The organism is Kitasatospora sp. NPDC057940 (assembly GCF_042887425.1).
In the GTDB taxonomy this organism is placed as follows: domain Bacteria; phylum Actinomycetota; class Actinomycetes; order Streptomycetales; family Streptomycetaceae; genus Kitasatospora.
Genome location: NZ_JBHVPH010000001.1, coordinates 736,966 through 791,684 on the forward strand (window position 1 = coordinate 736,966; position 54,719 = coordinate 791,684).

Consider the following 54,719-nt stretch of genomic DNA (forward strand, 5'->3'; position numbering starts at 1 on the left):
CATCCAGCAGGCGGAGGTGAAGCTGCTGGTCGTGGTGCCCATGGTGGAGAGCAGCACCATGCCGACGGTCATCACGATGGTGCCGATGATCGGGAATATCCGGTACTTGCCGGTCTTGGTGACGGCCTGGCCGACCACCAGCGAGACGACCAGCATGCCGAACATCATCGGCATCAGCAGCAGGCCGGAGTTGGTGGCCGAGGCGCCCTGGACGATCTGCTGGTAGAGCGGCAGGAAGACGGTCGAGCCGAACATCACGAAGCCGACGATGAAGCCGATGATCGAGACCAGGGTGAAGTTCAGGTTCTTGAACAGGCTCAGCGGCAGCATCGGCTCCTGCACCCGCTGCTCGACGTAGCAGAAGGCGATCAGCGTCGCGGCGGCGAGCGCGGCGAGGCCCAGGATCTGCTTGGAGCCCCAGTCGTACTGCTGGCCGCCCCAGGTGGTGATCAGGACGAGCGAGGTGATGCCCGTCGTGAGCAGGATGGCGCCCCAGTAGTCGATCCGGGCGTTGTTGCGGACCTTCGGCAGCTTCAGGGTGACGACGACCACGGCGAGCGCGATCACGCCGAGCGGCAGGTTGATGTAGAAGGTCCAGTGCCAGCTCAGGTGGTCGGTGATGAAGCCGCCGACCAGCGGGCCGCCGATGGTGGCGAGGGCCATGACCGCGGCGAACATGCCCTGGTACTTGCCGCGGTCACGCGGCGCGACCAGCGCGCCCATGATCGACATGACGCCGACCATCAGACCGCCGGCGCCCAGGCCCTGGAGGGCGCGGAAGCCGATCAGCTCGTTCATGTTCTGCGACAGGCCGGACAGCGCCGAGCCCACCAGGAAGATCACGATCGAGGTGAGGAAGGTGCCCTTGCGGCCGTAGAGGTCGCCGAGCTTGCCCCAGATCGGGGTGGAGGCGGCGGTGGCCAGGGTGTACGAGGTGACGACCCAGGACAGGTGCTCGGCGCCGCCGAGGTCGCCGACGATGGTCGGCATCGCGGTGCCGACGATCAGGTTGTCGAGCATGGCCAGCAGCATGGTGACGACCAGGCCGACCATGACGAGGCGGATCTCGCGGGGTGACCGCGGCTGCTCCTCCTCGGCGGACTTCTCCTCCGGTACCGGGCCGGTGGTCTTGGACTGTGACATGAGGTGGTGTCTCCCGGAGGGGTGTTTCGGACGGGCGGAGGCCGCGCAGTGATTCACTTACTTGTCGCCCGGCTAGTTTGTGGACCGTCGGCACGGTAAGTTGTTTACTAGCCGGCCGTCAAGCCAGTTTCCCGCCCGGCTACCTGGGCAGGGAGAATGGGCCCGGGGCGGACGCCACCGGGGTCCGCAGCAGTCACCGACGCACTCATGAGGCAGGCCATGGGCACTCCGCACAGCCCCCGCAGCGACACGCGGTCCCGCATCATCGAGGTGTCGCTGGAGCTCTTCTCCGAGCAGGGCTACGAGCAGACCTCGCTGCGCGAGATCGCCGACCGCCTCGGTGTCACCAAGGCCGCGCTCTACTACCACTTCAAGACCAAGGACGACATCGTCCTGGGCATCGTGGAGCGGATGGCCGCGCCGATCGACGAGACCATCGCGTGGGGCCGGCAGCAGTCCTGGAGCCCGGAGATGCGCGACGAGCTGATCCGCCGCTTCGCCGACGGGATGGCCGAGCGGGCGCCGCTGCTGCGCTTCTTCCACGAGAACCAGCCCGCGCTGCGTGAGTCCGCGGCCGGGTTGGCGTTCAAGGACCGCATGATCACGATGATCCAGCTGGTGCACGGGCCGGACGCCGACTTCCGGGAGCGGCTGCGCGCCACGATGTCGCTGTTCACCGTCCACTCGGCGATGTTCCTGCTCAAGCAGGACGCCGCGGACTGCGACCACGGCGACAACGTGTGGGGCGAGTCCTCGCCGCCGGCCGCCACCCTGGAGGAGGCGATCGGGGCGGCCCGGGAGGTCGCGCTGGAGATCGGCGGCCGGATCGGCCACCCGGCCCCCGCCCATTCCTGAGCGGGCGGGCGGTCGGCCGGACAGGCGCACAGGCCGATGGCCGGCCGGGCGGACCGGTAGCCGGGGCCGGACTCAGAACGCGGTGACGCCGTGCCCCGCGAGGTACGCGATCGGGTTCACCACCGCGCCGTAGCGGTTGCTGGTGCGGATCTCGAAGTGCAGGTGGGGCCCGGTCGAGTTGCCGGTGCTCCCGGACCGCCCGATCTGCTCGCCCGCCGACACCTGCTCCCCCGGCGAGACCCCGAGCGAGGACAGGTGCGCGTACTGCGCGTAGTGCCCGTCCTCCAGCCGCAGCACGACCTCCTTGCCGTACGAGCCGTCCCAGCCGGACGACACCACGGTCGCGTTCCCGACCGCCAGCAGCGGCGTGCCCGGGTCGACCGCGAAGTCCACCCCGGTGTGGTACCCGGCGGCGTACTCGGAGTTGGCCACCCCGTACGGGTTGCTGGTCGGCGCGTCCGGCGCCGGGGCCGACCACCCCGGGGCCGGAGCGGGCTCCGGTGCGGGCGCGGCCTCGGGCTCCGAAGCGGGGGCCTCGGCCGGCGCGTCGGCGACCGGCGGCTCCACCGGCAGCAGGTTGGCGGCCACCGCCACGAACTCCTGCGCCGAGTCGCCGTCGTTCGGCAGCCGGTACGGGCTCGGCCCGGCCACCTGGACCAGCCCCGGGCTGGGCACGGCGGCCTGCGGCGCGGTGAACGCCGAGCTGCCGGGCGTGGTGGGCCGGACGGTCTGCGCCGAGGCGCTGCCGGGCGCGGCCACCAGCAGTGCGCCGGCGAGCAGCACCGCGGCCGCCCCGGCGGCGACCACCGCGCGCTCCCGTTCGGCCTGCGGGTGCCCGCCGGGCAGCGGCTGCCGGGGCGCGGCGAGCGCGCGCAGCGGCGCGGCATGGGTGCGGGCGGCATGGCCGAGCCGGAGCTGCCAGGCCGCCGCCTGGGCCGCCGTACGGGCGGCGAGCCGGCGCAGGACCGGCCCCACGGGCGGGACAGAGGACATCGGTAGCCGTACCTCACGGTGGACGAGGGCAGCACGAAGTGCCCGTTCGGGCGCGTGCTGAGCGGGGGACCACTCAGGTGTAACGGTCACCGAGCGGAGTCCCAAACGGCGTGACGTACTACGGCGTGTAGTCAGCGTCGAGCCGGAGATTCAAGCTGACGGAGTAATGATCATGAGATCTGATCGTCTACCACCGGCCCGCGGTGGGCCGCCCCCGCTCGCGGCCGGGCTACTACCGCCGGTCGTACCGCGTCCGACGGGAACCCCGCCGATGTGACCAGCGCCACGCCGGTTCGGGGTTTGGGCCGGCTGCGCACCCCTTTCCGTCGTCCGCCCCGCTGACCTGGCGGGCCCGCTGGGGGACCATCGACGCATGTATGGCAACAGGAGCGAAGACCTCGACGGCAATGACCGCCCGAGCCTGCCGGACCGCCGCTTCGCCGCCCTGCGCGGCTGCGAGCGGATCCTGTCCGGCGACCGGCCGCAGAGCATGCGCGAACGCCTCGCCGCCCTCGCGGGGGAGGGCGGCGGCCACGACCTGGACCACCGCCCGGACCAGTACGGCGACGGCGTGGTCCGCACCCTCGAACGCAGGGTCGCCGACCTGCTCGGCACCGAGGACGCGGCCTTCTTCCCCACCGGCACCATGGCCCAGCAGGTCGCCCTGCGGATCCACGCCGAGGCGGCCGGGCTGCGCACCGTCGCGACCCACCCGCTGGCCCACACCGACCAGCACGAGCGGCACGCGCTCGGCGTGCTGACCGGCCTGCGCAGCGTCTGGCCGACCACGGCCCCGCGCCAGCCCACCGTCGAGGAGCTGCGCTCCTTCGACGAGCCGTACGCCGCGCTCAGCCTGGAGCTGCCGCTGCGCGAGGCCGGCTTCGTGCTGCCCGACTGGGCGGAGCTGGCGGCGCTGGCCGGAGTCGTCCGGGAGGAGTGCGGTGCGGCCCTGCACCTGGACGGTGCCCGGCTCTGGGAGTCGGTGTTCCACCTCGGGCACCCGCTGCCGGAGATCGTCGCGCTGGCCGACTCGGTCTACGTGTCCTTCTACAAGACGCTCGGCGGCATCAGCGGCGCCGCGCTGGCCGGTTCGCGGGGCTTCGTCCGCACCGCGAAGGCCTGGCGGCACCGGTACGGCGGCCAGCTCTACCAGCAGTGGCCGGCGGCGCTCGCCGCGCTGGCCGGGCTGGACGCCCGACTCCCGCTGCTGGAGCGGTACGTGACGCACGCCAAGGTGGTCGCCGAGGCGCTGGACGCGGCCTTCGCGGCGGTCCCCGGCGCCCGGGTGCACCCGGCCCCGCCGCACACCCACCAGTTCCAGCTCTGGCTGCCGTACGCCGCCGGGGAGTTGGACGAGGCCGGGCTGGGGCTGGCCGAGGAGACCGGGGTCGCGCTGTTCGGCGGCTGGCGCGAGCGGGACCTGCCGGGCCTGGCGATGACCGAGGTCACGGTGTCGTCGTCCGCGCTCGACTGGACGGCGGCGGACGTCGCCGAGGCGGCCGCCGCCTTCCTGGACCGGCTGCCGGCCCGGGGCGCCGGGGCCGGCGGGAGCCGCGGCGGGGCCTGACCGGAAAAGCGTCCGGCCCGCCCCCGCGCGATGCGGGGACGGGCCGGACGTGGTGGGTCAGAACCGCCTGGTCACAGGCTGATCGCTACTGCTCGACCGATCAGTTGTCGACCGGGCGGACCCGGATCCAGGTCTCCAGGTAGTTCGAGGACTCGTTCTCGACCTCGATGCTGGTACCGGTCTTCGGGACGTCCACGCCGCTGTACGGGTTGTCCTTGGACCACCACGACTTCAGGTCCGAGAACTCGTCGACACCCTTGGCCTTCGGGACGATCGTCTCGACGCCGTTCTTGTGCAGGGTCAGCTGGCTGGTCTTGCGCGAGCCGAAGGTCGAGTCGTAACCCTGCATGCGCGGACGCAGCAGGGCGCCGTCGCTCCACTTGAGCGGGGTCGGGTGCGAGTCGATCGGCAGGATCAGACCGTGGCCCGGGTGGGCGCTGACGTTGTTGTTGGGCTGCGACTCGTCCCAGAACCAGATCAGCAGACCGGGCTGGTACGGGTAGTACTCGACCCACTTCGGCCGGCTGTTGCCCCAACCGAAGTTGTACGGGCCGGTCTTCAGGGTCTGGTCGAAGGAGACGTACTGGCGGTTCTCCGCGATGTAGTACTGCCCGTAGTCCTTGGTGTAGCTGCCGGCGAAGCGGGTGAAGCCCTTGGCCACCCAGCCGTTGTCACCGTTCTCGACGTCGTCGCTGAAGATCGTCGAACCGTCGGCGGTCACCGAGATGTCGTCGACGGCGAAGCCGCGGTAGTGCAGGCCACCGTCGGTGGTGTTGTGGAAGCGGACCTTGACGGCCTTGCCGGCGTAGGCGTCCAGCGAGAAGGACACGTCGCCCCAGGCGGCGGTGAGACCGGTCAGGGCCGCGCGGCCGCCGGCGTCCTTCGCGATCGGCTTGCCGTTCCAGGTGCCGTCCAGGGCGGTCCAGTTGGTGCCGCCGTCGGTGGAGACCTCGGCGAAGGCGTAGTCGAAGTTCGCCTCCAGCTCGTACCAGGCCTTGGCGTTCAGGCTGGCCTTGGTCTTGCCGGTCAGGTCGATGTCACGGGTGAGCGTGACGTTCAGGTTGTCGTCGCTGCCGCTCCACCACTCGGTCTTGCCCGAAGCGGGCTTGTTGATGTCGGTGGGGATGGTCTTCTTCGGCAGCTCGACGACCAGGGCCTGCGGCAGGTTGCTGTTGTACTCGACCGGGCCGATGTGGTGGGTCGACTCGGTGCCGGCCTTGGCCTTGTCGAACTTCAGCCAGCCGAGCTTGAGCTTGCTCCACGCGTCGAGGTCGTTCGGCATGTCGCCGATGGCGCCCTTGCCCTCGCCGAGCCAGGAACCGGAGGACATCAGCGACCAGAAGCCGACCGAGTTGTCGATGCCGGTGCCGGCGGTGTCGTAGAGGTCCGGCAGACCGAGGTCGTGGCCGTACTCGTGGGCGAAGACGCCGAGGCCGCCGTTCTCTGGCTGCATCGTGTAGTCGCCGATCCAGAAGCCGGAGTCGCCGACCTGGACGCCGCCGAGCTTGTTGTCGGCCGGGCCCGCCTGGCCGTTCAGGTTGCCGTAGGCGTACGCGCGGTGGGCCCACAGGGCCTTGTTGCCCTGCTTGCCGCCGCCGGCCGACTTGTCCTCACCGGCGTGCACGATCTGGAAGTGGTCGATGTACCCGTCGGGCTGGTTGAAGTTCCCGTCGTTGTGGGAGCCGTAGCGGTCCCACTGGTCGTACGACGCCAGGGTGGCCTTGACCTGCTCCTTGGTCTGGCCCTTGGCGATCTGGTCCTTGTACCAGATGTCCACGGCGTCGCGGATCAGGTCCTGGGCGCTGTCGCAGACGTTGGAGCCGCAGTAGTCCGAGCCGTACCGGGCCTCGTTCCACGGCACCCGCACCCAGTCCGAGACCGTGCCGTCGACCGAGTAGCGGCCCGAGGACTGCTTCTCGTAGAAGGTCTTCAGCGAGGGCTTGTCCTTGGAGAAGTACAGGTCCTGGAAGTGCTGCTGGTTGTAGTCGGCCTGCCAGGCGGTCGAGTTGTCGTTGGCGCGGTCCGGCTTCTCGATCTCGTTGTGCTTCGGGCCGGGCTCACCGCCGTACATGACCTTGCCGTCGGCGGTCTTGGTGGTGTTGTCCACCTGGTCGCCGAAGTCGACCAGGATGGTGAAGATCTTGTCCGTGCGCTCGCGACCGAGCTCCACGTACTTGTCCTTGCCCAGCTTGATGCTGCTGCTGCCGTTGTGCTGCTCGACCTGGGCGGTGCCCGCGATCAGCTGCTCGGTGGCGGCCTTCTGCTCGGCCTCGACCTTCTCGGTCAGCGGGCCCGGCAGGTTGTGTTCGATGTTGGCGGACTGGACGGCGTCGGCCGGGTCCCTGGGCGCGGGAGCCGAGCCCGCGGCGACGGCGGTGGCCGGGAACAGGCCCGCGCCGAGAGTGACTATGACCGCTGCGGCCGTGGCAGCCGCAGCGGATCTCCTGATGTTCTTCAACGTTGTGACGTCCTCCCCGACCGGGGCCAGCTCTTGGCCAAAGCCCGGCAAACCAAAATGAAAGACAGGTGGACGTCATTTGATACAAGCGTGGACAGAAAAGATAGCCCTTGACCATGACATGGCCACGGCGCTATCCTGCGCAACTTCCCATCAGCTGACCATATGTCAACCGTATGTCCGTTAAAGCTTACTGAGAAATCGGACGCACCCGCACCAGCCCGCCGCGGGGCCATCCGCCCTCGTCCAGGGGCGCCCCCGGTCAGGCCGGCCGGAACGCGCCGAGCCCCCGGCGCGGACGCCGGGGGCTCGGTAGCTGTGAAGTTGTCTGTTAAATGTTGCTACTTCGTCAGGTCCGGACCGGACGAGGCGACCGCGGCCGGGGTGTCCGCGACGGCCGACTTCTCCTCACCGCGGAAGGTGAACTTGGCCTCCTTGCCCTCACCCTCGACACCGACGACCACGATGTGGCCGGCCCGCAGCTCGCCGAAGAGGATCTTCTCGGAGAGGTGGTCCTCGATCTCGCGCTGGATGGTGCGGCGCAGCGGCCGGGCGCCCAGGATCGGGTCGTAGCCGCGCTTGGCCAGCAGCTTCTTGGCCTCGACGCTGAGCTCCAGGCCCATGTCCTTGTCCTTGAGGCGGCCGTCCACCTTCTCGATCATCAGGTCGACGATCTGGATGATGTCTTCCTCGGACAGCTGGTGGAACACCACGATGTCGTCGACACGGTTCAGGAACTCGGGGCGGAAGTGCTGCTTGAGCTCCTCGCCGACCTTCGCCTTCATCCGCTCGTACCCGGTCGTGGAGTCACCCGTGGCCGCGAAGCCCAGGTTGAAGCCCTTGGAGATGTCCCGGGTGCCGAGGTTGGTCGTCATGATGATGACGGTGTTCTTGAAGTCGACCACGCGGCCCTGGGAGTCGGTCAGGCGACCGTCCTCCAGGATCTGCAGCAGCGAGTTGAAGATGTCCGGGTGGGCCTTCTCGACCTCGTCGAAGAGGACGACGGAGAACGGCTTGCGGCGGACCTTCTCGGTCAGCTGGCCGCCCTCCTCGTAGCCCACGTACCCGGGGGGCGAACCGAAGAGCCGGGAGACGGTGTGCTTCTCGGAGAACTCGGACATGTCGAGCGCGATCAGCGCGTCCTCGTCGCCGAAGAGGAACTCGGCGAGCGTCTTGGACAGCTCGGTCTTACCGACGCCGGACGGGCCGGCGAAGATGAACGAGCCGCCGGGGCGCTTCGGGTCCTTGAGGCCCGCACGGGTGCGCCGGATGGCCTGGGAGAGCGCCTTGATGGCGTCCTTCTGGCCGATGACGCGCTTGTGCAGCTCGTCCTCCATGCGCAGCAGCCGCGAGGTCTCCTCCTCGGTCAGCTTGAAGACCGGGATGCCGGTGGCGGTGGCCAGGACCTCGGCGATGAGCTCCTCGTTGACCTCCGCGACGACGTCCATGTCGCCGGCCTTCCACTCCTTCTCGCGCTTGGCCTTGGCCTGGAGGAGCTGCTTCTCGTCGTCGCGCAGGGACGCGGCCTTCTCGAAGTCCTGCGCGTCGATCGCGCTCTCCTTCTCGCGGCGCACGTCGGCGATCTTCTCGTCGAACTCGCGCAGGTCCGGCGGCGCGGTCATCCGGCGGATGCGCATTCGGGAGCCGGCCTCGTCGATCAGGTCGATCGCCTTGTCCGGCAGGAAGCGGTCCGAGATGTAGCGGTCGGCCAGGGTGGCGGCGGCGACCAGCGCGGAGTCCGTGATGGAGACCCGGTGGTGGGCCTCGTAGCGGTCGCGCAGACCCTTGAGGATCTCGATGGTGTGCGGCAGCGACGGCTCGGCGACCTGGATCGGCTGGAAGCGGCGCTCCAGCGCGGCGTCCTTCTCCAGGTGCTTGCGGTACTCGTCCAGGGTGGTGGCACCGATGGTCTGCAGCTCGCCGCGGGCCAGCATCGGCTTGAGGATGCTGGCGGCGTCGATGGCGCCCTCGGCGGCGCCCGCGCCGACCAGGGTGTGCAGCTCGTCGATGAACAGGATGATGTCGCCGCGGGTGCGGATCTCCTTGAGCACCTTCTTCAGGCGCTCCTCGAAGTCACCGCGGTAGCGCGAGCCGGCCACCAGGGCGCCCAGGTCCAGCGTGTAGAGCTGCTTGTCCTTGAGCGTCTCCGGGACCTCGCCCTTGACGATCGCCTGCGCCAGGCCCTCGACCACGGCGGTCTTGCCCACGCCGGGCTCGCCGATCAGGACCGGGTTGTTCTTGGTGCGGCGGGACAGCACCTGCATGACCCGCTCGATCTCCTTCTCGCGCCCGATGACCGGGTCGAGCTTGGCCTCGCGGGCGGCCTGGGTGAGGTTGCGGCCGAACTGGTCCAGGACCAGCGAGGTCGACGGGGTGCCCTCGGCGGGCCCGCCGGCCGTGGCCGACTCCTTGCCGCCGCCGGTCTGGTAGCCGGAGAGCAGCTGGATGACCTGCTGGCGCACCCGGTTGAGGTCGGCGCCCAGCTTGACCAGGACCTGGGCGGCGACGCCCTCGCCCTCGCGGATCAGACCGAGCAGGATGTGCTCGGTGCCGATGTAGTTGTGGCCGAGCTGCAGCGCCTCCCGGAGCGACAGCTCCAGGACCTTCTTCGCCCGCGGGGTGAAGGGAATGTGGCCGGACGGGGCCTGCTGCCCCTGGCCGATGATCTCCTCGACCTGCTGGCGCACGGCCTCAAGGGAAATCCCGAGGCTCTCCAGGGCCTTGGCGGCGACGCCCTCGCCCTCGTGGATCAGACCCAGGAGGATGTGCTCGGTGCCGATGTAGTTGTGGTTGAGCATCCGGGCTTCTTCCTGAGCCAGGACGACAACCCGCCGCGCGCGGTCGGTGAACCTCTCGAACATCGTTTATCGCTCCTCAGAGCGGTCGGGCAGTTCGGGGTCGGTCCCCGCCCTGTCCTTCCGCATGCTAGTCCCGCTCAGCGGCGCGGCCCACGGATTCACTCCCCGGTACGGGAGCGAGATGCTGCGCGACCAGCCGACACCAATCCCAACCTGATGCTGGGAAACGGTGTTCCCACAGGTGGCCCGGATGCACCGGATACCGCTACGCCATCGGCGAACAAGAGCCGCCGGGGCGGAGCCGGGCCGTCTCCGGCCGGTCACGCATACTGCCCCTGGACGGGTCGAAGAACCCGTCCACCTGCATTCATACCCGGTATCGGGGCGCTTCTCGCGCAGTTTCCGCGGTGGCGGTGTTCGCCTGGCGAGAAGTCGCGTCGCGGCGACGGCGGTTCGGCACGGCCGGTGCGGCAGGTACGCCGCCCGGTGGTGCCGGCGTTACCGCTTCGCCCTTACAGCGTTGCACAGCTCGTGATTGTTCCGCCGCCCGAGCCCGCGCCCCGGACGCCCCCCGGTACCGGTGGCCCTGCGGCCCCCGGGGTGCGCGCCGCGGGGCGCGGAGGAGAGTCCTCCGCGCCCCGCGCATGTGTCGTCGGCGCCGTGTGCGGCCGCCGGGGCCCCGCATCCGCTCCGGCGTTCCGGCGGCGCCGGGGTCAGGACGCGTTGGCCTTGTCGTAGGCCTCGCGGACGGTGCTCGGCACCCGGCCGCGGTCGTTGACCTCCATGCCCTGCTCCTTGGCCCACGCGCGGATCTTCGCGGTGTCCGGCGCGCTGCCGGAGGGGCGCGGCGCGGTGCCGCGACCCGGGCGCCGCGGGCCGGCGAGCCGGCCGCTCTGCTTGCGGCCCTTCTCCACGTACGGCGCCAGCAGACCGCGCAGCTTGTCCGCGTTGACGCTCTTCAGGTCGATCTCGTAGGCAACGCCGTCGAGCGCGAACGTCACCGTCTCGTCCGCCGAACCACCGTCGAGATCGTCTTCAAGAATGACCTGCACCCTCTGTGCCACGGGCTTCCCTTTCCGCTAAACGACCCATTGCCTAAGGAAAGGAAAGCGCCTTTCTCCGGAAAACACAAACCCTTGACCGGCGCGGACCCGCTCAGAGGTGCAGCAGCATGCGCGAGTTGCCCAGTGTGTTGGGCTTCACCCGCTCCAGGTCAAGGAACTCCGCGACACCTTCATCGTACGAGCGGAGAAGTTCTTCATAGACATCCGTAGCGATCGCCGCCGGGTCTGTCGTACCATCATCGGTTTCCTGAAGCTCTCCGATCTCGACGAAACCGTGTTTCGCGAAGAACGGAACCTCGAACGTCAAGCAGAAAATCCGACGGACGCCGAGCCAGCGCGCGGTCTGCAGCAGCTTCTCCAGCAGCAGATGTCCGACCCCGAAGCCCCGGCAGGACGGATCGACGGCGAGCGTGCGGACCTCGGCCAGGTCCTCCCACATCACGTGCAGGGCGCCGCAGGCCACCACCGCACCGGTGTCGTCGCGTTCGGCGACCCAGAACTCCTGGACGGATTCGAACAGTGTGACTGTGGGCTTGTCGAGCAGAATGCCGTCGCGTGAGTAGGCGTCGATGAGCCCGCGTACGGTCCGCACGTCCGTGGTCCGCGCACGGCGGATGGTGACCTCCATGGCCGGGACGTTATCGTGTCGCGCCCGGCGGGGTCTCCCCGGTATCCGGTCCCGGCTCCGCGGATTCGGCGGGGGGCGGATCCGGCGGGAACAGAGCGGTGACCCGCAAGGCGTCCCGCAGTGCCTCGCGCTGCCCGGGCGACATCAGGCCGAAGAAGTGGACCAGGGCCGCGGCCGGATTGTCACTGGTGGCCCACGCGTCGTTCATCAGCGCAGCGGTGTACGCCTCGCGGGACGAGACCGGTTCATATCGATAGGCCCGGCCGACCCGCTCGCGGCGCAGCCAGCCCTTTCTGTGGAGCTTGTCCAGGACGGTCATCACCGTGGTGTAGGCGATTTCGCGTTCCGACTGCAGATCCAGGAGAACCTCGCGAACCGTCACCGGCCGGTTCCACTGCCACACCCGGGTCATGATGGCGTTCTCAAGTTCACCGAGTTGCCGGACCATAGTGCGGCCAGGATAGGGAGTGAATGGGGCAAATCTTGTGAAGTGCGCCAAACCGGCGCGCCGCCACCCCCGGAATCGGGAATGGCGGCGCGTCGGTGGTTCGGCGGCTGACGGTGTCAGTCGCGGGTTCGCTCGCGGGTCAGTCGAGGTCTTCCTTGGCCTTCTGGGCTCCGCCCTGGCTGCGGATGATGGCCCGCACCAGGAATCCGAAGCCGATCGCCATGACCAGCGGCGGCACGATCGCGCTGACGTAGTCCATCAGTCACTCCTCCTCGGTCTTCTCCGCCGTCGCGGCGGAAGCCTTCGCCTCCGGCTTCACCAACGGGAAGAGCACGGTCTCCCGGATGTTCTTGCCGGTCAGCAGCATGATCAGGCGGTCCACCCCGAGGCCGAGGCCGCCGGTGGGCGGCATCGCGTACTCCAGGGCCCGCAGGAAGTCCTCGTCGATCTGCATCGCCTCGACGTCGCCGCCGGCCGCCAGCAGGGACTGCGCGGTCAGGCGGGCGCGCTGCTCGACCGGGTCGACCAGCTCGGAGTAGGCGGTGCCGATCTCGGTGCCGAAGATCACCAGGTCCCACTTCTCGGCCACGCCCGGCACCGAGCGGTGCTGGCGGGTCAGCGGGGAGACCTCGGTCGGGTAGTCCTTGATGAAGGTCGGCCGGACGGCGTTCTCCTCCAGCAGGCGCTCGACCATCTCCAGCACGATCTGACCGTGGCCCCAGTCCTTGTCGAACGGGATGCCGTGGTCGAAGGCCAGCTTGCGCAGCTCCTCGACGCCGGTCTCCGGGGTGACCTCGACGCCCAGGCGGGCGGAGATGCCCGGGTAGACGGAGACCTCCTCCCACGGCTCGGCCAGGTCGATCTCGTGCTCGACGCCGTGCGCGTCCAGGCCCTTGATCACCGTGGTGCCCAGCGCGTCCCGGGCCGCGTTGACGATCGTCTCGCGGATCAGCTCGGCCTGGGTGTCGTAGTCGCCGTACGCCTCGTACGACTCCAGCGAGGTGAACTCCGGGTTGTGGGTGGAGTCCGCGCCCTCGTTGCGGAAGTTGCGGTTGATCTCGAAGACCTTCTCGGCGCCGCCGACCACCAGCCGCTTGAGGTACAGCTCGGGGGCGATGCGCATGTAGAGGTCGATGTCGTACGCGTTGATGTGCGTCTTGAACGGGCGGGCGTTGGCACCGCCGTGCACCGGCTGCAGCATCGGGGTCTCGACCTCGATGTAGCCGCGGTCCTCGTAGGTGCGGCGGATCGAGCGGACCACCTTGCTGCGCAGGTGCAGGATCTCGCGGGCCTCGGGGTTGACGATCAGGTCGACGTACCGCTGGCGGACCCGGGCCTCCGGGTCGGTCAGGCCCTTGTGCTTGTCCGGCAGCGGGCGCAGGCACTTGGCGGTGAGCTCCCAGCGGTCCACCATCACGGACAGCTCGCCGCGCTTGGAGGTGATCACCTCGCCCTCGACGCCGACCTGGTCGCCCAGGTCGATGTCCGTCTTCCAGGCCGCCAGCCGCTCCGCGCCCAGCTTGTCCAGGGAGAACATCACCTGGAGGTCGCCGGTGCCGTCGCGCAGCGTGGCGAAGCAGAGCTTGCCGCCGGTGCGGGAGAGGATCACCCGGCCGGTGACGCCGGCCCGCTCACCGGTCGCGGTGTCGGGTTCCAGGTCCGGGTGCTTGGCACGCAGGTCCGCGATGGTGCTGGTGCGGGGGAAACCGACCGGGTAGGGGTCGACACCGGCCGCCCGGAGCCGGTCCAGCTTCTCGCGCCGGACGCGCATCTGCTCGGGAAGGTCGTCGGTCGCGGGGATGGGGCTCTGATCGCTCACCCCACAAGGGTAGCCAGCCACACACCGTGCTCCGCCACGGGATAACGCGGGAGGGGGACCGCGTCGGCGGTCCCCCTCCTCGGGCGCGGGCGGCTCAGCCGGTGCCGGTGGCGAGTTCGATCTCGTCGGGGTCCGGCGCGGCCGGGGGCGCGGGGTGGGCGGGGGGCTTGGGGCGGCGCCCGAAGAGTTCGGCCGGGGTGGGCATCCGGTGCGGGCGGGGCGGGTTCTGGGGGGCGGTGGGCCGCTCGGCGGGGGAGTCGGTGCTGCTCATCGTGATCCGTCCTCCAACAGGGGTGGGGAGACTGCTCGGGGGTGCGGCGGGGCTCGGTACGACGACGAGGTGGCGGGGCTGCCCGGTGGTGAGGGCGAGCCGCTCGCGGACGGCGGCCTCGGCCAGCGCGTGGCAGCGGCCGGCCAGCCGGGAGCGGCGGGCGCGTTCGCCGTGGCCGCACGGCTGGCGGGTCAGCCCGCGCAGCGCGGTGAGGTCCTCCGGGCCGGGCAGGTAGCCGTCGGTCACGGCCTCCTCCAGGCGTTCCAGGTAGCCGGGGGCGCTGCCGGGCAGGGCCGCCCGGTAGCGCCCGAGGTCGGCGAGCAGGAAGGCGCGCAGCCGGCCGCCCTCCTGGACGGCCTCGTCGATCGCCTCGGTCAGACGCAGCGCGTCCTGGACGTCCTCCGCCCACAGCTCGGCGCCCGGGCCGGCGAACACCGGACGGTCGGGGAGCTGGAGGTGGACGGGGACGGCGGGGTGCAGGGCTTGGGCGAGGGCGCGGCGCAGCACGCGGACTTCGTCGGCGCTGAAGGCCATGCCGCCGCGCGATCCGTGTGGCGTAGGCATGGGCTGACACTACGTGAGGAATATCCGATTTGTCGGTAACGTCGCGCCGACGCCCCACGTTCGGCCCGGCGGAATCGGCCGCGGGGGTGGGGGAGGACGCGCGTCGGCGCCCCCCGGACGGACCGGGGGGCGCCGACGGCGGGCCCAGGGCGTGTCCTGGGGGCCGGTCAGGCCGGGCGGTTGCGCTCGAAGACCAGGCGCAGGCCGATCAGGGTGAGCCAGGGCTCGTGGACGTCGATGGTGGAGGCCTCGCCGAGGACCAGGGGGGCCAGCCCGCCGGTGGCGATCACCTGGACGTCGTCCGGGTCCTTGGACAGCTCCTTGGCCATCCGGTCGACCAGGCCGTCGACCTGCCCCGCGAAGCCGTACAGGATGCCGGACTGCATGCCCTCGACGGTGTTCTTGCCGATCACGTTGCGGGGCCGGGCCAGCTCGATCTTGCGCAGCTGGGCGCCGCGGACGCCGAGCGCCTCCACCGAGATCTCGATGCCGGGGGCGATCGCGCCGCCCACGTAGTCGCCGCGGGCGTTGACGGCGTCGAAGGTGGTGGCGGTGCCGAAGTCGACCACGATGCACGGGCCGCCGTACAGGTGGTTGGCGGCCAGGGCGTTGACGATCCGGTCGGCGCCGACCTCCTTGGGGTTGTCCATCAGGACGTGCACCCCGGTCTTCACGCCGGGCTCCACGATCACCGCGGGGACGTCGCCGTAGTAGCGGCGGGTCACCTCGCGGAGCTCGTGGAGCACGGCGGGAACGGACGAGCAGATCGCCAGGCCCTCCACCGCGGCCTCCCGGACCGCGGTGTGGTTGCCCATCAACCCCTGTAGCAGCACTGCCAGTTCATCGGCGGTGCGGCGCGAATCGGTCGAGATCCGCCAGTGTTCCACCACGTCCTCGCCGTCGAACAGGCCGAGCGTGGTCTGGGTGTTGCCGACGTCGATGGTGAGGAGCATGGGGCGCTTTCTGCGAGTCGGGACGAGAGGTCAGGCGCGCAGGTCGAGGCCGATGTCCAGGATCGGCGAGGAGTGGGTGAGCGCGCCCACCGCCAGGTAGTCGACACCAGTCTGGGCGACCTCGCGCGCGGTGGCCAGGGTCAGGCCGCCGGAGGCCTCCAGCTTCGCCCGGCCGGCCACCAGCTCGACGGCCTCCTTCAGCTGCGGGACGGTGAAGTTGTCCAGCAGGATCAGGTCGGCACCGGCCGCCAGCACCGGCGGGATCTGCTCCAGGGTGTCGACCTCGATCTCGACCGGCAGGTCGGGGTAGGCGGCCTTGACGGCTCGGAAGGCCTCGGCGACGCCGCCGGCCGCGACCACGTGGTTGTCCTTGACCAGGGCGGCGTCGGACAGGGCCATCCGGTGGTTGGCGCCGCCGCCGCAGCGCACCGCGAACTTCTCCAGCGCGCGCAGGCCCGGGGTGGTCTTGCGGGTGTCCCGGACGACGGCGCCGGTACCCTCCAGGGCGTCGGCCCAGGCGCGGGTCGCGGTGGCGATGCCGGACAGGTGGCACAGCAGGTTGAGCGCGCTGCGCTCGGCGGTGAGCAGGTCGCGGGTGCGGGAGCGGACCGACAGCAGGACCTGGCCGGCCTCGACCCGGTCGCCGTCCTGGACGTGCCGCTCGACCTCGAACTCCTCCTCGCAGATCAGCGAGACGACCGCCTCGGCGATCCGCAGGCCGGCCACCACGCCGGCCTGGCGGGCGGTGAAGTCGGCGGTGGCGACGGCCTCGGCGGGCACGGTGGCCACCGAGGTGACGTCCTCGCCGCCGGCCAGGTCCTCGGCCAGCGCCAGGGTGGCGATGTCCTCGACCTCGATCGGGTCCAGTCCGGCCTGCTCCAGCAGCTCGGCCAGCTGCGGGTCCAGGCCGGTCTCGTAGCCCTCGCCGTCCCCGCAGGCGCAGCCGTCGCCGCAGCCGCCCTGGGCGTCGGCCAGGGGGAGTTCCTCGTGGGAGTGGGTCATGGTTCTACTGCTCCTCAGGGGTGCTGACGGGGCCGCCGGAGGCGGTGAGGGTGGTGATCAGGTGGCGCCGCCAGTGGGCGTCGTCGCGCTCGGGGAAGTCCTCGCGCCAGTGGCAGCCGCGGGTCTCCTCGCGCTGCGCGGCGGCCGCGACCAGCGCGGTGGCGACCAGCAGCAGGTTGGCGGCCTCCCAGGTCTCCACCCGCGGGTCGGCGGGCTTCTCCTCGGCGACGTGCGCGTGGGCCTGCTCGGCGAGCAGGGCCAGCCCGGCGGCGGCGTCGGCCATCGAGGCGGCCGAGCGCAGCACGCCGGCGCCGCGCGACATCAGCCGCTGGATGTCGGCGCGCGACTCGGGGGCGGGCAGCGGGACCGGCTGTGCGGCGCGGGCGGCGGCGACGTCCACGGTGCGCTCGGGCAGTGTGCCGCGGTGGTGCCGGTCGGCGAGGTCGGCGGCGATCCGCTCGGCGAAGACCAGGCCCTCCAGCAGCGAGTTGGAGGCCAGCCGGTTGGCGCCGTGCACCCCGGTGCAGGCGACCTCGCCGCAGGCGTACAGGCCGGGGACGCTGGTGCGGCCGTGCCGGTCGGTGCGGATGCCGCCGGAGGCGTAGTGCGCGGCCGGGGCGACCGGGATCGGCTCGGTGACCGGGTCGATGCCGTGCGCGCGGCAGGAGGCGAAGATGGTCGGGAATCGCTGCTGCCACATCTCGGCGCCGAAGTGCCGCCCGTCCAGGTACATGTGCTCGGCGCCCAGTTCCTGCATGCGCCGGGTGATCGCCTTGGCGACGATGTCGCGCGGGGCCAGCTCGGCCAGCTCGTGCTGCCCGAGCATGAAGCGGGTGCCGTGCGCGTCCACCAGGTGGGCGCCCTCGCCGCGGACGGCCTCGGAGACCAGCGGCTGCTGGCCCTCGGCCTCGGGGCCGAGCCAGAGCACGGTCGGGTGGAACTGGACGAACTCCAGGTCGGTGACGGCGGCGCCGGCCCGCAGGGCGAGCGCCACGCCGTCACCGGTGGAGACCGCCGGGTTGGTGGTGGCGGAGAAGACCTGGCCCATGCCGCCGGTGGCGAGGACCACCGCGCGGGCCCGGACGGCGCCGACGCCGTCGCGCTGGCCCTCGCCCATCACGTGCAGGGTGAGGCCGGCGGCGTGCCCGTCGGCGTCGGTGAGCAGGTCGAGGACGAGGGCGTGCTCGATCAGCTCGACGCCGGGGTCGCTGCGGACGGCCTCCACCAGGGCGCGCGATATCTCGGCGCCGGTGGCGTCCCCGCCGGCGTGCGCGATCCGGCGGCGGTGGTGGCCGCCCTCGCGGGTGAGCAGGATCTCGCCGTCGGCGCTGCGGTCGAAGGCGGCGCCGACGGCGATCAGCCGGCGGACGGCGTCCGGGCCCTCGGTGACCAGGGTGCGCACGGCCTCCTCGTCACAGATCCCGGCGCCGGCCACCAGGGTGTCGTCCAGGTGCTGCTCGGGGGTGTCGCCCTCGCCCAGGGCGGCCGCGATGCCGCCCTGGGCCCAGCGGGTGGAGCCGTCGTCCAGCATCGCCTTGGTGACCACCAGGGTCCGCAGGCCGGCCTTGCGGGCGTTGAGGGCGACGGTGAGGCCGGCCACTCCGGAGCCGACCACGACCACGTCGGTGGTGGCGGTCCAGCCTGGGGCCGGGGCGGTGAGGCGGTGCGTGGCGGACATGGCGTCAGTGGCTCCTTCAGCGCGCGGCGGTCGGGGCCGCGCCGTTGCCGTCACCGTACGCCTCGTCGCCGCGGAGCAGTCCGGTGCCCTCCGGGGCCTCGGCGGGGTCGCCGCCCAGGCCGGTGATCCGGTTCCGCTCGTCCACGAAGACGATGCTCGGTTCGTAGCCCTTGGCCTCGGCGGTGTCCATCTGCCCGTAGGCGATGAGTATGACCAGGTCGCCGGGGTGGACCAGGCGGGCGGCGGCGCCGTTGATGCCGATCACGCCGGAGCCGCGCGGGCCGGCGATGGTGTAGGTCTCCAGCCGGGCCCCGTTGTTGATGTCGACGATGTGGACCAGCTCGCCGGGGAGCAGGTCGGCGGCGTCGAGCAGGTCCTCGTCCACCGTGACGGAGCCGACGTAGTGCAGGTCGGCCTGGGTCACGGTGGCCCGGTGGATCTTGGACTTGAGCATGGTGCGGAGCATTGCGGGTCACGCCTCCTGTGAGTGCATGCCTGAAGGGGGGAGCTCTTGCCGAACGGTTCCGTGCTGGGTGGCCGGCTGCCTGGGGCCGGACAGGGCCTAGCGGCAGATGACGTGGACGTTGTCGATCAGGCGGGTGGAACCCACCTTCGCGGCGACGGCCAGCACCGCCGCGCCCTGGAAGTCGTCCGCCGCTTCGCTGAAGTCGTGCGGGTCGATCAGGGCGAGGTAGTCGAGGGTGATGCCTTCGGCCGCGTCCAGGACGGCCGAGGCGGCCTCGCGGACGGCCTTCGGGCCCTGGGCGGCGGCGTCCCGGCCGGCGAACAGCGCCTTGGAGAGGGCGAGGGCCTGCTCGCGCTCGTCGGCGGAGAGGTAGCGGTTGCGCGAGGAGCGCGCCAGCCCGTCCTCCTCGCGGGCGGTCGGCACCCCGACCACCTCGACGTCGAAGTCCAGGTCGGCGACCATCCGCTGGATGATCGCGAGCTGCTGCGCGTCCTTCTCGCCGAAGAACGCGAAGTCCGGGTCGGTGATGTGCAGCAGCTTGGCGACGACGGTCAGCACGCCGTCGAAGTGGCCGGGGCGGGTGGCGCCCTCGAAGCGCTCGCCCATCGGGCCGGCCGACAGGCGCACCTGCGGCTGGCCGTTCGGGTACACCTCGTCGACGGAGGGCGCGAACACCACGTCGGCGCCGTTCTCCTCGGCCAGCTTCACGTCCTCGTCCAGGCTGCGCGGGTAGCGCTCCAGGTCCTCGGCCGGGCCGAACTGCAGCGGGTTGACGAAGACCGTCACCGCCACCCGGCCCTCCTGCCCGACCTGCTTGCGGGCGGCCCGGATCAGCGCCGCGTGGCCCTCGTGCAGCGCGCCCATGGTCATCACGACGGCGTTGTCGACCGGGCGCTCGTCCGGCCAGAACGCGGCCTCGAAGTCGTCCACGGTGCGGGTGACGACGGCCCGGTGGACCTTCGGCGCCCGCTGGGTCCTGACCGGCTGCTTTCCGCGTGCCATTAGCGATTCTCCTCGTTCAGTACGTCCAGCAGCGCCGCCGCCGACGCTTCGTCGATCGTCCCGTTGGCGAGCGCCCGCTGCGCGGTGGCGCGGGCCATCGCCCGGTAGGCCGCCGGGATGTCCGGGGACACCGTACTGAGCTGCGCCAGGTGGCGCCGCACGGTGCCCGCGTCGCCCCGGGCGACCGGGCCGGTGAGGGCCGCGTCGCCGGAGCGCAGGCTGTTGTCCAGGGCGGCGCCGAGCAGCGGGCCGAGCAGTCGGCCGGGCTCGGCGACGCCGGCCGTGCGCAGCAGGTCCATCGCCTGCGCGACCAGGGTGACCAGGTGGTTCGCGCCGTGCGCGAGGGCCGTGTGGTAGAGCGGGCGGACCTGCTCGGGCACCCACTCCGGCTCGCCGCCCATCTCCACCACCAGCGCCTCGGCGACCGGCCGCAGCTCCTCGGGGGCGGTCACCCCGAACGGGCAGCCGGCCAGCCGGTCCAGGTCGACGGAGGTGCCGGTGAAGGTCATCGCCGGGTGCAGGGCCAGCGGCAGCGCCCCGGCCAGGGTGGCGGGCTCCAGGATGCCGACGCCGTGCGCGCCGGAGGTGTGCACCAGCAGCTGCCCGGGGCGGACGGCGCCGGTCGCGACGAGGCCGGCCACCAGGTCGGCCAGCGTGTCGTCCGGCACGGTGAGCAGTACCAGGTCGGCGGCGGCCAGCACCTGCGGCGGGGTGACGATCCGTACCCCGGGCAGCAGTGCCTCGGCGCGGCGGCGGGAGGTGGCGGACACCCCGGAGGCGGCGACCACGGTGTGCCCGGCGAGCTGCAGGGCGGCGCCCAGCGCCGGGCCGACCCGGCCGGTGCCGACCACGCCGACGGCCAGCCGGGCCGGGCGGTTGCCGGGGTCGGTCGGGTCGTCGGGGTGGCCCGGGTCGTTCAGGTGGCGCGGATCGCCGAAGCCGTCGGCGAGCGGGGCGAACCCGCCGTCGGCGGCGTGGTCGGCACTGTCGGACGTGTTCACGGCCCGGCCCTCGTCCTTAGCTCCTCGTTCCGGTCCTCTTCGGGTACCGGACGTACCGGCCCATTCTACGGGCGCTCAGCCGGTCCTCCACGGGGTGCTCCACGGGATGCCCGGGGATGCGCGGGGATGCCCCGGGGCGCTCAGTCCGTCGCCCCGGCCCGGATCAGCCCGGCCTCGTAGGCGAGCACCACGGCCTGGACCCGGTCGCGCAGGCCGAGCTTGGCCAGGATCCGGCCGACGTGGGTCTTCACGGTGGCCTCGGAGAGCACCAGCCGGGCCGCGATCTCGCCGTTCGACAGCCCCTGGGCGACCAGCAGGAACACCTCCCGCTCCCGCTCGGTCAGCGGCCCGAGGGCGTCCGCGCCGGGCGCGCTCTGCGGGGTCGGCAGCACCTCGGCGAAGCGGTCGATCATGCGGCGGGTGGTGGTCGGCGCGACCACCGCGTCCCCGCCGTGCACCGCGCGGATCGCGGCCACCAGCTCGGTCGGCGGGACGTCCTTGAGCAGGAAGCCGCTGGCGCCGGCCTTGAGCGCGGCGAAGGCGTACTCGTCCAGGTCGAAGGTGGTCAGGATGAGCACGTGCGGGGCGTTGGGCACGGGGCTGCCGTCCTCGGCCAGGCAGATCCGGCGGGTGGTCTGCACCCCGTCCAGGCGCGGCATCCGCACGTCCATCAGGATCACGTCCACCTCGGTGTGCCGCAGCTGCTCCAGGGCCCGGGAGCCGTCGCCGGCCTCGGCGACGATCTCGATGTCGCCCTGCGACTGCAGGATCATCCGAAAACCGGTGCGCAGCAGTTCCTGGTCGTCGACGAGCATCACGCGGATGGTCAAGGTGGCTCCTTCAGGGGGCGTCGGGGGGACCGGGGGGTTAGTGGGCCGCCTTGAGCGGCAGGATGGCGCGGATCCGGAAGCCGCCGCCGGGGCGGGGGCCCACGTCGAGGCTGCCGCTGACCATGCCGACCCGCTCGCGCATGCCGATCAGGCCGTGGCCGAGGCCGTCCGTGCCGCCGGTGGCCAGGTGCTCGTCGGTGCTGCCGCGGCCGTCGTCCTCGACCAGGACGGCCAGCTCGCGCTCGCCGAAGTCGACCGCGACCCGGGCGTGCACGTCGGGGCCGCCGTGCTTGCGGACGTTGGTCAGCGCCTCCTGGACGATCCGGTAGACCGTCAGCTCGACGCCGCGCGGCAGCTCGCGCGGATGCCCGGAGGTCGCGTAGTCCACCTGCAGCCCGGCCGTGCGGACCTGCTCCAGCAGCTCCGGCAGTTCCTCGACGCCCGGCTGCGGCACGTACTCCTCGGCGGTGTCGGCGGTGCGCAGCACGCCCAGCAGGCGGCGCATCTCGACCAGCGCCTGCCGGCCGGTGGACGCGATCGTGCCGAGCGCCTCCTTCGCCTGCTGCGGCGAGTTGTCGAGCACGTACGCGGCGCCGTCGGCCTGGACGATCATCACCGAGACGTTGTGCGCGACCACGTCGTGCAGCTCGCGGGCGATCCGGGCGCGCTCGGCGGCCACCGCGACCTTGGACTGGGCGTCCCGCTCGCGCTCCAGCCGGGCGGCGCGGTCCTCCAGCTCGGTCAGGTAGGCCCGGCGCACCCTGGTCAGCCGCCCCCACGCCCAGCACAGGATGAACGGGGTGCTCATCAGCAGGGTGATCAGCGCCGCCTCGCCGAAGGAGTACGGGCGGGTGTGGAAGTCCCCGGCGCCGTTGGAGACCGTCTTCAGCGGGTGGACCTGCCAGAACACCAGGGGCCCGGCGGCCAGCCCGGCGACCAGCGCCAGCCGGGACGTCCACTTCTGGCCGAAGGCGGCGCCGGTGTACGCGAACACCAGGTAGGCGATGGAGGAGGCGGCCGGGAGGACGTCGGCGGCCACCTGGCCGAGGCCCAGGCCGGTGGCGGCCGCCACGGTGACGTCGGGGAAGCGTCGGCGGAAGACCATGAGCGCGGGCAGCAGCACGGCGATCAGGACCTGTGCGTCGAAGCGCCAGCCGTCGCTGAAGCTGTCGTTCGGCAGCAGGCCGAGGAAGAGCACCGCCGCCGCCCAGGCGGCGTCGACCACCACGGGGTGACGGCGGAGCCAGGCGTTGAGTCGATGCACGTCTCCAGCCTAGGCAGTCACCTGGCGTGTTCAGGTCCGCCGGTAGGGCGATCCGTCCTACTCCGTAGGTCGGAGACGCACCGTACCGGTGGGGAGGGCGCGGACGGCTCCGGGTAGCGTCCCGCGCTATGACTTGGATGCGGTGGGCGCCCGCCATGGAGCAGGCCCTGTACGACCCGGACGGCGGCTTCTACCGCAGGCCGGAGGGCCCCGCCGGGCACTTCCGCACCTCGGTGCACGCCTCGCCGCGGTTCGCCCGCGCGGTGGCCCGGCTACTACTGGAGGTTGACGCCGCCCTGGGCCGTCCGGAGGAGCTGGCCCTCGTCGACGTCGGGGCCGGACGCGGCGAACTGCTCACCGGGGTGCTGGCCGAACTGCCGGGCGAGGTGCTGGCGCGGCTGCGCCCGTACGGCGTGGAGATCGCGCCGCGCCCGGCGGGCCTGCCGTCCACAGCCCTGTGGACGGACGAGGTGCCGCGCGGCCTCACCGGGCTGCTGTTCGCCAACGAATGGCTGGACAACGTGCCGCTGGACGTCGGCGAGGTCGGCGAGGACGGGGTGCTGCGCTACCGGGAGGTGGACACCGGGACCGGCGGGGAGCGGCTCGGCGGGCCCGCCTCGGCGGCCGACGCGGCCTGGGCCGAGCGCTGGTGGCCGGTCGGGCACCCCGGGGACTTCGTGGAGTTCGGCGGCCCCCGGGACGCCGCCTGGGCACGGGCCGTCGCCGGGCTGGAGCGCGGCCTGGCCGTCGCCGTCGACTACGGGCACACCGCCGACCGGCGCCCGCTGTTCGGCACCCTCGCCGGCTTCCGGGGCGGCCGCGAGGTGGCGCCGGTGCCGGACGGCTCCTGCGACGTCACCGCGCACGTCGCCCTGGACTCCGTCGCCGTACCCGGTCTCCACAGCCTGTGGACAACCCAGCGGGACGCCCTGCGCGCCCTCGGCGTGAGCGGCGCCCGGCCGCCGCTCGCGCTCGCCTCCACCGACCCGGTCGGCTACCTGCGGGCGCTCGGCGGGGCCGGCGAGGGCGCCGAACTGACCGACCCGGCCGGGCTCGGCGCCTTCGGCTGGCTCGCCCAGGCCGTCCGCATGCCGGTACCGGAGGCCCTGGCCGCCCTCCCGGGGTGGCAGACTCTGACCTCATGAGGGAGACCACGGTCGGCATCGGGGCGGGAGCCGAGAACTTCACCGGCGAGGCGGGCACCACCGACATGGTGCTCAACATCGGCCCGCAGCACCCTGCCACGCACGGCGTGCTGCGACTGCGGCTGGTGCTCGACGGCGAGCGGATCATCACCGCCGAGCCGGTGATCGGCTACATGCACCGGGGCGCGGAGAAGCTGTTCGAGGCCCGCGACTACCGGCAGATCATCATGCTGGCCAACCGGCACGACTGGCTCTCCGCCTTCGGCAACGAGCTCGGTGTCGTCCTGGGTGTCGAGCGGATGCTCGGCATGGAGGTCCCCGAGCGGGCGGTGTGGATCCGCACCCTGCTCGCCGAGCTCAACCGGGTGCTCAACCACCTGATGTTCCTCGGCTCCTACCCGCTGGAGCTCGGCGGCATCACCCCGATCTTCCACGCCTTCACCGGCCGCGAGGACCTCCAGCACGTCCTGGAGGAGGCCTCCGGCGGGCGCATGCACTACATGTTCAACCGGGTCGGCGGCCTCAAGGAGGACATCCCGGCCGGCTGGCTCGGCCGCGTCCGCACCGCCGTCGCCACCGTCCGCTCCCAGCTGCCGGTCTTCGAGGACCTCGTCCTCGGCAACGAGATCTTCCGTGCCCGCACCGCCGGCGTCGGCACCCTCACCCGGGCCCAGGCCGAGGCGTACGGCGTCAGCGGCCCGATCGCCCGCGCCAGCGGCCTCGACTTCGACCTGCGCCGCGACGAGCCCTACCTCGCGTACGGCTCCGACGAGCTGCGGCAGGTGCTCACCGTGGTCACCCGCGAGGAGGGCGACTGCCTGGCCCGGTTCGAGTGCCTGCTGGAGCAGACCCTCAACTCGCTGGACCTCGCCGACGCCTGCCTCGACAAGATCGCCACCCTGCCGCCCGGCCCGGTCAACCAGCGGCTGCCCAAGGTGCTCAAGGCCCCCGAGGGCAGCACCTACTCCTGGACCGAGAACCCGCTCGGCATCAACGGCTACTACCTGGTCTCGCGCGGCGACAAGACGCCGTGGCGGCTCAAGCTGCGCTCGGCGTCCTTCAACAACGTCCAGGCGCTGACCGAGCTGCTGCCCGGGACGCTGGTCGCGGACATGGTGGCGATCCTCGGGTCGATGTTCTTCGTCGTCGGGGACATCGACAAGTAGGGCCCGGCCCTTCGCGGGCCGGGCCTGCGCAGGGCCGGTGCTTCCCGGGCTCAGCCCTTCTTCGGCCGCTTGACCGGGTCGGCCGGGTGCGGGGCCACCTTGCGGTCGCCCTTGGTGGCGATCCGCTCCGCGCACAGGCCGGCCAGCACGTCGTACGCCGCCTTGCCCATCAGCTCGGTCAGCTCGGGGCGGTAGCTGACGTACACCGGGTCCGGCCCCTGGTGCGCCGCCGGGCTGCCGGTGCACCACCAGTGCAGGTCGTGGCCGCCCGGGCCCCAGCCGCGGCGGTCGTACTCGCCGATCGAGACCTGGAGGTAGCGGGTGTCGTCCGGCCGGTCGATCCAGTCGTAGGTGCGGCGGACCGGCAGCTGCCAGCAGACGTCCGGCTTCGTCTCCAGCGGCTCCCGGCCCTCCTTGAGCGCCAGCGCGTGCAGCGCGCAGCCGGCGCCGCCCGCGAAGCCGGGGCTGTTCACGAAGATGCAGGCCCCGTTCACCCGGCGGGTCTGGCGGTCGCCGTCCTCGTCGAGCATGGTGATGCCGCCGTCGGACCTGATCCGGCCCGCGGCGTCGGTGCCGTGCGCGAAGTTCTCCCACAGCTCGGGCGTCAGCCGCTTCGCGTGGCCGAGGACGCGCTTCTCGTCGTCCTCGTCCGAGTAGTGCGCGCCCAGCGTGCAGCAGCCGTCCGACTCGCCGCGGCCCTCGCGGATGCCGTGGCAGCCCTGGCCGAAGACGCAGCCCCAGCGGGAGGTCAGCCAGGTGAGGTCGCAGCGGAACACCTGCTCCTCGTCGTCGGGGTCGGCGAACTCGACCCAGGCGCGCGGGAAGTCGAGCGGGACCTCGTCACGGGGGATGCCGCCGAGCGGGGCCTCGCCGCGCAGGGTCGGCATCGCCAGGTCGACGGGGGCGGGGGAGGCCTTGGACTTCTTCTTGGACGTTTCTGCTGGTGCCACCCGGCAAGGGTAGAGCCTTCGGGCCGGCCTGCCCGGACCCGTCCGGGTGATCCGGGGTGCGCCGCGGCGCCGGTGGCGGCCGGCCGACCGCAGGCTGGAGGGAACCGCGCGGCACTGTCGGGTTGTCAGATCAGTTTGATGATCTCGCGTTGACCCGTATTGGATGCCCTGGAACACCCCGGATCACCACTGGAGCACCGAGCCGTGACCGCCTCGCCCCGCGCCGCCCAGACGGCCGTCCTCGCCGCCCTCGCGGTCCTGGCCGCCGGGTGCGCCTCCGCGCCCGCACTGCGGGCCCGGTCGGCCGCCGCCGCTCCGCTGTGCGACGCCCCGGTGGTGATCGGCCACCGGGGCGCCCCGCGCAACGCCCCCGAGAACACCATGGCCTCCTTCGAGACCGCCCTCGACCAGGGCGCCGACTGGCTGGAGACCGACGTCCAGACCACCAGGGACGGCGTCCCGGTGCTGATGCACGACCCCACGGTGGACCGCACCACCAACGGCAAGGGCGCCATCGCCGACCTCACCGCCGCCCAGATCGCGGCCCTGCGGGTGACCGTCGGCCCCGGCCCCACCGAGCCCGTCCCCACCCTCCAGGAACTGCTCAAACGCCTCTCCGACAGCAACGCCACCCTGCTGATGGAGATCAAGTGGCAGCGCGCCGAGGACGTCACCCGGATCGCCCGGATCGCCGCCGGCAGTGGTGCCCGGGTCGTCCTCTACTCGTTCTCGGCGGAGCACCTGCGCCAGGCCCACGCCGCCGCGCCCGCCCTGCCGGTCGTGCTGATCCAGGGCTCCGCGATCGCCGAGGACCCGGGTGACCTGCCGCTGCGCGGCATCGCCCTGGACGCGGCGCTGGCCAGCGCCTCCCGGATCGCCGCCGAGCGCAGGGCGGGCCGCGAGGTGTACGTCTGGACGCTCGACGACGAGGAGTCCTGGCAGCTGATGTCGGCCCGGGACGCCGACGGCCTGATCACCGACACCCCGGGCCGGGCCCGCCGCTGGGTGGACACCAACTGCCGCCCCGAGCGCCGGGCCGGACCGCGCGGCCACTGACGCGTCCGGCCGCCGGAGGCCAGGTACGGCCGGGGCCGGTGTGAAGACGGTCGAGACCGGTTTCGCCCGGGGCCGGATCGCGTAGCGTGGAGAGTTATGCGACTCGGTGTACTCGACGTAGGTTCCAACACCGTCCACTTCCTCGTGGTGGACGCCCATCCGGGTGCCGCCCCGCTGCCCGCGTACTCGCACAAGGCCGAACTGCGGCTGGCCGAACTGCTCGACGACGACGGCGCGATAAGCGAGGCCGGCGTCGAACGGCTGGTCGGCCACATCGCCTCGTCGCTGCGGGTCGCGGAGGACAAGGGCGTCGTCGACATCCTGCCGTTCGCCACCTCCGCCGTCCGGGAGGCCGCCAACGGCGAGGAGGTGCTGCGCCGGGTCGCCACCGAGACCGGGGTGGAGCTGCAGGTGCTGTCCGGGCAGGACGAGGCCCGGCTCACGTTCCTGGCCGTCCGGCGCTGGTTCGGCTGGTCCTCGGGCCGACTGCTCAACCTGGACATCGGCGGCGGCTCGCTGGAGATCGCCTGCGGCCTGGACGAGCAGCCCGACGTCGCCTGCTCGCTGCCGCTGGGCGCCGGCCGGCTCACCGCCCGCTGGCTGCCCGGCGACGTCGCCGACCCGGACGGGCTGCGCGGGCTGAGACGCCACATCCGGGCCGAGATGGCCACCGTCGTGGGCGAGGTCGCCCGGCTCGGCGCGCCGCAGCACGCCGTCGCCACCTCCAAGACCTTCAAGCAGCTGGCCCGGATGACCGGCGCCGCCCCCGCCGACGCCGGCCCGTACGCCGACCGCCGGCTCACCCGCAGCGGGCTGTCCGCCTGGCTGCCGCGGCTGTCCTCGATGACCGTCGAGGAGCGGTCGCGGATCCCCGGCGTCTCCGAGGGCCGCGCCAAGCAGCTGCTGGCCGGGGCGCTGGTCGCGGACGCCGCGATGGACCTGTTCGGCCTCGACGAGCTGGACGTCTGCCCGTGGGCGCTGCGCGAGGGCATCATCCTGCGCCGCCTGGACGCCATGGACGGCTCGGCCGACCGCCGCCGTCCGGCCCTCACCCCGTAGGCCCTCGCGCCGCAGGGCGCCACACCGTCGGCCCCGTGGCCCGTCCGGCGGCTCCCGCCGGGGCCGGCCGGGGATCCGGTCCCGTTCGGAGCGCGGTCCGCTTACGCTGTCTCCCGTGGCGCAACCAGCGGGCGAGGACGGGACGCGGGAGGGCCGCGCTCCCGGGGACGGGCAGCCGCGGCCGGACGGCCCGCGCCGCAAACTCGGCAAGGCCGTCAAGGGCGCCACCGGGGCGAAGGCCGCGAAGGCCGTCGAGGCGGCCCGGCGCACCGGGCGCAAGAGCACCGCGCGCAAGGCCGCCGAGAAGCCGTCCGCGGCGGAGCCGAAGACGCCCGTGGGAGGCGCGTCCGGGACGAAACCCGCCGGGGCGAAGCCCGAAGCGAGCAAGCCTGCGGGGGCGAAGCCCGAGGCGCGGAAGTCCGCGGGGACGCGGAAGGCCGCCGCGACCGCCGCCCCCCGGGAGACCCGCACCGCCCGGGCCGCCGGCGCCGCCAAGGCCGCCGTCCAGTCGGTGCGCTCGGTCAAGGCCGCCCGGCGCGACGCCGCCCGCCCGCCGCTGCTGCGCACCACCGACCGGCTGGTGCTGCCGTCGCACCCGGCCCTGCACATCCCCGACACCAAGGTGGTCCTGTCCACCGCGTCGGTGTACCCGGCGAGTACCGCCGTCGCCTTCGAGCTGGCCGCCAAGCTCGGCTACGACGGGGTCGAGGTGATGGTCTGGAACGACCCGGTCAGCCAGGACGTCGAGGCCCTGCGCCGTCTCTCCGACGCCCACCAGATGCCGATCCTGGCCGTGCACGCGCCCTGCCTGCTGATCACCCAGCGGGTGTGGACCACCGACCCGTGGACCAAGCTGGTCCGGGCCCGGGCGGCGGCCGAGAAGCTCGGCGCGAGCGCCGTCGTGGTCCACCCGCCGTTCCGCTGGCAGCGCCAGTACGCCCGGGACTTCGTGACGGGCATCAACCGGATGGCGGGCGAGACCGACGTCCGCTTCGCGGTGGAGAACATGTACCCGTGGCGCTACCGCGACCGCGAGGTGCTGGCCTACGCCCCGGGCTGGGACGTCACCGACGAGGAGTACCGGCACTTCACCATCGACCTCTCGCACGTCGCCACCTCCCGGATCGACGCGTTCGCCATGGTCGAGCGGATGGGCGACCGGCTCGCCCACATCCACCTCGCCGACGGCAGCGGCTCCGGCAAGGACGAGCACCTGATCCCGGGCCGCGGCAAGCAGCCCTGCGCCGAACTGCTGGAGCACCTGGCCCGTACCGGTTTCGACGGCCACGTGGTGCTGGAGGTCAACACCCGCCGCTCCGCGTCCCCCGCCGAACGCGAGGCCGACCTCGCCGAGGCGCTCGCCTTCACCCGCTTGCACCTGGCCACCCCCTCGCGCGTACGCTGAGGAAACGCGCCCGGCTGGGTGCGAACTTCCTTGCGCAAGGGGAGAAATGACGGATCAACAGGACTTCCGGGAGATCGCCCAGAGCTTCGGCGGGGTCGCCGCCGAGTACGACCGGGCCCGCCCCGGCTACCCGGACGGGCTGTTCGAGGCGCTGGAGCGGTTGTCCGGTCGCCGCCTCAAGGGGGCCCGGGTGCTGGACGTCGGCGCCGGTACCGGCATCGCCACCCGACTGCTGGCCGCGCGCGGCGCCGACGTCGTCGCGGTGGAGCCCAACGCGGGCATGGCCGCCCAGTTCCTGGCCTCCTCTCCGGGCCTGCCGCTGGTCAGGGCCGGCGGTGACGAACTGCCGTTCCACGACGACTCCGCGGATCTGGTCAGCTACGCCCAGTCCTTCCACTGGACCCGCACCGAACGGGCCATCCCCGAGGCGATCCGGGTGCTGCGGCCCGGCGGCGCCCTCGCCGTCTGGTGGAACGTGCACGACGAGACCGTGCCCTGGGTCCGGGCCCGGGCGGAGCGGCTGAGTGCCGCGCTGCCCAACTACCACGGCTACGGCCGGACCGCCGAGTTCATCGCCCTGCTCGCCCCGGCCGGGCTGAGGGTCGAACGCGCGGTGCTGCGCTGGGAGCGGCGGATCACCGTCGACCAGGTGCTCGACGACCTGGTCTCCCGCTCGTTCGTGGCCTCGCTCTCCCCGGCCGAGCGCGAACCGGTGCTCGCCGTCGAGCGGCGGGCGATGACCGCCGAGTTCCCGGACGGCTGGGTGGTCGAGCCCTACGTCCTGGAACTGGCGGTGGGCATCACCCCGGCCTGACCCGCACCCCGGCCTGACCCACACCCTGGCCTGACCCACACCCCGCCCGGACGGCCCGCCCGCGTGACCGCATCGCGGACGGGCCGTCCGCCGCCTGGACGGCGGGCGTAGGCTCGGTAGCCACAGCGGCCCCCGCATCCTCCTACCGGCGGGGCGCCGGCGAGAGCCCCGAAGGAGTGGAGCACAGTGCCCGAGCTGAGGTCCCGTACGGTCACCCACGGTCGCAACATGGCAGGCGCCCGGGCGCTTCTCCGGGCCGCCGGCGTAGCCCGCGAGGACTTCGGCAAGCCGATCATCGCGGTCGCCAACTCCTTCACCGAGTTCGTCCCGGGCCACACCCACCTCCAGCCGGTCGGCCGGATCGTCTCCGAGGCGATCAAGCAGGCGGGCGGCATCCCGCGCGAGTTCAACACCATCGCCGTGGACGACGGCATCGCGATGGGCCACGGCGGCATGCTCTACTCGCTGCCCTCGCGCGACCTGATCGCCGACTCGGTCGAGTACATGGTCAACGCGCACTGCGCCGACGCGCTGATCTGCATCTCCAACTGCGACAAGATCACCCCGGGCATGCTGATGGCCGCGCTGCGCCTGAACATCCCGACCGTCTTCGTCTCCGGCGGCCCGATGGAGGCCGGCAAGGCCACCCTCGTCGACGGCACCGTGCGCAGGCTCGACCTGATCGACGCGATCTCCCAGGCGGCCAACGAGAACGTCTCCGACGAGGACATCGCGATCATCGAGGAGAACGCCTGCCCCACCTGCGGCTCGTGCTCCGGCATGTTCACCGCCAACTCGATGAACTGCCTCACCGAGGCCATCGGCCTCTCGCTGCCCGGCAACGGCTCCGTCCTCGCCACCCACACCGCCCGCAAGGACCTGTACGAGCGGGCCGGGCGGACGGTCGTCGAGATCGCCGACCGCCACTACGGCCAGGACGACGCCTCGGTGCTGCCCCGCGCGATCGCCACCCGCGCCGCCTTCGAGAACGCCATGGCCCTGGACATCGCCATGGGCGGCTCGACCAACACCATCCTGCACCTGCTCGCCGCCGCCCAGGAGGCCGAGCTGGACTTCGACCTGCGGGCCATCGACGCCGTCTCCCGCCGGGTCCCCTGCCTGTCCAAGGTCGCGCCCAACGGCTCGTACTACATGGAGGACGTGCACCGGGCCGGCGGCATCCCCGCCATCCTCGGCGAGCTGTACCGCGGTGGAATGCTCCACGAGGACGTCCACACCGTCCACTCCGACTCGCTCGCCGAGTGGCTCAAGACCTGGGACGTGCGCGGCGGTTCGCCCTCCGCCGAGGCCGTCGAACTGTGGCACGCCGCCCCCGGCTGCGTCCGCTCCGCCGAGGCCTTCTCGCAGTCGGAGCGCTGGGAGTCGCTGGACACCGACGCCGCCAAGGGCTGCATCCGCAGCGTCGAGCACGCCTACTCGGTCGAGGGCGGCCTCGCCGTCCTGCACGGCAACCTCGCCGAGGACGGCTGCATCGTGAAGACCGCCGGCGTCGACGAGTCGATCTGGACCTTCAGCGGCCCGGCCGTGGTCGTCGAGTCCCAGGACGACGCCGTCGAGGCGATCCTCGCCAAGCGGGTCAAGGAGGGCGACGTCGTCGTCATCCGCTACGAGGGCCCCAAGGGCGGCCCGGGCATGCAGGAGATGCTCTACCCGACGTCCTTCCTCAAGGGCCGCGGCCTGGGCAAGGCCTGCGCGCTGGTCACCGACGGCCGCTTCTCCGGCGGCACCTCCGGCCTGTCCATCGGCCACGCCTCCCCGGAGGCCGCCTCCGGCGGCACCATCGCCCTGGTCGAGGACGGCGACATCATCGCCATCGACATCCCGGGCCGGAGCATCTCCCTGGAGGTGCCCGACGAGGTCCTGGCCGAGCGCCGCCGCGCCCTGGAGGCCGCGGGCGGCTACCGCCCGAAGAACCGCGACCGCCAGGTCAGCCAGGCCCTGCGCGCCTACGCCGCGATGGCCACCTCCGCCGACAAGGGCGCCGTCCGCGACGTCACCAAGCTCGGCTGAGCCCCGCAGCACCGCAGTACCGCAGGAGCCGTCCCGCAGGCCGGGGCGGCTCCTCGCGCGTTGGGTGATAATCGACCCCGTGAGCGAGCAGCCCCCCACCCCCGCACCCAAGCCCGCCGGCGCCCCCGAGCCGGAGCCGATCCGCTGGTTCGGCACCAGCTGGGTGAACCGGGACAACGGCTACTGGCTGCGCCGCGTCGCGGTGTCGGCCGGCGCGCTGGTCGCGACCGCCGCCGCCGTCCTGCTGCTGCGCTTCGGCGTCGAGGGCGTCGCCCTCTCCGACGGCGGCGGCTTCCTGAACGGGCTGCTGACGGCCGCGATCGCGGTCTGCTCGATGATGTGCGTCATGCGCACCTGGAAGGTCCTCACCGAGGGCAAGGACCAGCTGAGCGGCTGGATGGCCGAGGACAAGTCGCTCGGCGCGGTCTGGCTCATCGGCGGCGCCGGCAGCCTGGCCGCCTACTTCGCCCGCAGCCTGGTCGAGGCCCCCGGCGAGGCGGTCAGGCGCGCCTCGTACGAGCGGGCCGTCGCCCAGTACGAGAAGCGCCAGGCGGGCCGCAGCGGACGGCCCGGCGCCAAGGCGCCGGGCCGGGGCAAGCGCCGGGGCTGAGCCTCAGAGGCGGCTGGCCGCGCCGCACTCGTCGCGGGTCGACAGGTCGTTGCGGCGGTCGTACGGGTCGGTCGTGGGGCCGGTCGGGCGGCTGCCCGGGGTGTCCGGCGACTGCGCCGCGAACTGGTCGAACTGCGGGTGGTAGTAGCCGTCGTAGACGTCGCAGGACGAGTTGGCGGACTCCGACCCGCCGCCCTCGCCGAACACGAGCTTCTTCGGGTTGATCCGGTAGCGGGCCGGGTCGTAGAAGCGGAAGTTGTCGACCCGGCGCACGATCGTGCGCGTGGTCCAGGTGTCCCCGGCCACGTCGGCCGCCGGCACCAGCAGACCCACCGGCTTGGCCGTGCCGTCCTTCGGCGCGGCCGGCTTCGTCGGCGGCTGCCCGCCCGTCGGCGGCTGGGGTGACGCGGCGCGCTTGGCGGCGTCCGGGCCGGGGCGCATCGCGTACACGTAGCTGAAGTCGGTGTGGACGAGCAGGCCCTTGTCCCCGTCGCCCTCGAAGGTGATCCGGCCCTGCACCTTGACCGTGTCGCCCACCTGGACGGCCTCGCGCTGGTCGAAGCGGCTGAACCAGGTGGTCGGGTCGGTGTCCTTGGAGGGGTTCGCCAGCGCGTTGATCGCGCGGTCCCGGTCCTCCCGGTCCAGCAGCGCCAGGGCGGCTTCCGGCCGGCCGCCCGCGATCACCTGCGGGTCCAGGTTGGCGGCGGTCAGGTAGTCCTTGACCAACTGCAGCTGGGCGCCCACCTGTTCGGCGGAGAACACGCCGGTGGCCTGGGCGTCGGGCAGGACGAGGGCCTCGGCGCCGTTCGGCCAGCCCTCGGCGACGGAACCGGCCCACGGGTGGTCCACGGTCGGCTGCTGCTCGTCGACCTTCGGCGGTGCGGCGGTCGGCTTGGCCGTCTCCGGGGCGACGGTGGGCACGGGGGCGTGGGCCGTCGAGGAGTCGCCGCCGTAGTGGTCGGAGTACCAGCTGCGCAGCCCGTCGAGGTTCAGGGCCGCGAGCAGCACCGCGATGGTCAGCGCGACGTACAGCGGCGCGCGCCAGTCCAGTCGGCGGCGGCGCGGGCGCGGGTTGCCCCACGGGTCGGTCACCGGGGGCTTCGGCGTGCGGCCGAACCGGCGGCCGGCCTTGGCCGGTCCGTCGTTGACCGAGCGGCGGCCGCCCGGGTCGACCGGCGGGGTGTGCTTCCATCGGGCGGCCAGCATCCGGGTGCGCCCGGACTGCTCGGTGACGGCGGCACCCTTGACGAACTCCTCGTCCAGGACGAGGTCTGCGAACGGGTCCTTCTCGCCCGCTCCGGACGGGTCGGACCCGCCCGGCTCACGGCCCTCCGCGGGGCGCGGTTGTGGATCTTCGGCTATCGGCATCGCGCCAGTATGCCGACGGGGTGTGACGATTCGTCGATCGGGGGCACACCTTGTGGTGAACTCGTGCGCGGGCGTGGCGATCCGTCCCGGTCTGTGCCGTTCCGGCCGTGTCCGGCGCGCCCTGCGGGGGCGTCAGTCCTTGGTGCGGGCCTGCTTCACCGACCCCACGATCCCGGCGACGGCCAGCAGGATGCCGGCCGGCAGCAGCGCCAGGAAGAACGCGCCGAACAGGCCCGCGTCCCCGAGCAGCAGCTGCGCCAGCATGTCCAGCACCAGCAGCCCGCCGGCCGCCGGGAGGGCCGACTGCCACGGGTGGTCGTTCGCCCAGCGGCGCAGCCGCCGTTCGGAGGTGTCGCGGCGCAGCTGCCCGCCGACGGTGCCGACCAGGAAGAAGAAGAACAGGGCCCAGCCGGCCGGCCCGGCCAGCATGCCCAGGGACCAGTGCCCGGAGATCGCGTCGATCCCCAGGGCGGTCGCACCCACCACCGCACCGACCCCCGCGGCCGTCCGCCACGGTCCCACGGTCGCCGAGGCGACGGCGAGTTGCCGGTTCTCACGTCGGGACATTTCGTCGTGTGCCATGACTCCACGGTGCTCCCGCGCGGCGCCGGAGGCCATAGGGGAAACCCCCGAGATTCTCCCTAGGGACGCCGAACGCGCCGCCGCCGCCGACCACGGGCTGGACGGTCCCGGCGGGTGCCCCGGTGCGGTGCGAGGATGGCCGCAGTACCGAGGTAAGGAGCGGCCATGGGCGCCAGCGCAGCACACGGACAGAAGATCGCCTTCCTGGGCACGGGCAAGATCGGCGAGGCCCTGCTCTCCGGCCTGCTGCGGGCCGGCAAGGACCCGGCGGACGTCCTGGTGACCGCCCGCCGCCCCGAGCGCGCCGCCGAACTCGCCGCCCGCTACGGCGTGGTGGCCGCCTCCAACGCCGAGGCCGCCAAGCTCGCCGACACCCTGATCCTCGCCGTCAAGCCCCAGGACATGGGCACCCTGCTGGAGGAGCTGGCCCCGCACGTCGGCGCGGACCGGCTGGTGATCTCGGCCGCGGCCGGCATCCCCACCGCCTGGTTCGAGGAGCGGCTGGCGGCCGGCACCCCGGTGGTCCGGGTGATGCCCAACACGCCGGTCCTGGTGGACGAGGGGATGAGCGTCATCTCCGGCGGCTCGCACGCCACCGAGGAGCACCTGGAGCGGGCCGAGGAGATCTTCAGCTCGGTCGGCAAGGCGCTGCGGCTGCCCGAGGCCCAGCAGGACGCGGCCACCGCGCTCTCCGGCTCCGGCCCGGCCTACTTCTACTTCCTGGTCGAGGCGATGACGGACGCGGGCATCCTGCTCGGCCTGCCCCGGCAGGTGGCGCACGACCTGATCGTGCAGTCCGCGATCGGCGCCTCGGTGATGCTGCGCGACTCCGGCGAGCACCCGGTGAAGCTGCGCGAGGCCGTCACCTCCCCGGCCGGCACCACCATCGCGGCCATCCGCGAGCTGGAGAACCACGGGGTGCGGGCCGCGCTGCTGGGCGCCCTGGAGGCGGCGCGGGACCGCTCCAGGGAGCTCGCTTCCGGGGGGAAGTAGCCGGCTGGGTAGGCTCGACGACATGGCCTACGACCTGGTGATCTTCGACAACGACGGTGTCCTGGTGGACAGCGAGCCGCTCTCCAACCGGGTGCTGGCCGCGTACCTGACCGAACTCGGCTACCCGACCACGGTCGAGGACTCCTACCGGGACTTCATGGGCTGCGCCGCCCACCGGATCCACGACGTGATCGCCGAGCGGTACGACGGCGCGACGCTGCCGGAGGGCTTCGACGAGCTGTTCCACGGCCGGGTCTTCGACGCGTTCGGCACCGAGCTGACGGCCGTCCGGGGTGCGGAGCAGCTGCTGAAGGAACTGCGGCAGCGCTCCGTCCCCCACTGCCTGGCCTCCTCGGCGCACCACGTGTGGATCCGCACCGCGCTGGACGTCACCGGCCTGCGCGGGTACGTCGCCGAGGAGCGGATCTTCAGCGCCCAGGACGTCGGCGTGGGCAAGCCCGCGCCGGACCTCTTCCTGCACGCCGCCCGCACCCTCGGCGTCGAACCGGCCCGCTGCCTGGTCGTCGAGGACAGCCCCAACGGCGTGCTGGCGGCCCGGGCCGCGGGCATGGACGTGTACGGCTACACCGCGCTCACCGACCCGGCGAAGCTGACCGCCGCCGGGGCCACCGGGCTGATCGCCGACCTCTCCGAGGTCACCGCCCTGCTCTGACCCGCCCTGCTCCGACCTGCTCTGCTCCGCCCGGTTCCGCCCAGCCCTTGCGCCCGGCCCTTCCGTCCGGCTGCGGAAAGTCCCTGCGCGACCCCTCCCGCAATCGCGGTCCACCGCCTACGCTCTCGCCAACATCGTCGTACCGGCCAGTAGCGAGGTTCGCCATGAGTGCCGCGTCACCCGCGATCCCGCCCGGCCTGCGCGCCGGGCGGGCCGCGCTCGCCGTCAGCTTCCTGCTCCAGGGCACCACCTTCGCGCTGCTGGTCACCTGCATCCCGGAGATCCAGCACCGGTACGGGCTGAGCGACGCGCTGCTGCCGCTGTTCCTGGCCGCGGTGCCGATCCTCGCCGGGGTCGGCTCGATCACCTCCGAACGGCTGGTGAAGCGCACCGGCGCGCGGGCCGTGCTGCGGGTCGTCCAGCCGCTGGTCTGCCTCAGCCTCGCGGGCGTCGGCCTCGGCGACACGCTCTGGCAACTCGCCGTCGCGCTCGGGGCGTTCGGCCTGCTGGTGGGCGCGCTCGACGCGAGCATGAACATGCTCGGGGTGGGCCTGCAGCACCGCTACGGCCGCTCGATCATGATCGGCTTCCATGCCGCGTTCAGCCTCGGCGGCATCCTCGGGGCGGCCCTCGCCGGCCTCGGCTCGCACTACGACCTCGGCCTGCCCGTGCTGTTCGGCACGGTCGCGGCGGTGATCGCCCCGCTGGCCCTGCTGACCGGCACCCGGTTCGCCGGGCCGGCCGAACTCGGGGACGCCGTCCGGGAGGCCGCCGAGGCCGCCGCGCGGTCCATCCCCTGGCGGCCGCTGCTGCCGCTGTGCCTGGCGATGGCCTTCGCGTACATCGCGGACGCCTCGGTCTCCAACTACAGCGTCAAGTACCTCACCGACGGCCTGGGCAGCGCCGCGGACGTCGCCAAGCTGTCCTACCTCGGCTACATGGTCGCGATGCTGCTGGGCCGCGCGCTGGGCGACCGCGCCGTGCAGCGCTGGGGCGCCGTCCCGGTGGTCCGGGCCGGTGCCGGGCTGGCCGCACTCGGCTTCGCGCTGGCCGCCGCCGCGCCCGCCGCCTGGGTGGGGATCGCCGGGTTCACCGTGCTCGGCTTCGGCATCTGCGCCATCATCCCGCAGGTGTTCGCGGCCGGGGGCCGGTTGTTCCCGGCCGACTCGGACGCCGCGGTGGCCCGGCTGAACCTCTTCAACTACGTGGGCTTCCTGATCGGTTCGCCGCTGGTCGGGACGATCGCCGACGCGAGTTCGTACCGCTGGGCGCTGCTCGCCCCGATGCTGCTGGTGCTCGCCGTCCTGCCGCTGGCCGAGCGCTTCGCGCCGGCGCCCGTGCTCGCCCCCGCCACGGTGTGACGGGGGCGAGCGGGGGCGGGTAGGGAGGTCAGCCGATCACGGTGGCCAGCTCGGGCAGGCCGTTGGCCCACAGCTGCTCCTTGGCTCCACCGCCCGACTGGTAGTACTCGTAGTAGACGTACGGTGCCCAGTTCAGGGTGTACGGCGCGGTCCAGGTCGGGGCCGAGGTGATCTGGACGGTGACCGCGACGGTGCGGGTCTCACCCGGGGCGATCGGCGCCCGGAAGTGGAAGTTCGCGTTGTTGCCGTTGAAGGCGCAGTCGGTGGAGTCGCCCGAGCACCCGGTGACCGTGAACGCGCCGGCCTCCTGGTTGGCCGGCCAGATCGGCTGGATGAACTCGTAGGCGAAGTAGATGTCGGTGGTCTCGGTGTTGGTGAGCGAGAGCGTCAGGGTCAGCTGGTCGCCCGCCGCCGCCGTCTTCCTGTCGACGGCGAACGAGCTGCCGCTGACCGCGGCGGAGGCCGGCTGGGCGGCAAAGAGCAGGCCAAGTCCCAGTAATGCAGCGAGAATTACCCCAAGGCGTTGCGCGCTGAATGGCTTCATGGCGGAGAGGATATGAAGTCGTGAAGGTTTTGTCTGTAGGGCCTCCGCCGGGGCCCCGAGCCCCGCCCCCGGCGCGCCCTGGACAAGGCCCGGCCACCCCCACCCGCTACGGTGGAGGCCATGCCCGACGCCGAGCGTGACACCCCCTGCGGCCTGCACCTCTTCTGGGACGAGGCCGTCACCGCCTACGACTTCGGCCCCGGCCACCCGATGGACCCGACCCGGCTGGCGCTCACCATGCGCCTGGTCGAGGCCCTCGGACTGGACGCCGGGCCCGGGGTGACGGTGCGGGCCGCGCCGCCCGCCGGTGAGTCCACCCTGCGGCTGGTGCACACCCGGGAGTACGTCGAGGCGGTCAAATACGCCGCCGCCCACCCCGACGAGTCGGATCCCCGGCACGGGCTCGGCACCGACGACAACTGGGCCTTTCCCGCGGTGCATTCGGCCTCCGCGCTGATCGCCGGTCAGTCCGTCGCCGCCGCCGAGGCGGTCTGGCGCGGGGAGACCCCGCACGCCGTGAACTTCGCCGGCGGGCTGCACCACGCGATGCCCGCCAGGGCCTCCGGCTTCTGCGTCTACAACGACCCGGCGCTGGCCGTCGCCCGGCTGCTCGAACTCGGCGCCGAGCGGGTCGCCTACGTCGACGTGGACGTCCACCACGGCGACGGCGTCCAGCAGGCCTTCTGGAACGACCCCCGGGTGCTCACGATCTCGCTCCACGAGCACCCCGCCACGCTCTTCCCGCAGACCGGCTGGCCCACCGAGACCGGCGGCCCGGACGCCCCCGGCTCCGCCGCCAACCTGCCGCTGCCGGCCGGCACCGGCGACGCCGGCTGGCTGCGCGCCTTCCACGCCGTGGTGCCCGAACTGCTCACCGCCTTCCGCCCGCAGGTCCTGGTCACCCAGCACGGTGCCGACACCCACCTGGAGGACCCGCTCGCCCACCTCGCCGTCACGCTGGACGCCCAGCGGATGATCGCCGAGGAACTGCACGACCTCGCCCACCGGCTCACCGGCGGCCGCTGGATCGCCACCGGCGGGGGCGGCTACGCCGTCGTGGACGTCGTCCCGCGCACCTGGACCCACCTGGTCGCCACCGCCGCCGGACGGCCCGTCGACCCGGCCACCGAGACCCCCGAGTCCTGGCGCGCCGAGGTCTACCGCCGCACCCGCCGGCCCGCCCCGCTGCGGATGACCGACGGCGCCCGACCGGTCTGGCGCGACTTCGACGCGGGTTACGATCCGGCCGACCGACTCGATCAGGCCATCCTCGCCAGCCGCCGCGCGGTGTTCCCCCACCTCGGCCTCCTGGCCTGAGACCGGCATCCCGGCCCAGGTGCGGGTGGGCCGTGCGTACGCCCACTCCCGCGTTCCGCCGAGTGACTACGTACTGCAACAGTCCTATCTCTCACCGTACGAGGACCGCACCTCCCCTCTTCCCACTGGTACCACCCATAACTACTCTGGGGATACACGTGTGCCGGTGGAGTCACCGGAGGGGAAGCCGGTGCCTTGCACACGGGTGAAGGGTCGGGTGATGGTCATGAGTTCCGGCGAACGCCCCTTGCAGGAAGTCGTCTTCCTGACCGTGGCGGAGGTTGCCTCGGTCATGCGGGTGTCGAAGATGACGGTGTACCGGTTGGTGCACAGCGGAGAGCTGCCGGCCATCAGGGTCGGGCGGTCCTTCCGGGTGCCCCAGCAGGCGGTGCACGAGTACCTCAAGGAGTCCTACGTGAGGCTTGAGAGCGCGTAGTTCCGGGTGGGCGGGGGTGGGGCCGCAGCTGCGGATCCCACCCCCGTTCGCCGGGGATTCCCCGCGAGTTTCCCGGTCACCGGGAGCACGATTACGGCCCTGGGCCCGTGGACGGTAGGCTAGGCCGTCCGTCAGTCGTATGGACTCCGTCTCTCACGGGCGAGAGTCTCAGTGAGCGAGGGTTGTTCCGTGGGCTCTGTCATCAAGAAGCGTCGCAAGCGTATGGCCAAGAAGAAGCACCGCAAGCTTCTGAAGAGGACCCGCGTTCAGCGTCGCAACAAGAAGTAAGCGCCCCCGGCCGCGCTCAGCGCGCCCGGCGCTTCCACCGCCCGTCCAGGCCTCGGCCTGGGCGGGCGGTGTCGTTTCACGGCCCGGCAGGGCGGCACGGTACGGTGCACGCAGGCCGCTCGGGTCGAGGGAATGGGGTGCACACCGTGGGCGTGGTCGTGCTCGTCACCGGCGTGGCACGCCATCTCGGTGCCCGCTTCGCCGCCGAGGTCCGCCGCCGTCCGGGCGTGGACCTGGTGGTCGGCGTGGACGTGCAGCCGCCCCGGCTGCCGGTCGAGGAGCCGGACGGACCGGCCGCCGAGTACCGCTTCCACCAGCTCGACCTGCGCCGCCCGGCGGTCTCCCGGGTGATCGCCGAGCACCGGGTCGACACCGTGGTCCACCTCAGCGTCAGCGCCACCGGCCTGGGCTCCACCAACCGCTCCGCGGTGAAGGAGTCCAACGTCATCGGCACCATGCAGCTGCTCGGCGCCTGCCAGAAGGCGCCCGGGGTGCGCCGGTTGGTGGTGAAGTCGACCACCGGCGTCTACGGCTCCGCGCCCCGCGACCCGGCGGTGTTCACCGAGCGGATCCAGCCGAAGAACCCGCCCGGCGGCGGCTTCGCCAAGGACGCGGCGGAGGTCGAGGGCTACGTCCGCGGCTTCGCCCGGCGCCGCCCGGACGTCGCGGTGACGGTCCTGCGCTTCGCCAACATCGTCGGCCCCGGCGCGGACACCCCGCTCAGCGAGTACTTCGCGCTGCCCGTGCTGCCGACCGTCCTCGGCTACGACCCCCGGCTCCAGTTCGTGCACGAGGACGACGCCGTCGCGGTGCTCTGCCGGGCCGCCGCCGAGGCCGAGCCGGGCACCGTCAACACCGGGACCTTCAACGTGGCCGGGGAGGGCGTCCTGCTGCTCTCCCAGTGCGCCCGCCGGCTCGGCCGGCCGACCGTGCCGCTGCTGCTGCCCGCGGTCAGCTGGATGGCCGGGCTGGCCCGGCAGACCCGGCTGCTGGACGTCTCGCCGGAGCAGCTGCGGCTGCTCACCCACGGCCGGGTGGTGGACACCGCGCGACTGCGCGAGACGCTCGGCTACCGCCCGGCGTTCACCACCCCGGAGGCCTTCGCCGACTTCGCCGCCGCCCAGGGGCCCGGCCTGCTGCCGCCCGAGCGGCTGGCCGCCGTCACCGACCGGCTGGCCGCCCTGCTCGGCTCGGTGCGGGCCCCGGCCGCCGGCGTCCCCACCGTCCGTACCGACCGCCCCCGCCGACCCAGGAGCTGAACCCGCGATGAGTGCCGCAGCCGAGAACGCGCCGGGCGAGGCCAGGGTCATCCCGATCGAGTCCGCCCCCAGCTGGACCTCGCCCGACGACCCCGGGCCCGCCGACCGGCTCGCCGACGCCGTCGGCGGGGCGCTGTCCGGGCAGCTCGGTTCGGCGGCCACCAGGCTGTTCGGCAAGGGCTGGGAGGGCCGGGCCGCGGACGGGCTGGCCTTCCTGCGCCGCCGGATCACCGGCGACTACGAGGTGGACGAGTTCGGCTTCGACCGGGAGCTCACCGAGGAGGTGCTGCTCGCCCTGCTGCGCCCGCTGGCCGAGAAGTACTTCCGGATCGAGGTCCAGGGCGTCGAGAACATCCCGGCCGAGGGCGGCGCGCTGATCGTCGCCAACCACTCCGGGACGATCCCGCTGGACGCCCTGATGACCCAGGTCGCCATCCACGACCACCACCCGTACCACCGGCACCTGCGGATGCTCGCCGCCGACCTGGTGTTCGTGCTGCCGGGCGTCAACGAGCTGGCCCGCAAGGCCGGCCACACGCTGGCCTGCAACGAGGACGCCCAGGCGCTGCTGGAGCGCGGCGAGGTGGTCGGGGTCTGGCCGGAGGGCTTCAAGGGCATCGGCAAGCCGTTCGCCGAGCGGTACAAGCTCCAGCGCTTCGGGCGCGGCGGCTTCGTCTCCTCGGCGCTGCGGGCGAAGGTGCCGATCGTGCCGTGCTCGATCGTCGGCGCGGAGGAGACCTACCCGATGATCGGCAACGTGAAGACGCTGGCCCGGCTGCTGGGCCTGCCGTACGTGCCGATCACGCCGACCTTCCCGTGGCTGGGGCCGCTGGGCGTGCTGCCGCTGCCGACCAAGTGGACCATCCGGTTCGGGGAGCCGATCGCCACCGACGGGTACCCGGCGGAGGCGGCGGACGACCCGATGCTGGTCTTCGACCTGGCCGACGAGGTGCGCGAGACGATCCAGCACACGCTCTACAAGCTGCTGGTGCAGCGGCGGTCGGTGTTCTTCTAGGTTTCCCGCTGGGTTTCCCGCAACCTGTGGGGGCCTCCCGTGCCTCCGAGGCGCGGCGGACCCGCGAGGCACGGCCGAGGGCCCCGGCGATCCTGGAACTCCAGGTGTCGCCGGGGCCCTGCGTCGTCCGGTCAGCCGTCCGGTCAGCCGTCGGGTCTGCCGCCGGTCAGCCGAGGAGCCGCAGCCCGGGCAGCAGGCCCGGGATCAGCGGGGGCACCTCGACGCCCTGCGGCTGGCCGGCGGCCGGGGCGCTGGGCGTGTCGGAGGGCGGCTGCGGTGCCTGCGGCGGGGCCGGGGCGGCGCTCGGCGAGGTCTTGCCGCCGGTGAGCCCGCTGGTGAGGTCCCCGACGAGCCCGTTGACGGCGTCCGGCGCGCTGGTGGGCAGGGTGCTCGGCAGGCCGCCGCCCTTGGCGCCGGTGCCGCCGGGCGTGCTGGCGCCGGTGCTGGCGGGGGCCCGCTCGGCGCCGCCGGGGCGGTTGTTGCCGCCGCTGGTCGCGCCGCTGGCGCCGCCCTGGGCCGGGCCGTTGCCGGGCGCGGCGCCGGAGCCGTTCGCCGGGGCGTCGGCGGGGGCGCCGCCGGTGGCCGGGCCGGCCGTGTCGCCGCCCGCTCCGGTGCCGGCCGGGCCACCGCTCTTGGCGGCGGGCTGGGCCAGGCGCAGGGGCGCGACGTCCTCGCTTATGTCGTCGAAGAGCTGGTCGACCAGGTGGGCCTGCTGGGTGAGCTGGACGGGCAGCTGGCCCGCCAGTTCGGTCCAGCGGCCGTCCTCGCCCTGGGCGAAGCCGGCCAGGGCGCGCATCGGGCCGAGCGAGCCGTTGCTGCGGTAGACCGAGCGGAGCAGCTCGCGGCCCTTGATGGCGTCGGCGTGCATGTCGTCCAGCGCGCGGCGGACCCGTTCGACGGTGCCCGGGCTGAGCCCGGTGGCCGGGCCGGGGTGGCCGACCAGGGTCTTGGCCTCGCCGAGCCTGGTGGCGGCGTTGTCGAGCAGCAGTTCGCCGCGCTCGGAGTCGGTGTCCGCCAGGTCGAGCCTGAGCCCTTCGAGGCCGCGCTTCATGCCGTACAGCGTGTCCCCGGGGAGGGCGTTGGAGCTGGCGGCGGCGGCGCCGGCGAGGCTGCCGACGGCCAGTCCGGCGACCAGCCCGCCGATCGCGAACCGGCGGCTCCAGCGGCCGCGCGGCGCCATCCGGATGGCCCGGTGCCGGCGTTGGCGGGGCACCGTGGCGCCCGGTCCGCCGGCGAAGGCCTGCTCGAACGCGGCCATCAGCTGCGCGCGTTGGACGGTCCGTACCTCCGGGTCCAGCGCCGGTCCGGGCATCGCGCCCAGTGCGTCGGTCAGGCCGACCAGTTGGGCCATCGCGACCGAACCGGCGCCGGTGGCAGCGGTGTTGGCCGATTCGGCGTCCGCTGCGCCGCGCTGCTCCGCCCGGTGGGCCTCCAGCGCCTCGGCGAAGGCCTTCGCCCGTCGGTGCTCCAGCACGTTTGCCGTCACGGGCCACACCTCCCTTCGTCGTTGTCGACACCCCGGCCTGCCGGACGGTTGCCTCGGCGGGCCAAAGCCACTCCATCGGGTGACAGGTCGCAATTCGGCTTGACCGTACGCCTGGTGGGGACTTGCACGCTGGCCAACGAGTGGTGCGGGCGGTGGGTTACGCGCGGCTGATCATCGGATCGACCGTTCACCCGGACGTGTCGGCCGGGTGCGGCTGGTGACGGCCGGCCGGTCCGCCCGCCGGCTATGCCGTCCCCGGTCACCGCGGCCTCACCGGGCGTCCGGCGGCAGCAGCCGGGCCAGGGTGCGGACGGCGCGGTACTGGAGGGTCTTGATGGCTCCCTCGTTCTTGCCCATGATCCGCGCGGTCTCGGCCACCGAGAGCCCCTGGAGGAAGCGGAGCGTCACGCACTCCTGCTGCTGCGGGTTGAGCCGGTGCACCGCGTCCAGCAGGGCGGCGTTGGAGAGCGACTCCAGCACCGACTCCTCCGGGCTGCGCTCGCACTCGTTGGAGTCGAGCATCTCGCCGGTGGTCACCTCCAGCCGGAAGCGGCTGGACTTGAAGTGGTCGGCGACCAGGTTGCGGGCGATGGTCACCAGCCAGGCCCCGAAGTCCCGGCCCTGCCAGGTGAAGGTGCCGATCCGGCGCAGCGCGCGCAGGAACGTCTCGCTGGTGAGGTCCTCGGCGGTGGCCCGGCTGCCGACCCGGTAGTAGATGTAGCGGTAGACGGTGTCCGCGTAGTGGTCGTAGAGCCGGCCGAAGGCCTCGCTCTCGCCGGCCTGGGCCCGCTCGACCAGCTCCATGATCGGGTTGTGCTCGGTCTCGTAGCCGGGGCTCGGCGCGGTCCGGGCGCGGCCGCGGCCGACGCCGGTGCTGCCGGTGCGGCCGCGCGAGCCGGTGCCGGTGGAGCCGGCCGCGGTGGTGCGCAGCGCCAGGCCGGAGCCGTGCGGGTGGCCGAACGGGGCGCCGGCGGGCACGAGTTGGGGCGAGGCGGCGAGCTGGCTGCGGAGCAGGTTGCGCAGCAGGTCCAGGCCGGTGGAGATCTGTCGGTCGGCGACGGGGCGGCCGCGGAGGCCGGTGCGGGGGCGCAGGGGCGCGGACGACGGGCGGGAGGGTGCAGGCGCGTCGTTCCGGACGGGTGGGTACACGGGACTCCCAGAGGCAGAACTGTGGACGGATCACCTCCGCCTGCGCGGAGAGCACTCCCGCGCCGCCCGTTCGAGCGGGGCGCGTGGGTGACGTGCATCCAGGAGAGAATAACGCTTTGTGCAATGACAGCTACACCGTGTGGTCGAAGTGGTCGTTTGGGATCCATTTATCGCGCATATTCGGCTGACACTGACCGGTCCTGTCGTCGTTCATCCGGCTCAACGTGACCGTTCGGGCGCCCAGGGTGACCAATTCGGCGGTCGGACCGGTGGTTTCCCAGTCTTGAGGCCCGGCAACCCCCGACTTTCCCGGTCTGGCGAACGATCAGAACCAGTCACCGGCTGACAGGTTCGTTCATTAGGCCGGAAAGCCGTACCGGAAACGGGAGTTCGCCCGTACGAGGGGGCAGGTCAGAGGCCTGGTTGACGGCTGGTCACCCGCGCAGGGAGGCCGCGGGGAAGGCCCCGCGCAGGCCCGTCGGAGGGGGCGCGACCGGGGGAGGCGGACGCCCGTCAGGCGCAGCGGCGGCGGCGGTTCAGGGCCACCCCGGCGGCCGCCGCACCCGCGAGCACCCCGAGCGCGGCCGCGGCCGGCAGCCCCACCCGGGCCGCCTTCCGGCCGGTCCGGAAGTCCCGCACCCGCCAGCCCTGGGCCCGGGCGTGGCGGCGCAGCGCGCCGTCCGGGTTCACCACGTACGGGTGGCCGACCAGCGAGAGCATCGGGATGTCGTTGGCCGAGTCGCTGTACGCGGCGCAGCGGTCGAGGTCCAGCCGCTCGTGCCGGGCCAGCGCGTGCACCGCGGCCGCCTTGGCCGGGCCGTGCAGCAGCTCGCCGACCAGCCGGCCGGTGTACCGGCCCCCGTCGACCTCGGAGACGGTGCCCAGGGCGCCGGTCATGCCGAGCCGACGGGCGATCACCCGGGCCACCTCCAGCGGGGCGGCGGTGACCAGCCAGACCCGCTGGCCGGCGTCCAGGTGCATCTGGACCAGGGCACGGGTGCCGGGCCAGATCTTGTCGGCCACGACCTGCTCGAAGACCTCCTCGCAGATCGCCTCCAGGTCGGCGGTGCGCTTCCCGGCGACCAGGCCGAGCGCGGTGTGCTGGGCGTCCGAGATGTGCTCCGGGTCCTCGGCGCCGTTCAGCCGGAACCAGGCCTGCTGCCAGGCGAACCGGGCGATGTCGCGGCGGGTGAGGAAGCCGTGCCGGTAGAGGCCGACCCCGAGGTAGAAGATCGCGGCCCCGCGCAGGATGGTGTTGTCGCAGTCGAAGAACGCGGCGGCGCGCGGGTCGCCCGGCTCGGGGGTGTGGTTCTCGGCCGGGGCCTTGGGCGCCTTGCCGGGCCTGCCCGCGGCGGGCGCGGCGCTCTCGGCCGGAGGAGTGCTTGCGGCGGGTGCGGCGCTCTCCGCGGTTCTCTCCACCGGGCTCCCCGCGGGGGCGGTGGCCGGCGCCGGCTCGGCCTGCAGCGCGGCTGCCGCCGCCTCGGCGGCAGCCTCGCCCGCCAGGGCGCTCCGCTCGGTGGTGGAACGCTTCGTCTGGGTGAGCCTTCGGAGCACGGCCATGTCATCGAGCATAGCCAGCCGGGCGCGCGGCGGCCGTGACGACGGCGTGCCCGCGCGGTGAACACCGGGCGGTCCCGGGTCTCGGCGGGGTGGTCGCCGGGCGGGCGGACAATGGCCGGGTGAGCCCACTGCTGCGACGTGACAAGAGCCCGAAGCCCGCGCCGGCCGACCGCACCGTGACCCTGGTCGGCAAGCCCGGCTGCCACCTGTGCGACGACGCCCGGGAGGTGATCGTCCGGGTGACGGGCGAGCTGGGCGCGACCTTCGAGGAGAAGGACATCACCCAGGACGAGGAGTTGTACCGGCGCTACTGGGAGCAGATCCCGGTGACCCTGATCGACGGCCGCCAGCACGACTTCTGGCGGGTCGACGAGCGCCGCCTGCGCGCCGCCCTCGGCGGCTGACCGCTCCCGCGCACCGGCGCTGCCGCCCCGCCACTCGGCGGGGGCGGTTCGCCGAATCGTTGTCAAAGACACCCCGGTCCGGCTTGGGCCGGGCCCGGTTGGTCGGCTTACGATCGAACGCGTTTGCGCCCGAGGGGGGCTGAGCACACGAGGAGTGCTGCCATGCTTCCCGGCCCGACCCCTGGGACGCCCGAAGCCCCGCAGGGCGCCCGGGGCTTCGCCGTGGTGGACGTGGAGGCGACCGGCCGCAGCCCGTGGCGGCACCGGGTGGTCGAGATCGCGGTGGTCCTGCTGGACGAGCGGCTGCGCCCGGAGGCGGAGTTCGCCACCCTGCTCGACCCGCTGGGCCCGGTCGGTCCGACCCATGTGCACCGGATACACCAGGCGGACGTCGAGGGCGCCCCGCGTTTCCGGGAGATCGCCCCGCGGCTGCTGGAGCTGCTGGCCGGCCGGGTGCTGGTGGGTCACCACGTCAGCTGCGACCACGGATTCCTGGACCGCGAGTTCGCCCGGATCGGGGTCGCGCTGCCGCCCGTGCCGCTGCTGTGCACGATGCGGCTGGCCCGCGCCCACCTGCCGCAGGCCCGCGGCCACGGCCTGGCGGCCTGCGTGGAGGCGGCGGGCCTGGGCTGGTACCCGGCGCACACCGCGCTGGGTGACGCCCGGGTGACCGCCGAGCTGCTGCGGCACTGTGTCGGCGTCCCGTCCTGCCCGCCGGACGACTGGGCGGGCCCGCTGCGCGAGGCGGCCCGGGTGCCCTGGCCGCGGCTGGGACGGGCCCGCTCCCGCCCGTCCGGCACGCCCGTCCCGCTGGTGCGCCGGGAGGCGCCGTACGGCCCGTGGCTGCCCGGGGTACCCGCCCCGGCCGTCCTCATGACGGAGCGCGGTGCTATGGGCTCGACGGCGTGATGCGCATCACTGTGTGGGGACAAAACGGACACCATCTTTGTGCACACGTTCACAAACGCATAGCCTGGCTGCCAAAGCCCAGCTTCACCCACAGGAGCACCGTGGCAATCGGCCGATCACCACAGAGCAGTTCGCAGACGCCCGACCAGGGCGCCGCGCGCCGACCCTCGCGTGCCCGGGGCATCCCGGAGGCGACCGTCGCCCGCCTCCCCCTCTACCTGCGCGCGCTCACCGCGCTCTCCGAGCGTTCGGTGCCGACGGTCTCCTCCGAGGAGCTGGCCGCCGCCGCCGGCGTGAACTCGGCGAAGCTGCGCAAGGACTTCTCCTACCTGGGCTCCTACGGCACCCGCGGCGTCGGCTACGACGTCGAGTACCTGGTCTACCAGATCTCCCGCGAGCTGGGCCTGACCCAGGACTGGCCGGTCGTCATCGTCGGCATCGGGAACCTCGGCCACGCCCTCGCCAACTACGGGGGCTTCGCCTCCCGCGGTTTCCGGGTGGCCGCCCTGCTGGACGCCGACCCGAACGTGGTCGGCGGCAGCGCGGCCGGCCTGCCGGTGCGGCACATGGACGAGCTGGAGTCGATCGTCGAGAGCCAGCACGTCTCGATCGGCGTGATCACCACCCCGCCCGGCGCCGCCCAGCAGGTCTGCGACCGGCTGGTGGAGGCCGGCGTCACCAGCATCCTCAACTTCGCCCCGACCGTGCTGACCGTCCCGGACGGCGTGGACGTGCGCAAGGTCGACCTCTCCATCGAGCTGCAGATCCTGGCCTTCCACGAGCAGCGCAAGGCCGGCGAGGAGCCGGACCGCGCCGAGTCGGTGCTGGACCGCGCCCCGGGCCCGGTCCGGGCGGCGGCCGCCAAGCTGCGCCGCGCGGCGGGCGGCAGCGGCAAGGGCCGCGGCACCGCCGAGACCGCGGCCAAGGACCAGGCCGAGCAGGGCCAGCCCGGCAAGGGCGGGGAGGGCGATCTCCCCGCGGTGATGCCCGCATGAGCGAGCGAGTCAGTCGCAGGGCGCAGGTCGTGCGGAGCTCCCGCCGAGCGGTGCGGGGCGGCCGCATGAGTACGGACAACCGTGGGACCTGGGGGCGGGCGTGAGTCTTCTCGTCGTTGGACTGAGCCATCGCACGGCGCCGGTCGGCGTGCTGGAGCGCGCCGCGCTGACCGGTGAGGTGCCGACCCGGCTGCTGCACGACGCGGCCGCCACCGCGACCGTCGCCGAGGCCGCGCTGCTCAACACCTGCAACCGGATCGAGCTGTACGCGGACGTGGACAAGTTCCACGCCGGCGTCGCCGAGCTGTCGCTGCTGCTCGCCCATCACAGCGGGGTGGACCTGGAGGAGCTGACCTCCCACCTCTACGTCCACTACGAGGACCGCGCCGTCCACCACCTGTTCTCGGTGGCCTGCGGCTTGGACTCGATGGTGGTCGGCGAGGGCCAGATCCTCGGCCAGCTGCGCGACGCGCTGGCCACCGCGCAGGAGGAGCACACCGCCGGGCGCGGCCTGAACGAGCTGTTCCAGCAGGCGCTGCGGGTCGGCAAGCGGGCGCACAGCGAGACCGGCATCGACAAGGCCGGCCAGTCGCTGGTGACCTTCGGCCTGGAGCAGGTCGCGGCGGGCGCGGGCGAGATCGCCGGCAAGCGGGCGCTGGTGGTCGGCGCGGGCTCGATGAGCTCGCTGGCCGCCGCCACCCTGGTCCGCTCCGGCGTCACCGACGTGCTGATCGCCAACCGGACGCCGGCCCGCGCCGAGCGCCTGGTCGAGATCCTCGGCTCCGGCGTGGCCCGCACCCTGGACCTCGCCAAGGTGCCGGAGGCGCTGGCCGACGTCGACCTGGTGATCTCCTGCACCGGCGCGGCCGGCGTGGTGGTCAAGGCCGGGGACGTGGCCGCCGCGGTCGCCACCCGCACCGCCGACCAGCCGCTCGCCCTGCTCGACCTGGCCATGCCGCGCGACGTCGACCACGCCGTGCACGAGCTGCCCGGCGCCCTGCTGGTGGACCTGGAGAGCCTCTCCCACGCGCACGCCGCCACCCCCGGCGCCGGTGACGTGGACCAGGTCGGCCGGATCGTCGCCGACGAGGTGGCCGCCTTCGGCGCCGCCCAGCGGGCCGCCCGGATCGCGCCGACCGTGGTCGCGCTGCGGGCGATGGCCTCCGGCGTGGTCTCCGCCGAGCTGGGCCGGCTGGACTCCCGGCTGCCCGACCTGGACGAGCGCTCCCGCGCGGAGATCACCCAGACCGTCCGCCGCGTCGTCGACAAGCTGCTGCACGCCCCGACCGTCCGGGTGAAGCAGCTGGCCGCCGAGCCCGGCGGCGCCTCCTACGCGGACGCGCTGCGCGAGCTGTTCGACCTCGACCCGGCGGCCGTGCACGCCGTGTCGGGCACACCCGTCGGCGGCCCCCAGCCCTCGGGCGGAGGCGCCAGATGAACCGTCAGCCATCCCACGAGTACCACCGGGACGATCACCTCATGAATGGTCAACCGATCACGGAGCAGACTCCGGCCGCCACCGCGACCCTGCGGCTCGGCACCCGGCGCAGCGCGCTCGCCATGGCCCAGTCGGGCATGGTGGCCCGCGAGGTCACCCGGGTCACCGGGCGCCCCGTCGAGCTGGTCGAGATCACCACCTACGGCGACACCTCCCGGGAGGCGCTGGCGCAGATCGGCGGCACCGGTGTGTTCGTCTCCGCCCTGCGGGACGCGCTGCTGGAGGGCCGGATCGACTTCGCCGTGCACTCGCTCAAGGACCTGCCCACCGCCGCCCCCGAGGGCCTGGCGCTGGCCGCCGTCCCCGAGCGCGAGGACGCCCGGGACGCCCTGGTCGCCGCCGAGGGCCTGACCCTGGACGAGCTGGTGGAGAAGCTGGCCGGCGCCGGCCGCCCGGCCCGGATCGGCACCGGCTCGCCGCGCCGGATGGCCCAGCTGAACGCCTGGGCCACCGCCCGCGGCGCCGCGCTGGAGACCGTCGCGATCCGCGGCAACGTGGACACCCGGATCGGCTACGTGACCAGCGGTGAGCTGGACGCGGTGGTGCTGGCCACGGCCGGCCTCAACCGGCTCGGCCGCAGCGCCGAGATCTCCCAGCACCTCGACCCGGAGCTGATGGTCCCGGCCCCCGGCCAGGGCGCGCTCGCGATCGAGTGCACCAGCGCCGACACCGACCTGACCGCCGCGCTCGCCGCGCTGGACCACGCCCCCACGAGGGTCGCCGTGGTCGCCGAGCGGGCCCTGCTGGCCACCCTGGAGGCCGGCTGCTCGGCTCCGGTGGCCGCGCTGGCCACCTGGGTCCGGCCGAACGAACTGCGGCTGGAGGGCGTGGTCGGCGACCCCGACGGCGCCGCCCTGCTGAAGATGTCCGCCAACGGTCCGATCGTCCTCGACGAGACCGCCGAGCAGCACGCGACGGCCCTCGGCCGCGCGCTGGCCGCCCGGCTGCTCGACGCGGGCGCGGCCACCCTGATGGGGGAGCGAGCCCGATGAGCCCCACCGCCGCCACCGAAACCCCGTTCCCGGGCGGCCAGTCCGCCACCGGACGGTGCACCTTCCTGGGCGCGGGCCCCGGGGACCCGGGGCTGCTGACCCTGCGCGCGGTCGAGGTGCTGTCCTCGGCCGACATCCTGGTCGCCGACCCGCTGACCGCGGTGGCCGTGCGCACCCACTGCCCGGCCGGTGTGCAGGTGCACACCCCGGCGGCCGAGGGCGCGGACTTCAACCTGGCCCGGCTGGTCGCCGAGGCCGTGCGGGCCGGCAAGCACGTGGTCCGCACCGTCGACGGCGACCCGGGCCTGGACGGCTGCGCCGCCGAGGAGATGCTCAGCTGCGCCGGGGACGGCATCCCCTTCGAGGTGATCCCGGGCGTCGCCCAGTCGGTCGGCGTCCCGGCGTACGCGGGCGTCCCGCTGCGCGGCGCGGCCGGCACCGACGTGCGCTTCGTGGACGGCACCGCGCTGCTGGCCGGCAGCCCGGTGGACCTGGGCGCGCCGGAGACCACCCTGGTGGTCCGGACCACCCTGGGCCAGCTGCCGGCCACCGCCGGCGCCCTGGTCGCCAACGGCCGCAAGCCGGAGTCGGCGCTGAGCGCCACGCTCTCCGGCACCACCACCCGGCAGCGGACCTTCACCTCCACGCTGTCCGGCATCGCCGCCGACCTGAAGGCCGCCCGGGTGCTGCCCTCGCCGGTCTCCGCCCCGGTGGACCCGGCGACCTCGGTGATAGCCGTGGTGGGCGAGCAGGTCGCCCACCGGTCCTCGCACTCGTGGTTCGAGACCAAGCCGCTGTTCGGCTGGAACGTGCTCGTGCCGCGCACCAAGGAGCAGGCCACCGGCCTGTCCGAGCAGCTGCGCTCGTACGGCGCGGTGCCGCAGGAGGTGCCGACCATCGCGGTCGAGCCGCCGCGCACCCCGCAGCAGATGGAGCGGGCCATCAAGGGCCTGGTCACCGGCCGCTACGAGTGGATCGCCTTCACCTCGGTGAACGCGGTCCGGGCGGTCCGGGAGAAGTTCGAGGAGTACGGCCTGGACGCCCGCGCGTTCGCCGGGATCAAGGTCGCGGCGGTCGGCGAGACCACCGCGCAGGCCCTGGTGGACTTCGGCGTGAAGCCGGACCTGGTGCCCTCCGGCGAGCAGTCCGCGGCCGGCCTGCTGGAGGACTGGCCGCCGTACGACCCGGTGTTCGACCCGATCGACCGGGTGCTGCTGCCGCGCGCCGACATCGCCACCGAGACCCTGGTGGCCGGCCTGGTCGAGCTGGGCTGGGAGGTCGACGACGTGACGGCGTACCGGACGGTGCGCGCCTCGCCGCCGCCGGCCGAGACCCGCGAGGCGATCAAGGGCGGCGGCTTCGACGCGGTGCTCTTCACCTCGTCCTCGACCGTGCGGAACCTGGTCGGCATCGCGGGCAAGCCGCACAACGTCACGGTCATCGCCTGCATCGGCCCGGCCACCGCCAAGACCGCCGAGGAGCACGGCCTGCGGGTCGACGTGATGGCCCCGGCGCCGTCGGCGGCCGCGCTGGCCCAGGCGCTGGCAGACTTCGGGGCCAAGCGCCGCGACACCGCGACGGCTGCCGGCGAGCCGGTCTACCGGCCCAGCGAGCGCCGTCCGGGTTCGCGCCGCAAGGCCCGCTGACACCCTCGGGACCGGGGGCGGCGATCCGTCGCCCCCGGCACTGCACAACCGTTCGGAGAGAGAAGCCGTGTCCGCTGAATTCCCGTACGTACGCCCGCGCCGGCTGCGCCAGAGCCCGGCGATGCGCCGCCTGGTCGCCGAGACCCGGCTGCACCCGGCGGAGCTGATCCTGCCGCTGTTCGTCCGCGAGGGCGTCAGCGAGCCCGTCCCGGTCAGCTCCATGCCGGGCGTCGTCCAGCACACCCGGGACACCCTGCGCAAGGCCGCGGTGGAGGCGGCCGAGGCGGGCCTGGGCGGTCTGATGCTGTTCGGCGTGCCGGCCGTTCAGGACGCCACCGGCAGCGAGGGCACCAACCCGGACGGCATCCTCCAGCAGGCGATCCGCGACGTGGTCGCCGAGGTCGGCGACGCCCTGGTGGTCATGTCCGACCTCTGCCTGGACGAGTACACCGACCACGGCCACTGCGGCGTGCTGGCCGCCGACGGCAGCGTGGACAACGACGCCACCCTGGAGCGCTACGCCGAGATGGCCCGGGTGCAGGCGGACGCGGGCGTCCACCTGGTCGGCCCGTCCGGCATGATGGACGGCCAGATCGGCGTGATCCGGCGGGCGCTGGACGAGGCCGGGCACCAGGACGTGGGCATCCTCGCCTACACCGCCAAGTACGCCTCGGCGTTCTTCGGGCCGTTCCGCGAGGCGGTTGGCTCCTCGCTCAAGGGCGACCGCAAGAGCTACCAGCAGGACCCGGCCAACGCCCGTGAGTCGCTGCGCGAGCTGGAGCAGGACCTCGCCGAGGGTGCCGACCTGGTGATGGTCAAGCCGGCCATGGCCTACCTGGACATCCTGCGCCAGGTCGCCGACGCCTCCCCGGTGCCGGTCGCCGCGTACCAGGTGTCCGGCGAGTACGCGATGGTCGAGGCGGCCGCCGCGAACGGCTGGATCGACCGGGAGCGGATGATCATGGAGACGCTCACCTCGATCCGCCGGGCCGGGGCCGAGCAGATCCTCACCTACTGGGCGGTCGAGGCCGCCGCGATGCTCAAGTAGCCCGCGCCGCAAGGCAGAAGCAGGACAACGAGAAGGCCGGGCCGCTCCCCGTGGGAGGGGGCCCCCCCAGCCGCGGGCACAAGACCACCCTGAATGTGGGAGGCGAAAAAAAACACCACACCCCCCACCAAAACAGAACGGTCGGCGTGAGCGTCG

The 54,719-nt window shown here is 73.1% G+C and carries 49 protein-coding genes (1 of these 49 running past the window's edge); 25 read left to right on the top strand and 24 right to left on the bottom strand.

The window, feature by feature from the left end; genetic code table 11:
• Positions 1-1,143, bottom strand: partial view of an MDR family MFS transporter gene (locus tag ACFVTF_RS03180; RefSeq protein ID WP_371518276.1) — the 5' portion only. Its footprint begins 462 nt before the window's first position; only the first 1,143 of its 1,605 coding nucleotides appear in the window; the start codon lies at positions 1,141-1,143; the stop codon falls past the left edge of the window.
• A 219-nt stretch (positions 1,144-1,362) separates the two neighbouring features.
• Here ACFVTF_RS03180 and ACFVTF_RS03185 point away from each other — a divergent pair, with 219 nt between their 5' ends.
• Positions 1,363-1,998, top strand: a complete 636-nt coding sequence (locus tag ACFVTF_RS03185) for a helix-turn-helix domain-containing protein (protein WP_363589019.1) — start codon at positions 1,363-1,365, stop codon at positions 1,996-1,998.
• Positions 1,999-2,070: 72 nt separating this feature from the next.
• Here the strand turns inward: ACFVTF_RS03185 and ACFVTF_RS03190 are convergent, their stop codons facing one another.
• Positions 2,071-2,991 (bottom strand): M23 family metallopeptidase, encoded by a 921-nt coding sequence (locus ACFVTF_RS03190; RefSeq protein WP_387808236.1) that lies wholly within the window; start codon positions 2,989-2,991, stop codon positions 2,071-2,073.
• A 373-nt stretch (positions 2,992-3,364) separates the two neighbouring features.
• Here ACFVTF_RS03190 and ACFVTF_RS03195 point away from each other — a divergent pair, with 373 nt between their 5' ends.
• A complete protein-coding gene (locus tag ACFVTF_RS03195) occupies positions 3,365-4,558 on the top strand; it encodes a threonine aldolase family protein (RefSeq protein ID WP_387808239.1) in 1,194 nt (397 codons plus the stop codon).
• A 100-nt stretch (positions 4,559-4,658) separates the two neighbouring features.
• Here the strand turns inward: ACFVTF_RS03195 and ACFVTF_RS03200 are convergent, their stop codons facing one another.
• The 15 genes from ACFVTF_RS03200 to ACFVTF_RS03270 form a co-directional block, all read right to left on the bottom strand.
• Positions 4,659-7,016 carry an immune inhibitor A domain-containing protein gene (locus ACFVTF_RS03200; protein ID WP_387808242.1) on the bottom strand — a complete coding sequence of 786 codons (2,358 nt, stop codon included), beginning with the start codon at positions 7,014-7,016 and terminating at the stop codon, positions 4,659-4,661.
• A gap of 341 nt (positions 7,017-7,357) precedes the next feature.
• The gene (locus ACFVTF_RS03205) at positions 7,358-9,877 is read right to left on the bottom strand and encodes an ATP-dependent Clp protease ATP-binding subunit (RefSeq protein ID WP_350878400.1); all 2,520 of its coding nucleotides are present in this window, start codon (positions 9,875-9,877) and stop codon (positions 7,358-7,360) included.
• 650 nt (positions 9,878-10,527) lie between these two features.
• Entirely contained in the window at positions 10,528-10,878 is a 351-nt protein-coding gene (locus tag ACFVTF_RS03210) for an Lsr2 family protein (protein WP_350878401.1), read from the bottom strand.
• A 91-nt stretch (positions 10,879-10,969) separates the two neighbouring features.
• Positions 10,970-11,506, bottom strand: a complete 537-nt coding sequence (locus ACFVTF_RS03215; RefSeq protein ID WP_350878402.1) for an amino-acid N-acetyltransferase — start codon at positions 11,504-11,506, stop codon at positions 10,970-10,972.
• Positions 11,507-11,516: 10 nt separating this feature from the next.
• Complete coding sequence (locus tag ACFVTF_RS03220) at positions 11,517-11,954, bottom strand: BlaI/MecI/CopY family transcriptional regulator (RefSeq protein WP_363589010.1); 438 nt, start codon at positions 11,952-11,954, stop codon at positions 11,517-11,519.
• 262 nt (positions 11,955-12,216) lie between these two features.
• Positions 12,217-13,773, bottom strand: coding sequence for a bifunctional lysylphosphatidylglycerol synthetase/lysine--tRNA ligase LysX (gene lysX / locus ACFVTF_RS03225; RefSeq protein WP_079135798.1), 1,557 nt, complete (start codon positions 13,771-13,773; stop codon positions 12,217-12,219).
• A 94-nt stretch (positions 13,774-13,867) separates the two neighbouring features.
• Positions 13,868-14,608, bottom strand: a complete 741-nt coding sequence (locus tag ACFVTF_RS03230) for a hypothetical protein (protein ID WP_363589008.1) — start codon at positions 14,606-14,608, stop codon at positions 13,868-13,870.
• Positions 14,609-14,775: 167 nt separating this feature from the next.
• A complete protein-coding gene (locus tag ACFVTF_RS03235; RefSeq protein ID WP_350878407.1) occupies positions 14,776-15,561 on the bottom strand; it encodes a type III pantothenate kinase in 786 nt (261 codons plus the stop codon).
• Positions 15,562-15,591: 30 nt separating this feature from the next.
• The gene (gene nadC, locus ACFVTF_RS03240; protein WP_063348830.1) at positions 15,592-16,563 is read right to left on the bottom strand and encodes a carboxylating nicotinate-nucleotide diphosphorylase; all 972 of its coding nucleotides are present in this window, start codon (positions 16,561-16,563) and stop codon (positions 15,592-15,594) included.
• Positions 16,564-16,567: 4 nt separating this feature from the next.
• Entirely contained in the window at positions 16,568-18,241 is a 1,674-nt protein-coding gene (locus ACFVTF_RS03245) for an L-aspartate oxidase (protein ID WP_387808249.1), read from the bottom strand.
• Between the two features lie 16 nt (positions 18,242-18,257).
• Positions 18,258-18,707: an aspartate 1-decarboxylase gene (gene panD, locus ACFVTF_RS03250; RefSeq protein WP_371518283.1), complete on the bottom strand. Its 450-nt coding sequence runs from the start codon at positions 18,705-18,707 to the stop codon at positions 18,258-18,260.
• 96 nt (positions 18,708-18,803) lie between these two features.
• Complete coding sequence (panC, locus tag ACFVTF_RS03255; protein ID WP_371518284.1) at positions 18,804-19,709, bottom strand: pantoate--beta-alanine ligase; 906 nt, start codon at positions 19,707-19,709, stop codon at positions 18,804-18,806.
• Positions 19,709-20,629 carry a Rossmann-like and DUF2520 domain-containing protein gene (locus tag ACFVTF_RS03260; protein WP_387808334.1) on the bottom strand — a complete coding sequence of 307 codons (921 nt, stop codon included), beginning with the start codon at positions 20,627-20,629 and terminating at the stop codon, positions 19,709-19,711. Before ACFVTF_RS03260 ends, panC begins: the two co-directional genes overlap by 1 nt.
• 221 nt (positions 20,630-20,850) lie before the next feature.
• Positions 20,851-21,540 (bottom strand): response regulator, encoded by a 690-nt coding sequence (locus ACFVTF_RS03265; protein WP_387808254.1) that lies wholly within the window; start codon positions 21,538-21,540, stop codon positions 20,851-20,853.
• Positions 21,541-21,577: 37 nt separating this feature from the next.
• Positions 21,578-22,804: a sensor histidine kinase gene (locus ACFVTF_RS03270; protein WP_371518285.1), complete on the bottom strand. Its 1,227-nt coding sequence runs from the start codon at positions 22,802-22,804 to the stop codon at positions 21,578-21,580.
• A gap of 128 nt (positions 22,805-22,932) precedes the next feature.
• Here ACFVTF_RS03270 and ACFVTF_RS03275 point away from each other — a divergent pair, with 128 nt between their 5' ends.
• Both ACFVTF_RS03275 and ACFVTF_RS03280 read left to right on the top strand, forming a co-directional pair.
• A complete protein-coding gene (locus ACFVTF_RS03275; RefSeq protein WP_387808257.1) occupies positions 22,933-23,949 on the top strand; it encodes an SAM-dependent methyltransferase in 1,017 nt (338 codons plus the stop codon).
• Positions 23,946-25,115 carry an NADH-quinone oxidoreductase subunit D gene (locus ACFVTF_RS03280; RefSeq protein WP_371518288.1) on the top strand — a complete coding sequence of 390 codons (1,170 nt, stop codon included), beginning with the start codon at positions 23,946-23,948 and terminating at the stop codon, positions 25,113-25,115. The genes ACFVTF_RS03275 and ACFVTF_RS03280 overlap by 4 nt, the downstream gene beginning before the upstream one ends.
• A 50-nt stretch (positions 25,116-25,165) precedes the next feature.
• Here the strand turns inward: ACFVTF_RS03280 and ACFVTF_RS03285 are convergent, their stop codons facing one another.
• Positions 25,166-26,002: a hypothetical protein gene (locus ACFVTF_RS03285; protein ID WP_371522767.1), complete on the bottom strand. Its 837-nt coding sequence runs from the start codon at positions 26,000-26,002 to the stop codon at positions 25,166-25,168.
• A gap of 267 nt (positions 26,003-26,269) precedes the next feature.
• Between ACFVTF_RS03285 and ACFVTF_RS03290 the strand changes: the two genes are divergently transcribed.
• The 6 genes from ACFVTF_RS03290 to ACFVTF_RS03315 all read left to right on the top strand — a co-directional run bounded on the left by ACFVTF_RS03290 (position 26,270) and on the right by ACFVTF_RS03315 (position 33,040).
• A complete protein-coding gene (locus ACFVTF_RS03290; protein WP_387808260.1) occupies positions 26,270-27,121 on the top strand; it encodes a glycerophosphodiester phosphodiesterase in 852 nt (283 codons plus the stop codon).
• 96 nt (positions 27,122-27,217) lie between these two features.
• Positions 27,218-28,180, top strand: coding sequence for a Ppx/GppA family phosphatase (locus ACFVTF_RS03295; RefSeq protein ID WP_371518292.1), 963 nt, complete (start codon positions 27,218-27,220; stop codon positions 28,178-28,180).
• Between the two features lie 577 nt (positions 28,181-28,757).
• A complete protein-coding gene (locus ACFVTF_RS03300) occupies positions 28,758-29,585 on the top strand; it encodes a sugar phosphate isomerase/epimerase family protein (RefSeq protein ID WP_371522769.1) in 828 nt (275 codons plus the stop codon).
• Between the two features lie 46 nt (positions 29,586-29,631).
• Positions 29,632-30,399 carry a class I SAM-dependent methyltransferase gene (locus ACFVTF_RS03305; RefSeq protein ID WP_387808263.1) on the top strand — a complete coding sequence of 256 codons (768 nt, stop codon included), beginning with the start codon at positions 29,632-29,634 and terminating at the stop codon, positions 30,397-30,399.
• Positions 30,400-30,585: 186 nt separating this feature from the next.
• The gene (gene ilvD / locus ACFVTF_RS03310) at positions 30,586-32,430 is read left to right on the top strand and encodes a dihydroxy-acid dehydratase (RefSeq protein WP_371518295.1); all 1,845 of its coding nucleotides are present in this window, start codon (positions 30,586-30,588) and stop codon (positions 32,428-32,430) included.
• A 79-nt stretch (positions 32,431-32,509) separates the two neighbouring features.
• Positions 32,510-33,040 (top strand): hypothetical protein, encoded by a 531-nt coding sequence (locus tag ACFVTF_RS03315; RefSeq protein ID WP_387808267.1) that lies wholly within the window; start codon positions 32,510-32,512, stop codon positions 33,038-33,040.
• A 3-nt stretch (positions 33,041-33,043) separates the two neighbouring features.
• Here ACFVTF_RS03315 and ACFVTF_RS03320 read toward each other — a convergent pair whose 3' ends face one another.
• The gene (locus tag ACFVTF_RS03320; protein WP_387808269.1) at positions 33,044-34,408 is read right to left on the bottom strand and encodes a hypothetical protein; all 1,365 of its coding nucleotides are present in this window, start codon (positions 34,406-34,408) and stop codon (positions 33,044-33,046) included.
• 132 nt (positions 34,409-34,540) lie between these two features.
• Positions 34,541-34,990, bottom strand: a complete 450-nt coding sequence (locus ACFVTF_RS03325) for a hypothetical protein (RefSeq protein ID WP_159398487.1) — start codon at positions 34,988-34,990, stop codon at positions 34,541-34,543.
• A 165-nt stretch (positions 34,991-35,155) separates the two neighbouring features.
• Here ACFVTF_RS03325 and proC point away from each other — a divergent pair, with 165 nt between their 5' ends.
• From proC to ACFVTF_RS03340, 3 genes are all read left to right on the top strand, one after another.
• The gene (proC, locus tag ACFVTF_RS03330) at positions 35,156-35,983 is read left to right on the top strand and encodes a pyrroline-5-carboxylate reductase (protein WP_063348845.1); all 828 of its coding nucleotides are present in this window, start codon (positions 35,156-35,158) and stop codon (positions 35,981-35,983) included.
• Positions 35,984-36,005: 22 nt separating this feature from the next.
• Positions 36,006-36,656 (top strand): HAD family hydrolase, encoded by a 651-nt coding sequence (locus tag ACFVTF_RS03335; protein WP_387808273.1) that lies wholly within the window; start codon positions 36,006-36,008, stop codon positions 36,654-36,656.
• 164 nt (positions 36,657-36,820) lie between these two features.
• A complete protein-coding gene (locus tag ACFVTF_RS03340; RefSeq protein WP_387808275.1) occupies positions 36,821-38,017 on the top strand; it encodes an MFS transporter in 1,197 nt (398 codons plus the stop codon).
• Between the two features lie 28 nt (positions 38,018-38,045).
• Here ACFVTF_RS03340 and ACFVTF_RS03345 read toward each other — a convergent pair whose 3' ends face one another.
• On the bottom strand, positions 38,046-38,561 hold the full coding sequence (locus ACFVTF_RS03345) for a hypothetical protein (protein WP_387808278.1): 516 nt from the start codon (positions 38,559-38,561) through the stop codon (positions 38,046-38,048).
• Between the two features lie 120 nt (positions 38,562-38,681).
• Here ACFVTF_RS03345 and ACFVTF_RS03350 point away from each other — a divergent pair, with 120 nt between their 5' ends.
• The 5 genes from ACFVTF_RS03350 (at position 38,682) to ACFVTF_RS03370 (ending at position 42,876) form a co-directional block, all read left to right on the top strand.
• Positions 38,682-39,878, top strand: a complete 1,197-nt coding sequence (locus ACFVTF_RS03350) for an acetoin utilization protein AcuC (RefSeq protein ID WP_387808280.1) — start codon at positions 38,682-38,684, stop codon at positions 39,876-39,878.
• Between the two features lie 226 nt (positions 39,879-40,104).
• The gene (locus tag ACFVTF_RS03355) at positions 40,105-40,314 is read left to right on the top strand and encodes a helix-turn-helix domain-containing protein (RefSeq protein WP_063351305.1); all 210 of its coding nucleotides are present in this window, start codon (positions 40,105-40,107) and stop codon (positions 40,312-40,314) included.
• 189 nt (positions 40,315-40,503) lie between these two features.
• The gene (locus ACFVTF_RS03360; protein ID WP_003948845.1) at positions 40,504-40,602 is read left to right on the top strand and encodes a 30S ribosomal protein bS22; all 99 of its coding nucleotides are present in this window, start codon (positions 40,504-40,506) and stop codon (positions 40,600-40,602) included.
• A gap of 146 nt (positions 40,603-40,748) precedes the next feature.
• A complete protein-coding gene (locus ACFVTF_RS03365; protein ID WP_387808339.1) occupies positions 40,749-41,861 on the top strand; it encodes an NAD-dependent epimerase/dehydratase family protein in 1,113 nt (370 codons plus the stop codon).
• A gap of 7 nt (positions 41,862-41,868) precedes the next feature.
• A complete protein-coding gene (locus ACFVTF_RS03370; RefSeq protein ID WP_387808283.1) occupies positions 41,869-42,876 on the top strand; it encodes a lysophospholipid acyltransferase family protein in 1,008 nt (335 codons plus the stop codon).
• A 166-nt stretch (positions 42,877-43,042) separates the two neighbouring features.
• Here ACFVTF_RS03370 and ACFVTF_RS03375 read toward each other — a convergent pair whose 3' ends face one another.
• From ACFVTF_RS03375 to ACFVTF_RS03385, 3 genes are all read right to left on the bottom strand, one after another.
• On the bottom strand, positions 43,043-44,362 hold the full coding sequence (locus ACFVTF_RS03375; RefSeq protein ID WP_387808286.1) for a DUF5667 domain-containing protein: 1,320 nt from the start codon (positions 44,360-44,362) through the stop codon (positions 43,043-43,045).
• Positions 44,363-44,632: 270 nt separating this feature from the next.
• Entirely contained in the window at positions 44,633-45,454 is an 822-nt protein-coding gene (locus ACFVTF_RS03380; RefSeq protein WP_063351307.1) for an ECF subfamily RNA polymerase sigma factor, BldN family, read from the bottom strand.
• A 570-nt stretch (positions 45,455-46,024) separates the two neighbouring features.
• Positions 46,025-47,071 carry an HAD family hydrolase gene (locus ACFVTF_RS03385; protein ID WP_387808289.1) on the bottom strand — a complete coding sequence of 349 codons (1,047 nt, stop codon included), beginning with the start codon at positions 47,069-47,071 and terminating at the stop codon, positions 46,025-46,027.
• A 119-nt stretch (positions 47,072-47,190) separates the two neighbouring features.
• Between ACFVTF_RS03385 and ACFVTF_RS03390 the strand changes: the two genes are divergently transcribed.
• The 7 genes from ACFVTF_RS03390 (at position 47,191) to hemB (ending at position 54,563) form a co-directional block, all read left to right on the top strand.
• A complete protein-coding gene (locus tag ACFVTF_RS03390; protein WP_350878435.1) occupies positions 47,191-47,475 on the top strand; it encodes a glutaredoxin family protein in 285 nt (94 codons plus the stop codon).
• A gap of 162 nt (positions 47,476-47,637) precedes the next feature.
• The gene (locus tag ACFVTF_RS03395; RefSeq protein ID WP_387808292.1) at positions 47,638-48,384 is read left to right on the top strand and encodes an exonuclease domain-containing protein; all 747 of its coding nucleotides are present in this window, start codon (positions 47,638-47,640) and stop codon (positions 48,382-48,384) included.
• A 101-nt stretch (positions 48,385-48,485) separates the two neighbouring features.
• Positions 48,486-49,379, top strand: a complete 894-nt coding sequence (locus tag ACFVTF_RS03400; RefSeq protein WP_387808295.1) for a redox-sensing transcriptional repressor Rex — start codon at positions 48,486-48,488, stop codon at positions 49,377-49,379.
• Between the two features lie 100 nt (positions 49,380-49,479).
• Positions 49,480-50,817, top strand: a complete 1,338-nt coding sequence (locus tag ACFVTF_RS03405; RefSeq protein WP_387808298.1) for a glutamyl-tRNA reductase — start codon at positions 49,480-49,482, stop codon at positions 50,815-50,817.
• A 41-nt stretch (positions 50,818-50,858) separates the two neighbouring features.
• Positions 50,859-51,869 (top strand): hydroxymethylbilane synthase, encoded by a 1,011-nt coding sequence (gene hemC, locus ACFVTF_RS03410; RefSeq protein WP_363587777.1) that lies wholly within the window; start codon positions 50,859-50,861, stop codon positions 51,867-51,869.
• Positions 51,866-53,515, top strand: coding sequence for a bifunctional uroporphyrinogen-III C-methyltransferase/uroporphyrinogen-III synthase (locus tag ACFVTF_RS03415; RefSeq protein ID WP_350878440.1), 1,650 nt, complete (start codon positions 51,866-51,868; stop codon positions 53,513-53,515). The genes hemC and ACFVTF_RS03415 overlap by 4 nt, the downstream gene beginning before the upstream one ends.
• A gap of 67 nt (positions 53,516-53,582) precedes the next feature.
• Complete coding sequence (gene hemB, locus ACFVTF_RS03420; protein ID WP_387808302.1) at positions 53,583-54,563, top strand: porphobilinogen synthase; 981 nt, start codon at positions 53,583-53,585, stop codon at positions 54,561-54,563.
• Positions 54,564-54,719 lie beyond the last annotated feature (156 nt).

Excerpts from the sequence above, each read along its gene's own strand:
- ACFVTF_RS03185 (WP_363589019.1), top strand. The coding sequence starts at position 1,363 with ATGGGCACTCCGCACAGCCCCCGCAGCGACACGCGGTCCCGCATCATC.
- ACFVTF_RS03190 (WP_387808236.1), bottom strand. The coding sequence starts at position 2,991 with ATGTCCTCTGTCCCGCCCGTGGGGCCGGTCCTGCGCCGGCTCGCCGCC.
- ACFVTF_RS03195 (WP_387808239.1), top strand. The coding sequence starts at position 3,365 with ATGTATGGCAACAGGAGCGAAGACCTCGACGGCAATGACCGCCCGAGC.
- ACFVTF_RS03205 (WP_350878400.1), bottom strand. The coding sequence starts at position 9,877 with ATGTTCGAGAGGTTCACCGACCGCGCGCGGCGGGTTGTCGTCCTGGCT.
- ACFVTF_RS03215 (WP_350878402.1), bottom strand. The coding sequence starts at position 11,506 with ATGGAGGTCACCATCCGCCGTGCGCGGACCACGGACGTGCGGACCGTA.
- ACFVTF_RS03220 (WP_363589010.1), bottom strand. The coding sequence starts at position 11,954 with ATGGTCCGGCAACTCGGTGAACTTGAGAACGCCATCATGACCCGGGTG.
- ACFVTF_RS03230 (WP_363589008.1), bottom strand. The coding sequence starts at position 14,608 with ATGCCTACGCCACACGGATCGCGCGGCGGCATGGCCTTCAGCGCCGAC.
- ACFVTF_RS03235 (WP_350878407.1), bottom strand. The coding sequence starts at position 15,561 with ATGCTCCTCACCATCGACGTCGGCAACACCCAGACCACGCTCGGCCTG.
- nadC (WP_063348830.1), bottom strand. The coding sequence starts at position 16,563 with ATGACCCACTCCCACGAGGAACTCCCCCTGGCCGACGCCCAGGGCGGC.
- ACFVTF_RS03245 (WP_387808249.1), bottom strand. The coding sequence starts at position 18,241 with ATGTCCGCCACGCACCGCCTCACCGCCCCGGCCCCAGGCTGGACCGCC.
- panD (WP_371518283.1), bottom strand. The coding sequence starts at position 18,707 with ATGCTCCGCACCATGCTCAAGTCCAAGATCCACCGGGCCACCGTGACC.
- panC (WP_371518284.1), bottom strand. The coding sequence starts at position 19,709 with ATGGCACGCGGAAAGCAGCCGGTCAGGACCCAGCGGGCGCCGAAGGTC.
- ACFVTF_RS03275 (WP_387808257.1), top strand. The coding sequence starts at position 22,933 with ATGACTTGGATGCGGTGGGCGCCCGCCATGGAGCAGGCCCTGTACGAC.
- ACFVTF_RS03280 (WP_371518288.1), top strand. The coding sequence starts at position 23,946 with ATGAGGGAGACCACGGTCGGCATCGGGGCGGGAGCCGAGAACTTCACC.
- ACFVTF_RS03285 (WP_371522767.1), bottom strand. The coding sequence starts at position 26,002 with ATGCCGACCCTGCGCGGCGAGGCCCCGCTCGGCGGCATCCCCCGTGAC.
- ACFVTF_RS03295 (WP_371518292.1), top strand. The coding sequence starts at position 27,218 with ATGCGACTCGGTGTACTCGACGTAGGTTCCAACACCGTCCACTTCCTC.
- ACFVTF_RS03305 (WP_387808263.1), top strand. The coding sequence starts at position 29,632 with ATGACGGATCAACAGGACTTCCGGGAGATCGCCCAGAGCTTCGGCGGG.
- ACFVTF_RS03320 (WP_387808269.1), bottom strand. The coding sequence starts at position 34,408 with ATGCCGATAGCCGAAGATCCACAACCGCGCCCCGCGGAGGGCCGTGAG.
- ACFVTF_RS03325 (WP_159398487.1), bottom strand. The coding sequence starts at position 34,990 with ATGGCACACGACGAAATGTCCCGACGTGAGAACCGGCAACTCGCCGTC.
- proC (WP_063348845.1), top strand. The coding sequence starts at position 35,156 with ATGGGCGCCAGCGCAGCACACGGACAGAAGATCGCCTTCCTGGGCACG.
- ACFVTF_RS03335 (WP_387808273.1), top strand. The coding sequence starts at position 36,006 with ATGGCCTACGACCTGGTGATCTTCGACAACGACGGTGTCCTGGTGGAC.
- ACFVTF_RS03340 (WP_387808275.1), top strand. The coding sequence starts at position 36,821 with ATGAGTGCCGCGTCACCCGCGATCCCGCCCGGCCTGCGCGCCGGGCGG.
- ACFVTF_RS03345 (WP_387808278.1), bottom strand. The coding sequence starts at position 38,561 with ATGAAGCCATTCAGCGCGCAACGCCTTGGGGTAATTCTCGCTGCATTA.
- ACFVTF_RS03350 (WP_387808280.1), top strand. The coding sequence starts at position 38,682 with ATGCCCGACGCCGAGCGTGACACCCCCTGCGGCCTGCACCTCTTCTGG.
- ACFVTF_RS03355 (WP_063351305.1), top strand. The coding sequence starts at position 40,105 with ATGAGTTCCGGCGAACGCCCCTTGCAGGAAGTCGTCTTCCTGACCGTG.
- ACFVTF_RS03370 (WP_387808283.1), top strand. The coding sequence starts at position 41,869 with ATGAGTGCCGCAGCCGAGAACGCGCCGGGCGAGGCCAGGGTCATCCCG.
- ACFVTF_RS03385 (WP_387808289.1), bottom strand. The coding sequence starts at position 47,071 with ATGGCCGTGCTCCGAAGGCTCACCCAGACGAAGCGTTCCACCACCGAG.
- ACFVTF_RS03395 (WP_387808292.1), top strand. The coding sequence starts at position 47,638 with ATGCTTCCCGGCCCGACCCCTGGGACGCCCGAAGCCCCGCAGGGCGCC.
- hemC (WP_363587777.1), top strand. The coding sequence starts at position 50,859 with ATGAATGGTCAACCGATCACGGAGCAGACTCCGGCCGCCACCGCGACC.
- ACFVTF_RS03415 (WP_350878440.1), top strand. The coding sequence starts at position 51,866 with ATGAGCCCCACCGCCGCCACCGAAACCCCGTTCCCGGGCGGCCAGTCC.